58 protein-coding genes, 3 tRNA genes and 1 rRNA gene (1 of these 62 running past the window's edge) are annotated in these 57,671 nt (G+C 38.0%); 6 read left to right on the top strand and 56 right to left on the bottom strand.

Annotated features, from left to right (window positions below; translation table 11 throughout):
• From lysS to MWJ95_RS23475, 12 genes are all read right to left on the bottom strand, one after another.
• On the bottom strand, positions 1–1,133 hold the 5' portion of the coding sequence (gene lysS, locus MWJ95_RS23530; RefSeq protein ID WP_308221953.1) for a lysine--tRNA ligase. It extends 370 nt beyond the left edge of the window; 1,133 of the gene's 1,503 nt are visible here — the first part of the coding sequence; it begins with the start codon at positions 1,131–1,133; the stop codon falls past the left edge of the window.
• 230 nt (positions 1,134–1,363) lie between these two features.
• The gene (dusB, locus tag MWJ95_RS23525) at positions 1,364–2,404 is read right to left on the bottom strand and encodes a tRNA dihydrouridine synthase DusB (RefSeq protein WP_249076072.1); all 1,041 of its coding nucleotides are present in this window, start codon (positions 2,402–2,404) and stop codon (positions 1,364–1,366) included.
• A 107-nt stretch (positions 2,405–2,511) separates the two neighbouring features.
• Entirely contained in the window at positions 2,512–3,033 is a 522-nt protein-coding gene (gene folK, locus MWJ95_RS23520; protein ID WP_249076071.1) for a 2-amino-4-hydroxy-6-hydroxymethyldihydropteridine diphosphokinase, read from the bottom strand.
• Positions 3,033–3,398 carry a dihydroneopterin aldolase gene (gene folB / locus MWJ95_RS23515; protein ID WP_249076070.1) on the bottom strand — a complete coding sequence of 122 codons (366 nt, stop codon included), beginning with the start codon at positions 3,396–3,398 and terminating at the stop codon, positions 3,033–3,035. The genes folK and folB overlap by 1 nt, the downstream gene beginning before the upstream one ends.
• The gene (gene folP, locus MWJ95_RS23510; RefSeq protein ID WP_249076069.1) at positions 3,398–4,252 is read right to left on the bottom strand and encodes a dihydropteroate synthase; all 855 of its coding nucleotides are present in this window, start codon (positions 4,250–4,252) and stop codon (positions 3,398–3,400) included. The genes folB and folP overlap by 1 nt, the downstream gene beginning before the upstream one ends.
• Positions 4,253–4,265: 13 nt before the next feature.
• Positions 4,266–5,105, bottom strand: coding sequence for an aminodeoxychorismate lyase (pabC, locus tag MWJ95_RS23505; protein ID WP_249076068.1), 840 nt, complete (start codon positions 5,103–5,105; stop codon positions 4,266–4,268).
• A complete protein-coding gene (gene pabA, locus MWJ95_RS23500; RefSeq protein WP_249076067.1) occupies positions 5,106–5,687 on the bottom strand; it encodes an aminodeoxychorismate/anthranilate synthase component II in 582 nt (193 codons plus the stop codon).
• The gene (locus tag MWJ95_RS23495; protein WP_374110275.1) at positions 5,684–7,093 is read right to left on the bottom strand and encodes an anthranilate synthase component I family protein; all 1,410 of its coding nucleotides are present in this window, start codon (positions 7,091–7,093) and stop codon (positions 5,684–5,686) included. The genes pabA and MWJ95_RS23495 overlap by 4 nt, the downstream gene beginning before the upstream one ends.
• Before the next feature lie 163 nt (positions 7,094–7,256).
• Positions 7,257–8,186 (bottom strand): cysteine synthase A, encoded by a 930-nt coding sequence (gene cysK, locus MWJ95_RS23490; RefSeq protein ID WP_249107326.1) that lies wholly within the window; start codon positions 8,184–8,186, stop codon positions 7,257–7,259.
• A gap of 456 nt (positions 8,187–8,642) precedes the next feature.
• Positions 8,643–9,614, bottom strand: coding sequence for a peptidyl-prolyl cis-trans isomerase (locus MWJ95_RS23485; RefSeq protein ID WP_249076065.1), 972 nt, complete (start codon positions 9,612–9,614; stop codon positions 8,643–8,645).
• Positions 9,598–10,479, bottom strand: a complete 882-nt coding sequence (gene hslO, locus MWJ95_RS23480; RefSeq protein WP_249076064.1) for an Hsp33 family molecular chaperone HslO — start codon at positions 10,477–10,479, stop codon at positions 9,598–9,600. Before hslO ends, MWJ95_RS23485 begins: the two co-directional genes overlap by 17 nt.
• A 21-nt stretch (positions 10,480–10,500) precedes the next feature.
• Complete coding sequence (locus MWJ95_RS23475) at positions 10,501–11,268, bottom strand: type III pantothenate kinase (protein ID WP_249076063.1); 768 nt, start codon at positions 11,266–11,268, stop codon at positions 10,501–10,503.
• A gap of 445 nt (positions 11,269–11,713) precedes the next feature.
• On the opposite strand from MWJ95_RS23475, the gene MWJ95_RS23470 reads away from it, so the two are divergent.
• Positions 11,714–12,010, top strand: a complete 297-nt coding sequence (locus tag MWJ95_RS23470; RefSeq protein ID WP_249076062.1) for a hypothetical protein — start codon at positions 11,714–11,716, stop codon at positions 12,008–12,010.
• 186 nt (positions 12,011–12,196) lie between these two features.
• Here the strand turns inward: MWJ95_RS23470 and MWJ95_RS23465 are convergent, their stop codons facing one another.
• The 5 genes from MWJ95_RS23465 to MWJ95_RS23445 all read right to left on the bottom strand — a co-directional run bounded on the left by MWJ95_RS23465 (position 12,197) and on the right by MWJ95_RS23445 (position 19,878).
• Positions 12,197–13,030 (bottom strand): aldo/keto reductase, encoded by an 834-nt coding sequence (locus MWJ95_RS23465; protein WP_308221952.1) that lies wholly within the window; start codon positions 13,028–13,030, stop codon positions 12,197–12,199.
• Positions 13,031–13,174: 144 nt separating this feature from the next.
• Entirely contained in the window at positions 13,175–15,199 is a 2,025-nt protein-coding gene (gene ftsH, locus MWJ95_RS23460; RefSeq protein ID WP_249076061.1) for an ATP-dependent zinc metalloprotease FtsH, read from the bottom strand.
• A 243-nt stretch (positions 15,200–15,442) separates the two neighbouring features.
• Entirely contained in the window at positions 15,443–15,985 is a 543-nt protein-coding gene (gene hpt, locus MWJ95_RS23455) for a hypoxanthine phosphoribosyltransferase (protein WP_249076060.1), read from the bottom strand.
• A gap of 64 nt (positions 15,986–16,049) precedes the next feature.
• A complete protein-coding gene (gene tilS / locus MWJ95_RS23450) occupies positions 16,050–17,456 on the bottom strand; it encodes a tRNA lysidine(34) synthetase TilS (RefSeq protein WP_249076059.1) in 1,407 nt (468 codons plus the stop codon).
• A gap of 28 nt (positions 17,457–17,484) precedes the next feature.
• Positions 17,485–19,878, bottom strand: coding sequence for a SpoIIE family protein phosphatase (locus MWJ95_RS23445; protein ID WP_249076058.1), 2,394 nt, complete (start codon positions 19,876–19,878; stop codon positions 17,485–17,487).
• Positions 19,879–20,543: 665 nt separating this feature from the next.
• On the opposite strand from MWJ95_RS23445, the gene MWJ95_RS23440 reads away from it, so the two are divergent.
• The 4 genes from MWJ95_RS23440 (at position 20,544) to MWJ95_RS23425 (ending at position 21,271) form a co-directional block, all read left to right on the top strand.
• Positions 20,544–20,618 (top strand) — tRNA-Gly (locus MWJ95_RS23440).
• A gap of 10 nt (positions 20,619–20,628) precedes the next feature.
• A tRNA-Met gene (locus MWJ95_RS23435) sits at positions 20,629–20,705 on the top strand.
• 5 nt (positions 20,706–20,710) lie between these two features.
• Positions 20,711–20,782 (top strand) — tRNA-Glu (locus MWJ95_RS23430).
• A gap of 237 nt (positions 20,783–21,019) precedes the next feature.
• The gene (locus MWJ95_RS23425) at positions 21,020–21,271 is read left to right on the top strand and encodes a hypothetical protein (RefSeq protein WP_249107325.1); all 252 of its coding nucleotides are present in this window, start codon (positions 21,020–21,022) and stop codon (positions 21,269–21,271) included.
• 166 nt (positions 21,272–21,437) lie between these two features.
• Here the strand turns inward: MWJ95_RS23425 and MWJ95_RS23420 are convergent, their stop codons facing one another.
• From MWJ95_RS23420 to metG, 25 genes are all read right to left on the bottom strand, one after another.
• Positions 21,438–21,875: a S1 domain-containing RNA-binding protein gene (locus tag MWJ95_RS23420; RefSeq protein ID WP_008180281.1), complete on the bottom strand. Its 438-nt coding sequence runs from the start codon at positions 21,873–21,875 to the stop codon at positions 21,438–21,440.
• Between the two features lie 134 nt (positions 21,876–22,009).
• Positions 22,010–22,474: an FtsB family cell division protein gene (locus tag MWJ95_RS23415; protein WP_249076056.1), complete on the bottom strand. Its 465-nt coding sequence runs from the start codon at positions 22,472–22,474 to the stop codon at positions 22,010–22,012.
• 17 nt (positions 22,475–22,491) lie between these two features.
• Entirely contained in the window at positions 22,492–22,983 is a 492-nt protein-coding gene (gene yabQ / locus MWJ95_RS23410; RefSeq protein ID WP_349294169.1) for a spore cortex biosynthesis protein YabQ, read from the bottom strand.
• Complete coding sequence (gene yabP, locus MWJ95_RS23405; protein WP_004229167.1) at positions 22,980–23,279, bottom strand: sporulation protein YabP; 300 nt, start codon at positions 23,277–23,279, stop codon at positions 22,980–22,982. The genes yabQ and yabP overlap by 4 nt, the downstream gene beginning before the upstream one ends.
• A 161-nt stretch (positions 23,280–23,440) precedes the next feature.
• Positions 23,441–23,731, bottom strand: coding sequence for an RNA-binding S4 domain-containing protein (locus MWJ95_RS23400; RefSeq protein ID WP_049667371.1), 291 nt, complete (start codon positions 23,729–23,731; stop codon positions 23,441–23,443).
• A 4-nt stretch (positions 23,732–23,735) separates the two neighbouring features.
• The gene (yabN, locus tag MWJ95_RS23395) at positions 23,736–25,196 is read right to left on the bottom strand and encodes a bifunctional methyltransferase/pyrophosphohydrolase YabN (RefSeq protein ID WP_249076055.1); all 1,461 of its coding nucleotides are present in this window, start codon (positions 25,194–25,196) and stop codon (positions 23,736–23,738) included.
• 9 nt (positions 25,197–25,205) lie between these two features.
• A complete protein-coding gene (locus MWJ95_RS23390; protein ID WP_249107324.1) occupies positions 25,206–26,828 on the bottom strand; it encodes a putative polysaccharide biosynthesis protein in 1,623 nt (540 codons plus the stop codon).
• A gap of 146 nt (positions 26,829–26,974) precedes the next feature.
• The gene (gene spoVT, locus MWJ95_RS23385) at positions 26,975–27,511 is read right to left on the bottom strand and encodes a stage V sporulation protein T (protein ID WP_249076053.1); all 537 of its coding nucleotides are present in this window, start codon (positions 27,509–27,511) and stop codon (positions 26,975–26,977) included.
• A gap of 517 nt (positions 27,512–28,028) precedes the next feature.
• Positions 28,029–31,538, bottom strand: coding sequence for a transcription-repair coupling factor (gene mfd, locus MWJ95_RS23380; protein WP_249107323.1), 3,510 nt, complete (start codon positions 31,536–31,538; stop codon positions 28,029–28,031).
• Positions 31,539–31,859: 321 nt separating this feature from the next.
• The gene (locus MWJ95_RS23375) at positions 31,860–32,087 is read right to left on the bottom strand and encodes an anti-sigma-F factor Fin (protein WP_004229176.1); all 228 of its coding nucleotides are present in this window, start codon (positions 32,085–32,087) and stop codon (positions 31,860–31,862) included.
• Between the two features lie 315 nt (positions 32,088–32,402).
• Positions 32,403–32,963, bottom strand: coding sequence for an aminoacyl-tRNA hydrolase (gene pth, locus MWJ95_RS23370; protein ID WP_249076051.1), 561 nt, complete (start codon positions 32,961–32,963; stop codon positions 32,403–32,405).
• A gap of 257 nt (positions 32,964–33,220) precedes the next feature.
• Positions 33,221–33,811 (bottom strand): 50S ribosomal protein L25/general stress protein Ctc, encoded by a 591-nt coding sequence (locus MWJ95_RS23365; RefSeq protein ID WP_249076050.1) that lies wholly within the window; start codon positions 33,809–33,811, stop codon positions 33,221–33,223.
• Between the two features lie 325 nt (positions 33,812–34,136).
• Complete coding sequence (locus MWJ95_RS23360) at positions 34,137–35,096, bottom strand: ribose-phosphate diphosphokinase (RefSeq protein WP_079563685.1); 960 nt, start codon at positions 35,094–35,096, stop codon at positions 34,137–34,139.
• Positions 35,097–35,120: 24 nt separating this feature from the next.
• A complete protein-coding gene (glmU, locus tag MWJ95_RS23355) occupies positions 35,121–36,491 on the bottom strand; it encodes a bifunctional UDP-N-acetylglucosamine diphosphorylase/glucosamine-1-phosphate N-acetyltransferase GlmU (RefSeq protein WP_249076049.1) in 1,371 nt (456 codons plus the stop codon).
• 206 nt (positions 36,492–36,697) lie between these two features.
• Positions 36,698–37,000, bottom strand: coding sequence for a septation regulator SpoVG (gene spoVG, locus MWJ95_RS23350; protein WP_249076048.1), 303 nt, complete (start codon positions 36,998–37,000; stop codon positions 36,698–36,700).
• Positions 37,001–37,337: 337 nt separating this feature from the next.
• The gene (locus MWJ95_RS23345; RefSeq protein ID WP_249076047.1) at positions 37,338–37,712 is read right to left on the bottom strand and encodes a RidA family protein; all 375 of its coding nucleotides are present in this window, start codon (positions 37,710–37,712) and stop codon (positions 37,338–37,340) included.
• Positions 37,709–38,542: a pur operon repressor gene (gene purR, locus MWJ95_RS23340; protein WP_132364310.1), complete on the bottom strand. Its 834-nt coding sequence runs from the start codon at positions 38,540–38,542 to the stop codon at positions 37,709–37,711. Before purR ends, MWJ95_RS23345 begins: the two co-directional genes overlap by 4 nt.
• Positions 38,543–38,598: 56 nt before the next feature.
• Complete coding sequence (gene ispE, locus MWJ95_RS23335) at positions 38,599–39,465, bottom strand: 4-(cytidine 5'-diphospho)-2-C-methyl-D-erythritol kinase (protein WP_249076046.1); 867 nt, start codon at positions 39,463–39,465, stop codon at positions 38,599–38,601.
• 417 nt (positions 39,466–39,882) lie between these two features.
• Positions 39,883–40,065 (bottom strand): small, acid-soluble spore protein, alpha/beta type, encoded by a 183-nt coding sequence (locus MWJ95_RS23330; RefSeq protein WP_049667357.1) that lies wholly within the window; start codon positions 40,063–40,065, stop codon positions 39,883–39,885.
• Between the two features lie 113 nt (positions 40,066–40,178).
• On the bottom strand, positions 40,179–40,439 hold the full coding sequence (gene veg / locus MWJ95_RS23325) for a biofilm formation stimulator Veg (protein ID WP_049667356.1): 261 nt from the start codon (positions 40,437–40,439) through the stop codon (positions 40,179–40,181).
• Positions 40,440–40,596: 157 nt separating this feature from the next.
• Positions 40,597–41,478 carry a 16S rRNA (adenine(1518)-N(6)/adenine(1519)-N(6))-dimethyltransferase RsmA gene (rsmA, locus tag MWJ95_RS23320; protein WP_249076045.1) on the bottom strand — a complete coding sequence of 294 codons (882 nt, stop codon included), beginning with the start codon at positions 41,476–41,478 and terminating at the stop codon, positions 40,597–40,599.
• A complete protein-coding gene (rnmV, locus tag MWJ95_RS23315; protein ID WP_249107322.1) occupies positions 41,471–42,037 on the bottom strand; it encodes a ribonuclease M5 in 567 nt (188 codons plus the stop codon). The genes rsmA and rnmV overlap by 8 nt, the downstream gene beginning before the upstream one ends.
• Before the next feature lie 248 nt (positions 42,038–42,285).
• Positions 42,286–43,497, bottom strand: a complete 1,212-nt coding sequence (locus MWJ95_RS23310; RefSeq protein WP_249107321.1) for a G5 and 3D domain-containing protein — start codon at positions 43,495–43,497, stop codon at positions 42,286–42,288.
• A gap of 135 nt (positions 43,498–43,632) precedes the next feature.
• Positions 43,633–44,403 carry a TatD family hydrolase gene (locus MWJ95_RS23305; RefSeq protein WP_249076042.1) on the bottom strand — a complete coding sequence of 257 codons (771 nt, stop codon included), beginning with the start codon at positions 44,401–44,403 and terminating at the stop codon, positions 43,633–43,635.
• 252 nt (positions 44,404–44,655) lie between these two features.
• Positions 44,656–46,632 (bottom strand): methionine--tRNA ligase, encoded by a 1,977-nt coding sequence (gene metG / locus MWJ95_RS23300; RefSeq protein WP_249076041.1) that lies wholly within the window; start codon positions 46,630–46,632, stop codon positions 44,656–44,658.
• Positions 46,633–47,193: 561 nt separating this feature from the next.
• Between metG and MWJ95_RS23295 the strand changes: the two genes are divergently transcribed.
• Entirely contained in the window at positions 47,194–47,472 is a 279-nt protein-coding gene (locus MWJ95_RS23295; protein WP_004229214.1) for an AbrB/MazE/SpoVT family DNA-binding domain-containing protein, read from the top strand.
• A 279-nt stretch (positions 47,473–47,751) separates the two neighbouring features.
• Here the strand turns inward: MWJ95_RS23295 and rsmI are convergent, their stop codons facing one another.
• The 14 genes from rsmI to rrf form a co-directional block, all read right to left on the bottom strand.
• Positions 47,752–48,624 (bottom strand): 16S rRNA (cytidine(1402)-2'-O)-methyltransferase, encoded by an 873-nt coding sequence (rsmI, locus tag MWJ95_RS23290; protein WP_249107320.1) that lies wholly within the window; start codon positions 48,622–48,624, stop codon positions 47,752–47,754.
• On the bottom strand, positions 48,621–48,884 hold the full coding sequence (locus MWJ95_RS23285; RefSeq protein ID WP_249076039.1) for a GIY-YIG nuclease family protein: 264 nt from the start codon (positions 48,882–48,884) through the stop codon (positions 48,621–48,623). Before MWJ95_RS23285 ends, rsmI begins: the two co-directional genes overlap by 4 nt.
• Positions 48,868–49,617: a tRNA1(Val) (adenine(37)-N6)-methyltransferase gene (locus tag MWJ95_RS23280; RefSeq protein ID WP_249076038.1), complete on the bottom strand. Its 750-nt coding sequence runs from the start codon at positions 49,615–49,617 to the stop codon at positions 48,868–48,870. The genes MWJ95_RS23285 and MWJ95_RS23280 overlap by 17 nt, the downstream gene beginning before the upstream one ends.
• 63 nt (positions 49,618–49,680) lie before the next feature.
• Positions 49,681–50,037 carry a DNA replication initiation control protein YabA gene (yabA, locus tag MWJ95_RS23275; protein ID WP_308221951.1) on the bottom strand — a complete coding sequence of 119 codons (357 nt, stop codon included), beginning with the start codon at positions 50,035–50,037 and terminating at the stop codon, positions 49,681–49,683.
• Positions 50,038–50,064: 27 nt separating this feature from the next.
• A complete protein-coding gene (locus MWJ95_RS23270; protein ID WP_249076037.1) occupies positions 50,065–50,880 on the bottom strand; it encodes a PSP1 domain-containing protein in 816 nt (271 codons plus the stop codon).
• Positions 50,873–51,877 carry a DNA polymerase III subunit delta' gene (gene holB, locus MWJ95_RS23265; protein ID WP_249076036.1) on the bottom strand — a complete coding sequence of 335 codons (1,005 nt, stop codon included), beginning with the start codon at positions 51,875–51,877 and terminating at the stop codon, positions 50,873–50,875. The genes MWJ95_RS23270 and holB overlap by 8 nt, the downstream gene beginning before the upstream one ends.
• A gap of 185 nt (positions 51,878–52,062) precedes the next feature.
• Positions 52,063–52,503, bottom strand: a complete 441-nt coding sequence (locus MWJ95_RS23260) for a YaaR family protein (protein WP_249107319.1) — start codon at positions 52,501–52,503, stop codon at positions 52,063–52,065.
• 74 nt (positions 52,504–52,577) lie between these two features.
• On the bottom strand, positions 52,578–52,907 hold the full coding sequence (locus MWJ95_RS23255; protein ID WP_049667342.1) for a cyclic-di-AMP receptor: 330 nt from the start codon (positions 52,905–52,907) through the stop codon (positions 52,578–52,580).
• Positions 52,908–53,202: 295 nt separating this feature from the next.
• Positions 53,203–53,832: a dTMP kinase gene (gene tmk, locus MWJ95_RS23250; protein ID WP_249076034.1), complete on the bottom strand. Its 630-nt coding sequence runs from the start codon at positions 53,830–53,832 to the stop codon at positions 53,203–53,205.
• Between the two features lie 17 nt (positions 53,833–53,849).
• Positions 53,850–55,274, bottom strand: a complete 1,425-nt coding sequence (locus MWJ95_RS23245; protein ID WP_249107318.1) for an aminotransferase class I/II-fold pyridoxal phosphate-dependent enzyme — start codon at positions 55,272–55,274, stop codon at positions 53,850–53,852.
• A gap of 90 nt (positions 55,275–55,364) precedes the next feature.
• Positions 55,365–55,901, bottom strand: coding sequence for an HXXEE domain-containing protein (locus MWJ95_RS23240; protein WP_249076032.1), 537 nt, complete (start codon positions 55,899–55,901; stop codon positions 55,365–55,367).
• 139 nt (positions 55,902–56,040) lie between these two features.
• The gene (locus tag MWJ95_RS23235) at positions 56,041–56,616 is read right to left on the bottom strand and encodes a TetR/AcrR family transcriptional regulator (protein ID WP_249107317.1); all 576 of its coding nucleotides are present in this window, start codon (positions 56,614–56,616) and stop codon (positions 56,041–56,043) included.
• Positions 56,617–56,874: 258 nt separating this feature from the next.
• Positions 56,875–57,309 (bottom strand): SRPBCC family protein, encoded by a 435-nt coding sequence (locus MWJ95_RS23230; protein ID WP_249076030.1) that lies wholly within the window; start codon positions 57,307–57,309, stop codon positions 56,875–56,877.
• A 110-nt stretch (positions 57,310–57,419) separates the two neighbouring features.
• A 5S ribosomal RNA gene (rrf, locus tag MWJ95_RS23225) occupies positions 57,420–57,535 on the bottom strand.
• Positions 57,536–57,671: the final 136 nt, after the last annotated feature.

Below are 57,671 nucleotides of genomic sequence, written 5' to 3'. Positions count from 1 at the left end.
AGCGTCTCCTCAATCTTTTGCTCGAAGAACTCATTAATAATATGCCCTACCTCATGTGTTTCCTTAACTTCTACTCCATGCTCTTTAGCAAGCGCTTGTGCTTGTTCCTTCGTCATAGGTTGCCAGAAGTCTACACCAGTAGCTTCTTTTACTGCATCTACCATATGAACTCGTTTCCAGCCTACAGCAAGATTAATCTCATCTTCACCGTATTGAACTGTAGTAGTACCTAGAACCTCTTTAGCTACATGAGCAATAAGGTTTTCAGTTAGAGACATAATATCTTTGTAATCCGCATAAGCTTCATACAGCTCTATCATTGTGAATTCAGGATTGTGACGTGTTGAAATCCCTTCATTTCGGAAAACACGACCAATTTCGTACACTTTCTCTAGTCCACCAACAATAAGACGTTTCAAATGCAGTTCGATTGCAATACGCATATATAATTCCATATCAAGTGCATTATGGTGTGTAATAAACGGACGAGCCGCTGCACCACCAGCTATTGTATGAAGCATTGGTGTTTCAACTTCTAAATACCCTGCGTTATCTAAATAATTGCGAATAGCACGGATAATTTTAGAACGTGTAATGAATGTTGTTTTACTATCCTCATTCGTCATTAAATCTAAATAACGTTGACGGTAACGTTGCTCAACGTCTTGTAAGCCGTGGAATTTTTCTGGCATAGGACGTAAAGCTTTTGATAGGAATGTAAATTCTTCAGCTTTTACTGAAAGCTCCCCTACTTGTGTTCGGAATACATTACCACGAATCCCTACGATATCGCCTAGGTCAGCTTGTTTAAATAATTCATATGCTTCTTCGCCAACATGATCTTGACGAACGTAAATTTGAATTTGGCCACCTAAATCTTGAATATGTGCAAAGCCCGCTTTCCCTTTACCGCGTTTTGTCATAATACGACCCGCAATAATTACCTCTTGTAGGTTTTCTTCCAGCTGCTCTTTTGTTTGATCTGCAAATTGTTCACGCACTTCAGTTGATAAATGCGTACGTTCAAAACGACTACCAAATGGATCTTGACCATTATCTCGAATAGCCGTCATTTTTTGGCGTCTCACCAAAAGCTGATCATTTAATTCTTCTATGTTTGACACTTGTTTCACTCCTTATTAAATTGTCCGTGTTGCGTTTACGTCCATAATATTTCTATTGTACACAATTTTATTGTTGTAATCATCTGTTTCGGTTTAATTTCCATAACAGAAGAAATAATTAATAATTCTAAAAACTAATGTTGACAGAAAAATAGACGTCTCAAAACGAACAGTGAGACGCCTCTTTCATTTAATCTTTATACCTTGGCATAATTGCGTATGAAATCAGATGAAAGAAGTTATATAATTAATTCTTTCGTTCCTGGTACTATTAATTTAGATTCAAGCTCTTCATAGTCTTGTACAAGTCCATTTAATAATACACGAAGCTCTGCCGCAGTTTCTGTTTGGTTAATCTCTTTTCGCGCTTTACCGTTACCGCGAATACCTTTTAAATACCACGAAGCATGTTTACGCATTTCACGTACGGCCACAGATTCTCCCTTTAATTGCATAAGGCGTTCAAAGTGAAGCAAGCATACATCAATTTTTTCACGTACACTTGGCTCTTCCTTTAGCTCACCAGTTTCAAGGTATTGAACTGTACGATAAATCATCCACGGATTCCCTAAAGCAGCGCGTCCAATCATGACTGCATCTACCCCAGTAGTATCAAGCATACGTTTTGCATCTTGGGGCGTTTCTACATCACCATTACCGAGCACAGGAATCTTTACATTTTCCTTTACTTGACGAATGATATCCCAATTCGCTTTTCCTTCGTACATTTGCACACGAGTACGTCCATGAACAGCTATCGCTGAAGCACCAGCGCGTTCGGCAGCTTGTGCGTTCTCAACTGCAAAGATATGCTCGTCATCCCAACCAATACGCATTTTTACGCTGACAGGTTTTTTAACCGCATCGACAACAGCCGCTACCATTTCATATAATTTATCCGGGTCTAAAAGTAAACGAGCGCCCGCTTCACATTTAATAATTTTATTCACTGGACAGCCCATATTAATATCGATAATGTCAGCAGTTGTATTTTCATCTACATACTTAGCCGCTTCCACTAGCGTCGTCTTATCCCCACCAAAAATTTGCAACGAAAGTGGATTTTCACGCTCATCAATATATAGCATACCTAATGTTTTCTCGTTCTTTTGGACAATTCCTTTATCACTAATCATTTCTGCATATACTAGCCCTGCTCCGAACTCCTTAACAGTTAAACGGAAAGCAGAGTTACAAATCCCTGCCATTGGCGCTAATACGACACGGTTGTCCATGACTATATCGCCAATTTGAAACGGCTTCTCCGTTGTCTGACTCAATGTTGTCCTCCTTCTATAGGTTTTCACCTATTTCTATATATATCTATCGTTAATGCTATGCAATTATAGGTAATACACCAATAATCCTTGACCACTGGATTAGCAACTTAATGAACGGACTGCATCATTTTCAGCTCTGCTGTTGCTTGCCATAAAGTAACGCCTTCCTCTTCACAGTCCAACTGTTCCATTATATCATGTGCCCTTTGCAGTTGTTTTCCAACTGGTACAGGCGTAATTTCTATCAATGGTACTAACACGAAAGCTCGCTCATACATTCTTGGATGCGGAACAATTAAGCTTTCTGTTTCAATATTTTCGTGATTGAAGAGCAAAATGTCAAGGTCTATGATCCGAGGACCCCATCGAAATTCACGAACACGTCCTAGTTCACTTTCAACCCACTGGCAAGTTTTTAGCATTTCGGAAGATGAATAACTCGTTTTAATATGAACAGCAATATTTAAAAAGTCTGCTTGGTCGGTGTAGCCTACGGCAGCTGTTTCATAAACAGATGAAATGTGTACAACTTCAATTTCCTCTTTGCCTTTTAAAAGGCTAACAGCATGTTGTAAATTGTCCAATCGATCTCCCATATTTGTACCAATCGATAAATACACATCATTCATTAGTAATCACCTCTCGTTACCTCTACCGATACTTCTTTATAATAGCCATGGATTGGTGGGTCTGGTTTAATAAGCTCCACGCGAACACCCTTAACCTTTTCTGGGTACGTTTCTAAAATACAATTTGCTATTTTCGATACAAGTGCTTCAATAAGCTTGAATGGCTCGCCTTCTACGATATCACGGCATAATGCATAAACCTCTGCATAATTCACCGTGTAATCCAAGTCATCAGTCTCTCCAGCCTTTGTCATATCTACAGCAAGTGAAACATTAGCACGGAAGCGTTGACCGAGTGTTGTTTCTGCTGCCAAAACACCATGATACCCATAAAACTGCATATCTTTTAAATGAATATAGTCCATCACGCTTCCTCCTTGTAAATACGTTTACCAACTAAAATATCAGCCATATGTGTAGCTCGTGCCATTTCCTTTACATCATGCACACGAATCATATGACATCCTTTTTCAATACCGTAAACAACTGTTGCACCTGTACCTTCAATACGCTCCTCAACAGGCAGCTTTAAGACATTACCAATCATCGATTTGCGTGAAGTCGCTAGTAAAACAGGATAACCCATTGCTACTAAATCCTCTAAATGCTGCATCATTTTTATATTTTGAGCGGTAGTTTTCGCAAAGCCTATACCCGGATCTAAAATAATATGATTGTCTGGTATACCTGCATTTCGGGCAATAGCAATACTTTTCTCTAAGTCTGCCTTTGCAGTCATCCAGAAATCAGCACCATAATCAGTGTTATCTCGATTATGCATTAAAATAATAGGTACATTTAAATCTGCAGCAACCTGTGCAATATCAGGTTCAGCTTGCGCTCCCCAAATATCGTTAATAATATGCGCACCAGCTTTAATGGCTGCACGAGCTACGTTCGCTTTATACGTATCAACAGATATAATTGCTGGCACTTCGGCTACTAATGCTTGAATAACTGGTACAATTCGCGCAATTTCATCTTCATCGGAAATACGCTCATAACCTGGCCGTGTTGATTCCCCGCCAACATCAATAATTTTAGCACCCTCTGCTACCATTTTTTTCGCTTGTACAACTGCAGCTTCAACCTTATTGTACTTTCCTCCGTCTGAAAATGAATCCGGTGTGACATTTAAAATACCCATCACAAAAGTTTCTGCTGTATAGTCTAACGTGATACCGTTAATTGTTAATGGTGTTTTATATTTTTCTAGCATGTTAACTCTCCTTCTATTCTTGTCCCACTTCATTGACAAATGCTTCATGTAAACGCGAATAAACAGGTCCTTTATTGCCTAATAATTGCTGGCTCTCTAATGTAAGGATTGGAACAAGCTCTTGTATAGAGTTAGTAATAAAGCACTCTGAGCTTTGCTCTATATCCTCTCTAGTAAAGAAACCTTCTTTCACCTTAATCCCCAGAGATTGTGCTCGCTCAATTACCCACGCTCGGATAATTCCAGGTAAAATACCAGTCTCTAAAGAAGGCGTATATAGTATATCATCTTTCACCCAAAAGATATTTGATGTTATCCCTTCAGCAACAAAGCCCTCTTCCGTTAAAAAGAAGCCCTCTTGTTGCGCTAAAGATGGCATCTCAAAACGTCCAAGAACGTTATTGCCATAATGGTGCGACTTTACTCGGAGCCCTTTTTCAGGTGTGTTACGCGGTGTTACAAGCCATTGTGCGTTTTTTTCCATACCTCGAGGTGTATCATGTAATTCTTTGCGAAAAACAATAATATTCGGATTTCTATATTCAGTAGGTTGTAAACCTATACTATGCTCTCCAGCTGAGACATTTATACGGAAATACCCATCCTGTCCATTGGCCTGTTCATTTAATTGTTGAACAACCTTTAACAAATCCTCTTCAGCATACGGCATATGAATACGATATTGAGAAAGCGCGTTTTGCAACCTTTCCATATGCGCTTCCCAGCAAAACACCTTTCCCTTATACGTTCGAAACGTTTCAAAAAAGCCTAACCCGTATAAAAATCCATGATCAAATGGTGAAATGCGCAAATCCTGCGCCGCCATGTAGTCTCCATTCATCCAGCACAGCATCTACTTTGCTCCCCCAACATACAAATCTACAAATTGGCGTAGAAGTTTTTTACCTTGCTCCGTCATAATCGATTCAGGATGATATTGCACTCCCTCAATTGGATAGTCCTTATGACGTATACCCATAATTTCGCCTTCTTCTGTCCATGCCGTCACTTCAAAACACGCCGGTAATGTTTCTTTTTCTACTATTAACGAATGATAGCGTGTTGCGGCAAATGGATTTGGCATCCCTTTATGCAAACCTATTTCATCATGTAACACCGGTGATGTTTTACCATGCATCAAACGCTCAGCCCGTATAACATTCCCTCCGAATACTTGAGCAATAGCCTGATGGCCAAGACAAACGCCTAAAATCGGAATATTTCCCGCGAAATACTTAATAATGTTCAGACTTTCACCCGCTTCATTCGGGCTACATGGGCCTGGCGAAATAACAATCATATCTGGAGCAAGCCGCTCTATATCTTTCACTGTCAATACATCGTTTCTCTTGACCACTAATTCATGGCCAAACTCCCCGAAATATTGTGCAAGGTTATACGTAAAAGAATCGTAGTTATCAATCATTAAAATCATTTTGCTCGCTCCTCTGCCATTGCCTTTGCTTGCCACATTGCTTTCGCTTTATTCAAAGATTCTTGGTATTCTCTTTCCGGAACAGAATCAATAACAATCCCTGCTCCAGCCTGAATATGCGCTACTCCATCTTTAACAAATGCTGTACGAATAACGATATTAAATTCCATATCACCAGTAAAGCCTAGCCAGCCAATTGAACCCGTATATAATCCTCGTCTTACAGGTTCTAATTCTTCAATAATCTCCATCGTACGAATTTTCGGTGCACCCGTTATTGTCCCACCCGGGAACATAGCACGGATAACGTCTGCATTGGTTTTCCCTTCAGCTATTTCTCCTCGTACATTGGAGACAATGTGCATCACATGTGAGTAGCGTTCAATTACCATGAACTCATCTACTTCAACCGTCCCGTATGTAGATACTCTCCCTAAATCATTACGCTCTAAATCAACAAGCATTACATGTTCAGCACGTTCCTTATCGTTATCAATCAATTCCTGCGCTAATGCTAAATCCTCTTCCTCGGATCTTCCTCTAGGTCGTGTACCAGCGATTGGTCGAGTAGACAACTCATTACCGTGACGCTTCACCAAAAGCTCAGGAGAACCAGAAACAACAGCAAAATCCGGAGCTTCTATATAAGCCATGTACGGTGAAGGATTAAATGCACGTAATGCTTCATATACATCCATAGCAGTCGCCTTTAACTTTTTAGATTGACGTACTGACAAATTCACTTGAAATACATCACCTTGCGCTATGTATGTTTGGATTTTACTTACCGCTTCCTCAAAGGCAGTTCCAGCAAATGATACTAATAATTCACTTTCGTCATTTACTATTTCTACAGCGCTTGTTTTTTCAAATTTACGTCTAAGCAGTCCTTCTTGTGCGGCCACTTGCCACTCATTAGCCCATTCTTCCAAATTCACATTACAGTCTGTTAGCTTCATAAGCGTTACTTTATTTGTTTTCGCATCGTGTACTGCCCAGCAATCAAAAATATAAAAATAAATATCTGGTATATGTAGATCATCTACAGCATTATTAGGTAACATTTCAATTTTACGAGCATAATCGTATGCAACAAATCCGATAGCTCCACCTTGAAAAACAGGAAGCTCCGCATTATATAAAATGTGATAGTTCTCCACTAATTTCTCTAACAAAGCAAGAGGCTCACCGATTAAATTTTCCATCTCACCATTTCGCCAATTTACAAGCAAACCATTCTCGATCGATTGTGCTGTAGCTAGCGGATTCCAAGCAGCTATTGTAAAATTCCCTCCGCGTCCACTTTCTAAAAATACATGTGCTTGTTCTGCTTCTGTTTGCTTCTTATAACTATAAAAAAACGAGTCTGCATCCATCGATATTGTTTTCGTCAGTATTGTCTTCAAGTTGCTATTCCCCTTTAAGTCATATGATGTGATTCCATCTTAACGTGAATATTGCCTGGAAGCGAATATTTTTCAATTTAAGCACTGTATGTTTCTACATTCGGAAAGATATAAATAACAACAAAAAAAGACTCCTCTTAAAGGAGCCTTACGAACAAATAGATTAGTCTTCAAATTGATATAAAGGTGTAGATAAATAACGTTCTCCGTTAGAAGGTACGATTGCAAGAACATTCGAGCCCTTCCCTAAACGTTTTGCCGCTTCAATCGCAACATGAATAGCTGCACCTGATGAAATACCGCATAAAATGCCTTCTTCACGCGCTACTTTACGAGCTACCTCGAAAGCAATCTCATTTTCAACCGGGGCTACAGAAGAATAGACATCTGTATCTAACACTTCTGGTACGAAGCCAGCTCCAATACCTTGAATTTTATGAGGCCCTGGTTGCCCACCTGAAAGCACTGGTGAATCTTTTGGCTCAACCGCAATAATCTCAATATCCGGATATTTCTCTTTTAGCACTGCCCCCGCACCCGTAATTGTACCACCAGTACCGACACCAGCAACAAATGCATCTAATTTTAAACCATCAAATGCTTCTACAATTTCCGGACCAGTTGTTAAACGGTGAACAACAGCATTAGCTGGGTTCGTGAATTGCTGTGGTAAGAAGTAGCCTTGTTCAACAGATAATTCTTCTGCTTTTGCAATTGCCCCTTTCATACCTGCTGGCCCAGGTGTTAATACAAGCTCTGCACCATATGCACGTAATAAGTTACGACGCTCTAAGCTCATTGTTTCTGGCATTACTAAAATCGCTTTATAACCTTTAGCGGCAGCAATCATCGCAAGACCAATACCCGTGTTACCAGAAGTAGGTTCGATAATTGTACCACCTGGCTTTAATGTACCGTCTTTTTCAGCCGCTTCAATCATCGCTAAAGCTAAACGGTCTTTCACTGAGCTTCCCGGGTTAAAATATTCTAATTTTACATAAACAGTACCTTCGTTTTCACCTGTTGCATGATTTAACTTAACAATTGGTGTTTTACCAACTAATTCAGCTACTGAGTTTGCTAATCTACTCATATATCAATCCACTCCTAATCCCTACTATTTTTATAGGTTTTACTTAATTTTGATTTTATCAATTTTTCCATTCGATTGTCAATAAATATAACTTATATTTTCAGAATATTTATTGACATCGTTCCATAAACCTTTTCATCTTGTCGAAATTCTTCATAAGATTTTTAACCGACATATGCGAATGAAGGGAAATAAAAATCTGCTCAATATCCTAGGGGTGACGTTACTCCATTGACGCTAAACGTCTGCAGGGGTTCCCCTGACTCACTTTCCCCGCAGATATCTTGCAGATTCTTTAACTTCTTTCAGTAGATGTTTTTTTGTAACGAAAGAGCTTAGTGACAGATACAGAAGCCTCCCACCTCTAAAGATGGTGAACTGAAAGAAGTTAAAGCCTTCGATCTGCAGGCTACAATTATGTTATGCCATAATTGATACTCATTTCAGAGCAATCTGTTATTTACCTTTTTTCGATTCACCATAATACCAAGTTGCATTAAATTCAGACCAAAACGTTTCCGGTGTAACATGTTGTGGCAATTGCTCTAACGCGAGCTCACGTTCAATATGTTCTTTCACATCGTCATATGTAAAGGATTGTCCTTCTGTTATCTCTTGAACTTGTACAATTCCGTAATGACCATTAGCAAGCTTAAATGCTTTACTAACCTCATTTGCTTTTAAAGCCTTTACTGCTTTTAAAATGGCAGGATCGACATTTTCTTGATTTTCTGTAAGGAAACCAATATCTCCACCTAAGCTAGCTGACGCACTATCTACTGAAATTTCACGTGCTAGCACCGAAAAATCAGCGGGATCTTTTATTTCACTTAATGCTTCCTCAGCAGCTTTTTTTGAATTCACTTCTATAAGATTCGTACGATAGCTTGTCTTCGTATTGTACAGTGCCTGATTTTCCTCATAATATTTTTTAATACTACCTTTTTTTATAACCACATCTTTTGTCAGTACCTTATCCAAAATAAGCTGTGAGCGGATTTTTTGTCGCAGCTGCTCTGAAGAAAGGTTTTGCATCGCAGTATCAAATTTATCTTGAGCAGAACGCATTAAGGCTAATTCTAAATCAATCTCCTTATCCGTTACTTGTATTTTAAACTTTTTAGCTGCCTTCTCCATTACCGATTCATTCACTAAATTTTGTAACGTCTCTTTACCATAGCGTTCTTCCATGGCAACCATCCACTGTTGACGTGTAATACTATCCCCGTCAACGGTAGCGACTTGCTCGTCGCTACCTATTTCCTGGTCTTTATTAGGAATTAACCAAGTAATGAACCATAAAATGTTTCCTAATAATAAGATTGCAATAACTGTTAAAGCCGGTTTTGTCTTAAGACGGCGTTGCAATAAGGGCGTTTGGTTGGGTGTTGTAGTGGTTACAGGTCGTCGATTACGCGTTGAGCTCATCGATAAATCCTTCTAACTCTTCTTTTGAGAAGTAGTATTTTTCTAAACAGAAGTGACATTCTGCTTCTGCTTCACCATCTTCTTCAATCATTTCTCTAATTTCCTGTGTCCCTAACCCTAAAATCGCTGCACCAAATCGCTCTTTTGAACATTGACATTTAAATTCTACCGGCATGGAATCTAAAATTTGTAGATGACCTTTTCCTAATACAGCTTCTAAAATTTGTTCAGGTGTAAAACCTTTTTCAATCATTTTTGAAACAGGCTCTATTGTAGAAAGATGCTGCTCAATTTCATTGATTGTTTCTTCCTCACAACCTGGCATTAATTGAAGGATAAAGCCACCAGCTGCCAGAATTGTGTTATCAGGGTTTACTAAAACGCCTAATCCAACTGACGAAGGTACCTGCTCTGACGTAGCAAAATAGTAAGTAAAGTCCTCAGCAATTTCACCTGATACAATCGGTGTTTGTCCAGAGAACATATCTCTTAAGCCTAGATCTTTTACGATTGTTAATGCACCCTCAGTTCCAACACCTGCTCGAACATCAAGCTTGCCGTGCTCATTTAAATCGAAATGAACGTGAGGATTTGTTACAAAGCCACGAACTTCACCATGCGCGTTACTGTCAATTACCATTGGACCGATTGGACCGTTCCCCTCAATTTTAACGGTGATTTTTTCCTCACCCTTTAACATAGCGCCCATCATCACCGTAGCAGTCATAGAACGGCCTAGGGCAGCCGATACAACAGGCCATGTATTATGACGACGTTGCGCTTCTCCTACAGTTGCTGTTGTACAAGCTGCAAAAACGCGAACCTGTCCGTTAAACCCTAAACCTCGTACTAAATAGTCTTTCATAAATGAAAAGTCCCTCATTTCTTATTGATTACGTTTATATAGCTTATATAAGCCTTTTAATGTTAAAAACGGGTCGACTACATCAATAACTTGTGTCTCCCCAGCAATTAAATTCGCTAATCCTCCAGTAGCAATTACTAAAGGTTCTTCCTTACTTTGTGCTTTCATGCGATTAACAATTCCCTCAACTTGTCCAACAAAGCCATAAAAAATTCCGGCCTGCATAGCAGATACGGTTGTCTTTCCAACAATATGTGTAGAACGCAATATTTCAATACGCGGCAATCTAGCTGCCTGTGTATAGAGCGCCTCTGTTGAAATCGAAATACCCGGAGCGATAGCACCGCCCATATAATCGCCTTTTTCGTTTAAATAACAGTATGTTGTAGCAGTACCAAAATCAACGATAATCAGTGGTCCTTTATAAACATCAAGCGCTGCAATAGCGTTCACTATGCGGTCTGACCCAACTTCACGTGGGTTTTCATATTTAATATTTAATCCTGTTTTCACACCTGGTCCTACAACGAGTGGTTTTTTGCGAAAATACTTTTGACACATCGCTTCTAACGAAAACATTATCGGTGGTACAACAGAGGATATAATAATGCCTGTAATCTGTTCAAATGAAATGCCTGCATGATTAAAGAAAGATAATACTTGCATTGCGTATTCATCTTCTGTTTTATGAAGGTCTGTCACCATACGCCAATGGAAAGCCAATTGATCGTTGTCATCATAGACACCTAATACGATATTCGAATTTCCTGCATCTAAAACTAAAATCATGGTCGATGCCTCCTATTTATTGCCCCTCATCGTAATTGTACCTGTCACTATGCAATTGATACAACTAAAACAATGCATACTCATGCACAAAATGTAAAGTTAAAACACTTTAGAAAATGATACCACACTTTTATTCCTACGAAATAGCATTCATCTCACTACAAAATGGAGTCACCCTCATCATGGGTATCTCCTTTCAATAATTTATTTCCTATCACCAAAACGTGGGGTTGATTTCCGTTCCGGCTGGGTGCTTTGTTGCTGTCGCTTCGCTTTCGCACAGATAAAACATTGCCGCTGACGCTTCGCTTTCGCGCAGAGCAGAGCTTCCTGGGGGCGTCCGATGAGCCGCTTCACTCGCGTTGCTCGCTCCAGGGTCTCGGGCCAACAGATGTCTTTTGCGCGAAAGCGTAGTGCAACGTAGCGGCAGCAGAGGGTTTTGTTTGTGCGAAAGCGTAGCGACAGCAACAGCACCGATGTTGGTCACGAAGGCGTTATCACAGGATGTGATGATTTTAGCCTTCGTTCCTCTATTGCTGATCCCCAAGGAGTCACCCAGCCTCCACTTCAATCAACTTATCCGCATGACATACGTTTTAAACAAAATGACATCCAACTTTTTAGTTTGAGCGGAACCTTTTCAGGAGTTATTGACCAACTTTTAAATTTTATCGACCAACTTTTACGTTTTATCTACCAACTTCTGAATTTTATCGACCAACTTTCACGTTTTATCACCTAACTTCTAATTTTTATCGACATCCACCTTCCGAAGAGCAAAAAGGATTCACACACAAAACTGTGCGTGAATCCCTTTATTTATAGCGTTCATTCTTAAATTGCACAAATTGGAGTGGAAGGCTACTCGACTCCCGTGGGAAAGTGGGTAGCCTGGAACGGAAATCAAATTACTTTTTTAGTATGAAAATTATTTAAAATTAAATTTTTCTGGGTCTGGTCCGCAACGTAATCCATCGTTTAGTGCATCTAACTGAGCCATTTCATCCTCTGTTAATGCAAAGTCAAAGACCATTAGATTTTCAGTCATTCGTGCAGGAGTCATTGTTTTTGGAATAGTGACTACACCATGCTGTACATCATAGCGTAACACGATTTGTGCTGGTGTTTTGCCATATTTAGAAGCTAGCTGCTGAATCATTGATTCTTCTAACAAAGAACCATTCATAAGTGGTGACCATGCTTCTACCTGTATTCCTTTTTCCTTACAATAGGCACGTACTTCCTCTTGCGTTAAGTGCGGATGAAATTCAATTTGATTTATAACAGGAACAACCGACGTTTCCTTTAATAAATTTTCTAAATGGTGGACATGGAAATTACTCACACCGATTGAGCGTACACGTCCATCCTGATAGATCTTTTCAAGTGCTTTATAAACATCAACATAATTTGTATTTATACCTGGCCAGTGAACCAAATATAAATCTAAATAATTTAATCCTAATTTCTCCAAACTACGATCATAAGCTGCAAGTGTTTCTTCATAGGAGAGTCCATCATTCCAAACTTTTGATGTTACGAATAGTTCTTCACGTGTTACTAAGCCCTCGTCAATCGCTGCACGAATTCCCCGTCCAACACTTTCTTCATTACGATATACTTGAGCTGTATCAATGCTACGGTAACCTTTTGCAATAGCTGTTTTTACAGCCTCAGCCAAGTCATCACCTTCAGGTACTCGAAAAACACCATAGCCGATTAACGGCATTTCTAAACCATTATTCAATGTTACATTTCTCACGTTTCAACACTCCTATCTATTTTGGCCCCAAAACACTTAAGAACCTATATTACGCAGTTGCGCAATGTAGGTTCTATCGTAATACCTAATACCGAAAAAAGGCAAAGAAAAAGACTGCTTACATCGTAAACAGTCTTCTCTACATTAATCACGCTTTTCATCGATACCTTTTGATGTATCATTCAGCCCTCTGTCCTCTTTAGGTAAATCAGCTGTTGTAGGATTTGGTTCATTGTTAAGTAATTCTTTCTTAACAACTGGTTCACCAACAACATCTAATATTGGCTGAGTCTCAGCTTCAGGAGCTTTTTCTACAACCTTTTCTACCTCTGGTTCAGGTAAGACACCGTGATCGCGTAAATGCTCAATTTCTTGCGCATTCAATGTTTCTTTTTGCATTAATGTGTTAGCAATTAAATCAAGTAATGCACGTTTCTCAGTTAGGATTCGTTTAGTACGCTCATATTGTGAATCGATAATTTTTTGCATTTCCTTATCAATTTCATAAGCGATTGAATCAGAATAGTTTTGATCTGAATTAAAGTCACGACCAAGGAATACATTCCCACCCTGACTTGAACCAAACTGCATTGCACCAAGATTTTCACTCATACCATATTCAGTGACCATGGCACGTGCAATACTCGTTACCTTTTGGAAGTCATTATGTGCCCCAGTAGATACTTCACCAAGTACGATTTCCTCTGCCACACGACCACCAAGTAGTCCAGCAATACGGTCTAGTAGTTCTTGTTTTGTTGTGAAGAAACGTTCTTCCTTCGGTAACATAATTGCGTAACCTCCAGCTTGGCCACGAGGAACAATTGTTACTTTGTGTACTGTATCTGCTTCATCTAGCTCTAAACCAACAACTACGTGGCCGGCTTCATGGAACGATACAAGTTTCTTCTCTTTCGCTGAGTAAACGCGGCTAGCTTTTGCCGGACCTGCAATTACTCGGTCTGATGCCTCATCGATATCAGCCATATTGATTGTACGTTTGCTTTTACGAGCAGCTACAAGTGCAGCTTCATTTAACAAGTTCTCTAAGTCCGCACCCGAGAAACCTGGTGTACGTTGAGCAACAGCTGCTAAATCCACAGTATCTGATAAAGGCTTGTTGCGCGCATGTACTTTTAGAATTGCTTCACGACCTTTTACATCAGGATGTCCTACTGTAATTTGACGGTCAAATCGACCAGGACGTAATAACGCTTTATCTAAAATATCTGGGCGGTTTGTTGCAGCGATAATAATAATACCTTCGTTTGCCCCGAAACCATCCATTTCAACTAACAATTGGTTCAGTGTTTGTTCACGCTCGTCATGGCCACCACCAAGACCTGCGCCACGTTGACGACCTACCGCATCAATTTCATCGATAAAGATGATACATGGTGCGTTTTTCTTTGCATTTTCAAATAAGTCACGAACACGTGATGCACCGACACCGACAAACATTTCTACGAAGTCAGAACCTGAAATCGAGAAGAATGGTACGCCTGCTTCACCTGCTACTGCTCGTGCAAGTAATGTTTTACCTGTACCAGGAGGACCTACAAGTAAGATACCCTTTGGAATTCGAGCACCTATTTCAGTAAATTTACGGTGATCTTTTAAGAAATCAACAACCTCTACAAGCTCTGCTTTCTCTTCATCTGCACCCGCTACATCTGTAAAACGAACTTTTTTCTTCTGGTCGTCATAAAGCTTGGCTTTACTTTTACCAAAGCTCATTACTTTATTACCGCCACCTTGAGATTGACTCATTAGGAAGAAGAATAAGAAAATGATAATGATGAAAGGAATAATCCCTGTAAAGAACTGAATCCATCCACTTGTTTCTGGCGCTGTTAAAAATGTAATATTACTATTCTTATCCTTAGCAGCCTTATCGATACGGTCCATTAAAGATTGGTTTTCACGAGGGATGTTTGTAGTAAAGCTTTCCCCTTTTTCATACCCCTTCATTGAACCTTCAACGATGTATACTGATTTATCAGGTTGAATTGTAGCACTTGTTATTTCATTCTTATCTAGAGCTTCTTGAAACTCAGTATAAGATAACTCTTTCGTTGGTGATTTCCCACCATTGAAAGTACCAAAAATACCGATAATCACTAAGAAAATCAGTAAATAGAATATGGTATATCGAAATATTCGATTCATCTCCAGCCTCCTCATTACAACAGAAAAATTATAAGTAAAATCTTAACATATCCTGATTTCATCATACAACGAAAAGCCCTACATAAAAAAAGATTCGTACGATTTTTGTCGAAATCAAAAAATATTATTTATCAAGTATGCTCCAGCGTAGTTGATTTATGGTTAAAAAAACTAAAAATCTATAACCTTCGCTGGAGGCTCTTACTTTTCATAGCTGTTGTTCTTACGTTAACTTCTTACTCGTTAGAAAGAATAAACTGCTGGCTTTAAAATACCGATATACGGTAAATTACGGTATTTTTCAGCGTAGTCTAAACCATACCCTACAACAAAACCGTCTGGTACTTCAAAACCAACATAATCAGCAGCTAAGTTTACTTTACGACCTGATGGTTTGTCTAACAATGTAACAATTTTGATGGATTTTGCTTTGCGGTATTTAAATAAATCTACTAAATAGCTTAATGTTAAGCCGCTATCAATAATATCCTCAATGATTAATACGTCACGTCCCTCAACGCTTGTATTTAAATCCTTTAAAATTTTAACTTCCCCTGATGAAACTGTAGCATTGCCATAGCTAGAAACATCCATAAAATCAAGCTCAATGAAAGAATCGAAACGTTTCATCAAGTCTGTCATAAATGGCATTGCCCCTTTTAAAACACCAACTGCTAGCGGGAATGCATCTTTGTATTCCTCTGTCAATTGTGCTCCTAACTCAGCGATTCTTTCTTGCAATTGTTCTTCTGTAATCATAACTTTTTCGATGTCATTTTGTAACATATTGATTCCTCCTCGAGTGTTTAAAAAAATGTTCAACCATTTGCGGTGAGATCTTACAAAGACCTTAGTCTACGATGAGCACTGTATCATCGTTTGGTTGCGGAGAAGTTGAAAAAAACATTCCCATACGCACACCAATTACCGCTACGACCTCATCAGATTGAGAAATCAGTAACGGCCAGCTATTTCGCTCATTTAAAGGAATCTTTTCATCTATAAAAAGGCGAGATAAGCGTTTTGGCTGATCCATTCCTTTTAACAGCATTCTATCCCCTTCCTTACGTGTTCTAACATGAAGCGGAAGTTTAAGTTTGCTAGCGTTAAAATAAAAAAGTTGTGCAGTATCCGTCAGCATTTCAGACGATAAATCAGGCACCTCGACTACGCATAAACGTTCACCATTTGTCAGCGTCGTCCACCCACTAGCAGTCGAAATAATCTTTTTCTCAGGAGAAGCTTGACCTTCTAATGGCTCTTTCTTCTGAATCGTTAATTTTCCATAACGGCGAACTGCTATAAAATCTTCTGGTAAGTGAACTTCAGCATACCCTGCTGTTGTATCACAAAGCTTTGAAATTGAAGTCAATAAAGCATAACTTTGTATCGTATTTGAATCTTTGTAAAGATAGTTTAATAGTATTAAAATGAGCCTCCTTTGTAAAGCAAGTGGTACCAATTGAAGAGCCTTAATTTCCATGCTATATGTATTTCCGTCTATTCTTTTTACTGTTCTAGAAAATACATCTTCTGCTAACGTCATTAAATAGGCATCGTCTTCTTGCAATTGTTTTGTAAAATGGACTATCTGCTCTGTTACTCTAGGGTTTTCTGCCTCCAACAAAGGCACCACATGATGTCTAAAACGATTGCGTACATATGTGTCCTTAGCATTGCTAGCATCTTCCCGATAATCTAAACCTTGCTTAAGTAAATATTCCCTTATTTCTGATTTTGTAACCGTTAAAAACGGACGAATTAATGTTTTTCCTTCAAAAATACGTTGTGAACGTATACCTTGCATACTATTTATCGTTGCATTTTTTGTTAAGGCCATTAATACTGACTCCAGTTGGTCGTCCGCATGATGTGCAGTTACAAGCTTACTAGCATCGTTTTTTTTCATGACCTCTTTAAAATATTGATACCGCTCTCTACGACATATAAGCTGCGTATTTCCATTTTCTAAAGCCATAATTTCTGGTATCGGAATTGCCTTTGCATATAAGTTGACATCATACTCATCACAATATTTCTGGACAAAAGCTCTGTCCTCAGCAGATGCTTTACCTCTTAGCATATGATCAACATGTACAGCTTCCACTGTAATGCCCCATTGCTCTTTTGTTTTCACAAAATAATGGAGCAAAGCCATTGAATCCACTCCACCCGAAACGGCGATGAGAAGATGGTCGTCTTGCTGTAATAATTGCTCTTCTTCGATAAATTTTTTGACCTTTAATTCAAATGACAAACGCTTCTCCTCCCCTTTTCGTTCTCTTTTATGATGAATTGCTCATAGAGTGTTGAACTGGCCTAAACACAGCCCATGTAGGTACAACATGTGTAACCTCTAGCATCAATACCGTGCAATCGTCTTCAATGTCATAGTAAGATTGGAAGGATTGCATAATTGTTGTTAGTTTTTCCTGGATGGTTTTAGTAGTGCCTGCTACTTGCTGTGCATAAGCTAAAAATACCTCTTCTTGCTCGTCCCAATCATCAACACTTGAAAATAATCCATCAGAGTGCATCAAAATCACATCGCCGGCTTTAAGCTTTCTTTTTTCAGCCTCGACTGCTGAAATGGATAAAAAACCTACAGGCGCTGCATTGCTTTCAACCTTCAGCACCTCTTTCCCACGTAAAATGTACGTGGACATTCCTCCAGCTTTCCAAGACCACAAATCACCGTGTTGTAAATCGACAAGTGCAAAATCAAGCGTTGCATACATATCATCCTGCTGCTTTAAGGACATGACATAATGCAACGTATGCATCGCAGTCTCTGGGTTCATATTGTAATTTAAACATTCTCGCATTAAATGTATTAACTTTCTACTCTCATGTTGTGCTTCTTTACTCTGCCCCATACCATCTGATAATAGAATTGCAAATAACCCTGGATGTAATTGAAATAATGCATGGGAATCACCAGAATATAGTGTCGCATCTTTAGACATGCTATATATATCATACTCTACTTCAAAGCTAATAGCTGATCTAAAGCTTACTTGAATGTGACGAAATGGTATATCACTCGCTACTACTTTTTCAATTTCAAATGGTTCTTCAAAAATATCATATAAAATCGGCAATATCATCCGTTCAGCTACAGTTGTGTCTTCCTCCCAATTGACTCGTGCTGGTGCTAAGGCACAAACAATTTTTCGTGCTCCTGGCTTATTACTAAGCACATCAAGCTGAAAACATTCAATATGTGCTTCTTTTAATCGCTGTGTAATGTCCTTTTCTACACTAACGAATGAAATAGTCTCTTCTTTCATCTCCGCTATTAACTGATTTAGATGATTGCTCATATCACGTAGCTGAAGCGCAATCATTTTCTTACCATGAAAATACTGACCATTAATGCGCTCTCTGTACAGCTCTGTTTCCAACTCCTCGAAAATTTTCGTTGATTTCACACATTTATAGCGTATTTGTTCCTCGACACGATGAATACCAGAATCCTTTCCAAGGCCTTTCATATGAAACCAGTCTGTCATAAGTTTGTCCATTCCATTAGTTTGCGCACCCCAACAGCGATCATAGCGGAAACAACTTAAGCATGTATTCATCGGTGATACTTCCTTCGCTTCTTCTATCGGAGCCGTCATAAAACGTTCAAACACAAGCTCCTTCATAAACTGTACGAAATGCTGAAAATGCTCTAATTTAAATGTAACATGCTCTGTTAACCAATTTTGGCGGGCGAGTAAGACCTCCTCACGCTGAGGAAACAGCTTGTCCCGTACCTTTTCAGAATATTTATTTGGGATAGTTAGAAAAACGATACTCCCAGCAGCAATCGATGTAAAATAAACGCTATCTAACGGCAATGTTGCATCATAAAATAAAAAAAACACACTTGGCAAAATACTGCCAATTGCCACACCAAACCTTCCAACACGGGCCCCCATCCCGGCACACAATCCTGTTAAGGTGGCTACAGACAGCATCCCCGTAAATGAAAGTTTCGCAACACCGATAAGAGTGCCGAGTACGGCTCCGATAACCGTCGCTAATGGTACACTTCCAACCAACGCACCAAAACAAATGAATAATTGTAATAAAAAAATAGGGAGTGAAAAATAACTAATGACAACCGCTTGCATCCCTGTAAGCATAGCAGCAAATACAACTAATCCAGAGCCCAGCTTTTCATAAGTCCAGTGACTCGTAAACCATTCATGTGAATTGATAAACAACACTTGCATAAATAGCGTCATAATAAGCGCTAGCGCGGCTTCGCAGCCTACATAAAATTGCACAAGCACCGGAGGTAAACCTTGATACATAACTCCCTGCCACATTATCTGCACAAGGAGTACCGCTAACGATACTGCTATACTTTGCGGTAGCTGCCAATAACGGAAGCGCATTATACATTCATACATGACAATCTGTAATGCTAAAATGAATACTTGTCCAAGACCAAGGAAAAAACATCCTGTCAAACTACCAAGCAAAACATATTTGGCATACTCCCTATACTTCGTTCGAATAATTGCCCAAAAAGGAACCGAGAAAGGTACTGCCGCTTCAAATACAACAGACTGAGCTAAAAAGAAGGATGTTAAAAAAAATAAAGAGCCTATTATTATTTGCCTTTTTTTAATTCCTAACTTCTGTTCGTCTACATTTGCCGTGTTATACCATTCAATACTCGTCAATTTACTATCCCCTTTCCGCACTTTTGGAGCTATTATAAGAAATTATGAATGGAAAGATTGTCTGACGGTGACAGATAAAAATATAAACATTTCGACTAATACATATGCATAAATACGGGATATGGCAACAATTTCTACAAAAACGAGAAGCTAAAAAAATTAGAAACATCTTTCACCACGATATTTGTTTTAAAATTAAGAAAAATCACACAACTAAACGCCACTGTCGTTCATAAAATACGTTTCTACATTTATGTCAAGTGAAGGCTTTTACATGTTTATCCTCACTTTTTCATTGATTGGGGCTCCCTTTTTCGTCAAAAATGCGACAGTCAGCAATTACGCCAATAGTTTTCTACTTAAGAACAAAAAGTTTGATAAATTCCTCAAAAAGAGCTCATCACTAAAAGTTGCGGATGACATTTAGTAAACCCCACGCGAGGGTAATAGCATAAAGGACGTTAGCTAAACCTTCGCTTTCGCACAGAAAGCATTTGTTCCCCTCGTCCCTAGGAAAGCGCATATGAAACTACTTAAAGAAAATACTTTTAGTAGCAAATCTTTTAAAAAATAATAAAAGCATATTTTTATTAATTTTTTTATAAAAACTACTTGACGTTAGTAACAAAGGCATGTATTATTTATTTTGTTGCTTAAAACAAAACGCGGAAGTAGTTCAGTGGTAGAACACCACCTTGCCAAGGTGGGGGTCGCGAGTTCGAACCTCGTCTTCCGCTCCATAATCTTAATGGCGGCCTAGCTCAGCTGGCTAGAGCGTACGGTTCATACCCGTAAGGTCGGGGGTTCGATCCCCTCGGCCGCCACCATAGTAGGCCCCTTGGTCAAGTGGTTAAGACACCGCCCTTTCACGGCGGTAACACGGGTTCGAATCCCGTAGGGGTCATCTCAAATAGGCGTCTCAGAATAATTTCTGAGACGCCTATTTTTTTTGCAAACTGGTGGTTTCGTGAGCAATTCCCCATTTTTTGTTGTCGCTTTCGCACAAACAAAATACTGTTGTTTCCAGCAGGTCCTTGGAAAGCGCAAAGTATATAGGAATCCATCCAAGTTATGGTGATGAACTTAAAAATATGGCATACTAATAATGAAAAGAACGTGTTAACTAGGAGGTTTATTTCCTTTGGATCCATTAACTAAAGCCGCTTTAATTTGCGGAAGCGGCTCTATGATTATTCTCGTATCCATTCTTATTAATTTACCATTTGTTGTTCAAATAGTTTTACTCCTCACCGGATTAGTTGTTAGTGTTTACGGTGTATTCTTACTTGTCAAAATGGTTGTCCATCCTGCCGAAAAGTCTTCAGACAAACTTACGGAACAGGCACCCCCATCAGCTCCTAAAAAGAAAAAAAGACCGACATCCACGTTCTAGGCGTTTTAAAGCTTATTACTAGATAGATTTATGTAGTGTCTATTTTTCACGGAGTGTTTAATTATTGAAACCTTAAATTTAAGCATCGAAAAAGGGATTAGCTCTATAACAAGCTAATCCCTACTCTATTTAATACACTTTTTCTACGATTAAAACAGTCAGCAAACTACCCTCTTCTAGCTCCACGACCACCGCGTTTTGATTCTGTAGCACGTTTAAGCGTTGCTAGACGTTCGTCACTATCTTTTAAGAAACGTGCCATTTTTTGCTCAAAATTCTCTTTTGGCTGATGACGATCGTTGCGATCATTAGAACGATTATCGCGACGTGGACGTGCTGGACGCTCTGGACGCTCTGGTCTCTCTGCTTGAGGCTTTGCTTTACGGATTGAAAGACCGATCTTTCCGTCCGCTTCAACATTCATCACTTTTACTTCAACTTCATCTCCAACTTTTAGATGCTCATTGATATCTTTTACATAATTGTCAGCAACTTCACTGATGTGTACTAAGCCTGTTTTGCCGTCTGGCAGCTCAACGAATGCTCCAAAATTTGTGATTCCTGTTACTTTACCTTGTACCTTGCTGCCTACTTCAATTGACATAAAAAAAATGCTCCTCCTTAAAAATTAAGCGACTCATTTGAGTCATGTAATCAATTTAATCAAACTTTTTACTGCAATAAGCTTCTCTTTTCATTATATATAACAATAAAAGTGTGTCAACAATACATAGCTTTTCAGTCTTCTTTTTTACCTTTCTTTTCTGATACACTGTCCTTTTTATCTTTTTTCTCCGGTATATTGCCTTTTTTATCTTTTTCGTCCGGTATAATGAAAATTATTTCACCTTTTTCGGATAGAAAATAATCTTTGCGTAATAGCTTTGCAATATACTCATCACTCTCTAGCTGTTTAATTTTAAGATTTAGCGAATCTCGCTCATCTTTCAATTCAGAAAGATGTTCCTTCGCTTCAATCTTTTTCTGCTCTTTTGCAGCTAACGTTTCATTTTGATTGAAAAGTACATTTAAGAGAAAGGCAATAATAACGACTGGTACAATCGCAAAAAAAGCAATACGGCGCATTTTCCGTTTCCGCACTTGAATTTTACGATTTATAGCTTTATCCGTGTTACGGACATAGTCATTATCAAGTTTAGTATAGTTTTGTTGGCCATCTTTTGATGAACGACGGATAGTCATGCCCGCACCTCCGAAAATTATTGTTGTCTTTTATTATACTTGATAAATCGAATTTTTTTAAAAAAAGTGTTGGACAAATACGAATAAATTTTGACAAAAGGTCTTATAACAAATGCTACAATATTTATTAAGAAATTAAAAATTTGTCGAATGATAGTACTTATTAATCGTATGATGAACCATAGGGGTCTCCATGTTATATTCACTAAAATCCTTGCTACGAAACGTAAAAAAGTTTGAAAAAACGTTTGATACAAAAAAATTCCGGCTATTTGCGCTAGCGGGTCATAAGCCCGCCAAGCGCCATCTTTAAGCCAAAATAATAAATAGTATGTCAGACCTCCGAGCAGAATCCAGGTAAGTAATTCAAATACCATCATCCATCTTCGAAGGCTTGACCTTTTTGGAGTTGAAAAAACAATGAGCCTTACACTATCAATAATGAATCCGACTGCTATACCGCTCAAAACCATGACTAACAGCTGAACAAATTGTTCACTAACAATCATCCAAACAACTTATGAAGGAAACCTTTCGAGAAGCCACTTTCCTCTTCGTCGTACTGCAAGGTTTTTACAGTTCCTTCGAGTGTCAATAACCCTTTGTCAACATCTAGATGAACGATATGCAGTTCTTCTCCACGGATTAACAAATGCCCTTGGGACGTCTTAATAAAAAACTCTTCCTGATCAAAGCGTTCAATTGATTTTACAGAAGTCATGTCCATTCTTTTACGATTACGAATCGTTAAAATATGCTCTCCAGATGGAATTGTGTAACGGTTACTTTCTTGATGTAGCGTCATTTTCTTCCTCCTTTAGTCGTCCTAGCTTCTGTTCACTTTATGCGGACAACCTTCAAAGCATGACAACTTTATTTAAGTTGCTACACTTTTATCTATGGAAAAGCCAACGACAACTTCAGAAGACTCCAACACTATTGTTAACGAGATGCAGTTAAATTTAATTAATCCTCATCATCAATAAATTCAGGTTCAATTTTTTCAAGACGCTCTTCCTTCAAAATCGTAAACATTTTTGCGGCGTCTTCTTTTTTCACAGTATCACGCAATTCCTCTACACGTGCTGTCACAATCTTTTGTCCAAAACGAATAGCTAGCTCATCGCCAGCTTTAACAGCACTACTAGCTTTCGCGATCTTACCATTAATCGTAATACGGCCTTGATCTGCTACTTCCTTCGCTAATGTACGACGTTTAATTAAACGTGATACCTTTAGAAATTTATCCAATCGCATACTTTTACTCCTTTTCTAGCTGCTTTGCTTCATTCCAAAAAGCATCTAATTGTTCTAATGTATATTCAGAAAATGACTTTCCACTTTCCTTTACCTTTGCTTCCACGTAACCAAAGCGGCTCGCAAACTTCTCATTCGCATGTAACATAGCCTCTTCCGGAGATAACTTGTAAAAACGCGCTATATTCACAAGTGTGAACAAGACATCTCCAAATTCATCTAGACGTGACGCATTTGTACCTTTCGTCACCTCATGGCGAAATTCCTGCCACTCCTCTGCAAACTTGTCCCACGCGCCATCTACATCAGGCCAATCAAACCCTACTTTCGCAGCTCTTTTTTGATAATTATAGGCTGTTTGTAGGGCAGAGGACGCCCGGTACTCCTCTTTTAATAGCGGTTTTTCACTTATACCTTTTTCTTCTGCTTTTATAACTTCCCAATTTGCTACAACGGCCTCAGCATCTTCCACCGATACATCTCCAAATACATGTGGGTGTCGACGAATCATTTTTTCACTTATTGAAGCCAATACATCTTCCAATGTAAAGTAACCTTGATCTTCTCCGATTTGCGCATGAAGGAATACTTGTAATAGTACATCTCCAAGCTCCTCAATCATTGCAAAGTCATCCTCCGCATCTACTGCAGCTAAATATTCATGTGCTTCTTCTAGTAAATATTTTTTCAATGATTCATGTGTTTGCTTTTGATCCCACGGACAGCCATTCGGACCTCGTAAAACAGCAATAATTTGACGGAAGGTTGTCCAGTCTCGTAAAGCGTCCTCTTGTGATTTCACAGGTGGCACGTATACGGTTGTTAAATTATTCACCTCAACACTTTGGTCAAGCTCATAAAGTGGTACCGTCACTAATTTTTCCTGTGACGAGCCGGCTGCTGTAACGACTGTGACAGGGTATTCGTCATCGTATTTCTCCATTAACGTTAGCTTTACTTCCGATGCGCTGAATGTGTCATATACTTGAGCTATTAAAATATGTTGACGCATGTTAATGTCGTGCATAGAAAAGCTAGTGCCATCCAGCAGTTGAAAGCCCTCAATCGGGTCGATTTTTAACGCGCCGAATATTGGATCTAAGAAGCTTTGTCCACCTTCTATAACTAGCTTTACTTTCCCCTCATCTGCAGCATCAATAAGCAATTGTACAGTCTGCTCAGCAACCAGTGGATGTCCTGGGACAGCATACATGACATCTTCGATTGCTGCAGCAGCTACAAGTTTTTCTGCAATTTCTTCATATACCGGCTGGAATGAATTATGTTTTTCATAGACTGCGTCAAAACTTTCAAATTGTAAGCCCTCAGCCGATAATTCCTCTAATACAGGATGATCTACTGTGCGAACATATAATTTTTTAGCCGCTTTTAATTTTTTATAGACACCCATTTGCAGCTGATTAAAATCACCCGCACCTAGACCAATAACTGTTAAAGTATTCAATTAATCCACCTACTTCTTCTGATTTAACCATAATTGATAAACTGCCATTTTCCGCCCAAACGGTAGTAAGTACCACTCTTTTTCGGCAAGCACTCGTAACTTAGCAATTATTGTGACCATTACAAATGCACCTAAACATACTGCTGTAAAACCTGCTACCACCGCGACAGATCGAGGCGATAAAAATTGGTTTAGCAACGATGGTATAAACTGCAGCCAAATTAGCACTACAGCTGCCATACTAAGTGATGCGATCCCCACTTTTTTATAAAAGTTGACTGGCGCTAATTGAATGGCAGTAATTTTTTTTAAATAGAAAATAAGCATGAGGGCAGTAAACAAAAGACCCACATTATTAGCAATAGCCGCACCTACTACACCAAATAAACTAATTGTCAGCACATTCAATATTATTTTTAGTATAAAACCAACAACCAAAAATAAGGCCGGCTTTTTTAATTTCCCATAGCCTTGCAAAATAGCTGTAAATGTCAAAATAATCGACAAAGGCACAACTTGTAATACATATACCATAAGGACTCCTGACAGTGAATCTGTTTTAAAGAGCATGGCATTAATGTAAGGCATAACAAGTACTAAACCTAAAGAGGCTGCCCACCCAAATAACACTGACGCTTTATACGTTAATTGTATAAACGGAATGGAATTACGGCCTTCCTGTTTTTTTGACATATGCGCGACAAGTGGCACAATAGCGAGTGAAAGTGAAGAAGCAATAACAACTCCGAGCTGTACCAACGGCTGCCCACGATCATAAACGCCTTTTGTTGCCTTTGCTACCGTCTGATCCATTCCACCTTCGATTAATAGTGAATAAATTGTAAAGGAATCAACTAACTGATAGCCAAGCAACAACAAGCCACTCATACTTACACTTAAACTTAGCAATGTAACTTCTTTAATAATTGGAAAACTCTCAATACGTGGCTGTTGTTTCTTATTTTTAACTAGACCAAAACGTTTTTTAAAGATCCACGCCAGTAATAAAAAGCCTACAATTTCACCAATAACTGTACCTATTATGGCCATTTGTCCAGCACTATATAGTGATTCTGTCGTCTTCATAATGATATATGTTCCTGCTAAAATGACAGATACTCTCACAGCCTGTTCTAGGACTTGCGCATAAGCAATTGGCTCCATAATGCCTCTCGATTGGAAGCCGCCTTTTAAAATAGCATGAGCCGGCATGACAAGCACTATAAATGAACCCGTCCGTATTAAAGGTGCAAGCTGAGTATCGCCCATAAGCTGCGCAATTATTTCAGCACCACTAAATAAAACAACAAAAAACAATAACGAGAGTACTGTTAAAAAGCGAAAAACAATACGCATTATACCGTTTCGTTTTTGATTTCGCTCTAGTGGATCTAAAATACAATCATTATCTGCAAGCATTTTAGATATCGCTACTGCAAAGCCACTAGATGTCCATACAACAAAAATAGATATAACTGGATACACCTGCTGATAAATATAAAATCCTTCATCCCCAACAAGATTTTGAAAAGGCACACGATAAATTGCGCTAAAAACCTTCACAATAAGAGCAGCAATTGTAAGTAAAGCCGCGCCTTTCATGTAGCTTTTCATGCCAAAACGTTCCGACATAAATTGCCCTCTTTCCTTCTTTAACAATGCCAATAGTATAGCATATCTCCAAAGTTTGACGCGCTTGATAGGACTACCATAAAACTATGTACAAAAAAAAGTTATTGTTCAGCCTAAAAGGTCAGCGCAATAACTTTCAATTCTGATTAACTATTCATTTGTTTAGCTAAGAAGTTAGCAGCTGTTTCTACAACTTTCACTTCAACTTCACCAACAAAATGTACCTTAGACAACACGATAATACAGCCGATTGGATCGCCGTTTACCATAATAGGTGTTGCGCAATAAGACTTTACTTGTTCATATTGCCCAGGAACAATCTCGATAGTTGTTTCCATTTTTTCTATTTTTGTTGAACGCTCGTCCATAAAACTTTCCGCAAAAGATGTAATGCGACGATTAATATACTCTTTCTTGCCGATTCCTGAGACAGCAATTACTTCATCTCGGTCGGTTACAAATGCTGGAGTACCTAACGTTTCATATAATGTTTCTACATATTCTCTTGCAAATTCTCCCAAATCATTAATTGGAGAATATTTCTTTAAAATGACTTCGCCTTCACGGTCTGTATAAATTTCTAGCGGGTCACCCTCACGAATACGTAGCGTCCTACGAATTTCTTTTGGAATAACCACACGCCCTAAATCATCAATACGACGAACAATTCCTGTTGCCTTCATTCTTAATCCTCGCTTTCGCTACAATGAAATTTTTTTCAATTTTAGTATGGTTTTTTATGAAGCAATCTATGCAAAAACTGAAGAAAAAGGATTTCACATCCAACAATATTTTCAAAAAGTCCTTAAAAACCTAAGCAAATACTTTAACATGTAGAATTTTTTCAATCAACTTACCTTAGATTAGCCACAAAAACAAATTTTTATAAATAAAATTATAATAAAAAAAAATTACCAGGAAATAATATTAATTCAATCTTTACCATATCGTCAATATGCCAAAAGAATGTTTATTACAAATGAAATTTCATACAAAGTGATACTTTTACCCTTATTTTCCCTGCTATCTAGCTCTTGAGTCTCAATTCGCAATGTTACCCTCTAAAGTGTCACAAAGTCTATAGTTCAAAACGATCAATGAAGATAAAGCTACATAACATTCTCAAAGATTTCCTTGGCATTTTGTTGACAATAAAAGCTGATCATTATCCATATTGAGATAAGATCAGCTTTTCTTCAATTATTGTTTTTTTGCGTTTGCGATAATATGCATCATTTCTTCTAAAATATCAAAGGGTTGATATTTCCCACACTTTCGTTCATCAATCGTTAATTTCAATTGCATACCATCCATACCAAAACCGACAGCACGTTCAAATTTCATGGATTCTTCCACAATTTTACCGCCATCAACTTGTCCTGTACCTTCTTCAGACAACAATATTGTGATGATTTTTTGTTTTTCTTTTACAGATAATACACCTGTATTTAAGCCCCATACCTTCATACGTGCAATTCGCAGTAAACGCTCTGTTTCAATTGGAAGATCACCGAAACGATCCTGTAATTCCTCCATGATTTCACTATACTCATCCACTTGATCCATCGCTTTAATACGTTTATACATTTGAATTTTTTGATAGCCATCAGGAATGTATACATCCGGGATATACGCATCAACACTCAATAAAATTTCGATATCAGGCTTCTCTTCTTTCTTCACACCTGTTTGACGCTCAGCAATCGCCTCTTCCAGCATTTGTGAATACAAGTCAAAACCGACGGAGTCAATAAAGCCATGTTGCTGCGCTCCAAGTAAGTTTCCAGCCCCACGAATAGATAAGTCACGCATAGCAATTTTAAATCCGGAACCTAACTCTGTGAATTCTTTAATCGCTTGTAATCTTTGTTCAGCTACATCTGTTAGAACTTTATCACGCTGATACATAAAGTAAGCATACGCCACCCTATTAGAACGTCCAACACGCCCACGCAATTGATAAAGCTGCGCTAAGCCCATTCGATCAGCATCATGAACAATCAATGTGTTAACGTTTGGTATATCTACACCCGTCTCAATAATAGTTGTCGTTACGAGCACATCGTAGTCACCTTCTAAAAAGGCTAATATGACAGATTCTAATTCTGATTCCGTCATTTTGCCATGTGCATGCCCAATACGCGCCTCTGGGACAAGCATTTGAATTTCATCAACCTTACGTGCCATATCTTCTACGCGATTGTATAGGTAGAATACTTGCCCACCACGCGCCATTTCTCTCTCAATTGCTTCCCGTACTAATGCACCACTATGCTCCATTACATAGGTTTGCACAGGGAAACGGTTTGCTGGTGGCGTTTCAATTACCGATAAATCACGAACACCTACCATCGACATATGAAGTGTTCTTGGGATAGGCGTTGCCGTTAGCGTTAATACATCGACATTCGTCTTTAGTTGTTTAATTTTTTCTTTATGCGTAACACCAAAACGTTGCTCCTCATCAACAATCAACAGTCCAAGGTCTTGAAACGATAAATCTTTAGATAAAATTCGATGCGTTCCCACGACAATATCAACTTGACCTTCTTTTAAACCCTTTAACGTCGCCGTTTGCTCTTTTTTTGAGCGGAAACGAGACAAGAGACCGACATTGATAGCAAAGTCTTGGAATCTCTCACGAATCGTTTCATAATGTTGCTGCGCTAAAATCGTTGTCGGCACAAGAAAAGCTACCTGCTTGCCGTCTTGGATTGCTTTAAATGCCGCACGAATCGCTACCTCTGTTTTACCATACCCTACGTCTCCGCAAACAAGACGATCCATCGGACGCTCACGCTCCATATCGCGTTTCACTTCGATAATTGAACGTAACTGATCCTCGGTTTCATCATAGGGGAATGAAGCCTCAAAACTGCGCTGATCGTCGTTGTCAATCGCGAATGCATGACCTTTCTCTGCTTCACGTTTCGCATACAGCTTAATTAAATCATCCGCAATATCTTGTACAGCAGAGGATACTTTCGCTTTTGCTTTTTTCCACTCTGCTCCACCTAATTTATGTAGCTTCGGTTCTCGGTCTTCAGATGCTACATATTTTTGAATTAAATCGATTTGCTCTACTGGAACATATAACTTATCGTCTGCACGGTATCGAATGTGTAAATAATCCTTATGTGTACCATTTACCTCTAATGTTTCTAAACCTATATATTTCCCAATACCGTGATGTACATGAACGACATAGTCACCCGGTTTAATTTCTGTATAGCTTTTAATACGTTCTGCGTTTGTCATTTTTTGAGGACGTGCTTTTTTCTTTGCCTGTTGTTTAAATAGCTCATCCTCTGTGACAATTACCAAGCGTTGTAGCGGTAATTCAAAGCCGCTAGATAATGAGCCATCCACAATATAAATACCCGCTTCTGTCGGGTTACCAATTGTCGCATGAATATCATATTCCTCTAGCATTTGCTGTACACGCTTAACACGATCTTTATCTCTCGCAACAATCAGTACTGTAAACTTTCCAAGTAGCCAGCGTTCAACCTCACTTTGTAATAATGACATTTGTCCATGGAATTGCTGCATTGGCTTGCAAGAAAAGTTCGTCGTCTTAGTAAAAGATACACCCGCAAATGTTCGTGAAAATAATGAGAAATATAGTTTCTGCTGAGACAGCATTGCTAGAATTTCTTTCAAAGAGAATGCTGGCTTTACATCATGCACCATTTTCCCTTCTTCGATTAATGATAAAAACCATTCATCTTCTTCACGTTCCCAGGCATCCATAACCTCCTGAATACGCCCAAGTTCATCAAACAGCACAATGCCATCATGTACAAAATAATCTCCTAAACAGGCTGTTTTCTCATACAATAACGAACCATATTTATTGACGTAGTCTGGTAAATTACCTTGTTGTAACAATTCAATATCGTATTGAATATGCTGATACAGTAACTCCTTAGTCTCCTGCTTTTTAACTTTCTTTAAGCTTGTTGCTAATGCCGCTTCTAAACGACCTGCCAAAGCCATTCTTTCTTCCTTTGTCAAAATAACTTCTGACGCAGGCAGGATACGAACCTCCGGTAATTTATCAATGGAACGTTGATCATCCGCAGAAAATGTTCGAATCGAGTCCACTTCCGTATCAAATAATTCTATGCGAATTGGCGACTCTAAATATGGTGGATAAATATCTAATATGCCTCCACGCAATGCAAACTCTCCAGGTGTTGTCACCATCGAATTGCGTACGTACCCCATCTCTACTAATGTTTGCAACCATTCATCTATCTGAATATCTTCACCTACTGCTGTTTGCAAAAAATACTGTAGCCAATGTTCTTTAGGCTGCATCATTTTGCGTAAGCCCGCAACCGGTATCACATAAACAGCTTTTTCACCTCTAGCCAGGCAATCAAGTGTTGCGATTCGCTCAGCACGTAACTCTGGAGAGGCAACTGACAAATCTGCAGCAATAAACTCATCGGCAGGATAATAATGAACATGCTCCTCACCTAAAAGTCCCGCCAGCTCGTCAACCATTTTTTGTGCTTGCAATAGATTAGGAGATACAATATAAATCGGTTTTTTTACATATTCGAATAACGCATCGACCATTACAGGGCGCGCGCTTCCAGTTAATCCTGTAATAAGCTGTGTTGCAGAATGGCCACTCTGAATCTCCTGTAAAAATGATGTGATATGTTTGTCCTGCCCCACAAGCTGTCGTAAAACTTCCACTGTCAAAAGCTCCTTTCAGCGCATAATTCTATTCGCCATTACTAGTAATCTAGTACTATACATACGCATCTTTATTAGTATTTTAAAATTGCGTCCGGAATCGGCTTTATGCATAGACCTGCGTGAGGGCCGACATGATGTCGGCCATTTCGGTAATGCCACAGGATGTGGCGTTTTTACCGATGCAGTCAGTTAGCCATTATCGCATGGATGCGATGGTTTTAGGTTAACCTCCTATATAAGAGCTCCTTCCCGATTCCGTGACAAGTCAAATGGAAAAAGCTTTGAACGCACGTGATGTGCGCCAAAGCATCCCTCCAATTATTGAATCCATTTATTGAGTGCGTGATAATCTGGATATTGTTTCAGCGAATCCTCACATTGCTCACAAATGCAGTGAACTGTCGTTTGTCCATGTTGATCTTTCTCAACATAATCATCCGCTTCACCCAATTCGAAAATATGAAGTTTTCGAATTGTATCATCTGCATCAAATGGTAGTGTTCCTATTTCTACTTCACAATGCCGACATCGATAGCGTACTGACATCTCCAAATCATCCTCCTTTAAGCAACTTACTACTTAAAGTATAGACATTTCTAAAACAGATTATGCACTTCCAAGTTTGCCTTGGCGTCCTTAAATATAGAGAATAATTTTCGCATTGTGTTTAAGACTATACTGTATATTTAATTAGCTATAGCTGACGCTTTGCTTTCGCTACTAAAACATCTATAGCTGGCGCTTTGCTTTCGCTACCAAAACATCTGCAGCTGGCGCTTCGCTTTCGCTACCAAAAACATTTGCTGAAAGAAGTTCGTCTTAGACAACTTTAATATCCACATTACACTTTAACTTAAATTGTTATCCGTTAAAGTGATTCATCACATCAAGAAATGGCTTTGAAAGAGATCCTTCTACAGCATTCACACACTTTTCAATAGCTTCGCCAACGATAGCTTGATCTTCTTTTGAAAATTTCGATAACACGTAATCTGCTACCTTCATGCCAGCTGGTGGGCGATTAACCCCAACACGTATGCGATTAAATTCTTGTGTGCCCAGATGCTGAATTAATGATTTAATACCATTGTGTCCTCCTGCACTACCTTTTTGACGCAGGCGTAATTTCCCTGTTTCTAAATCTAAATCGTCATAAATAACAATTAAATCTTCCACATCAATATCAAAATAGTTCATAAGGGGCCCAACACATTCCCCCGATAAATTCATATATGTTAAAGGTTTAACAAGTAGAACCTTTCCTTCAGGACGATGTACAGTTGCATACATACCATTAAACTTTGAATTAGTTAAAGGTGTACCCCATTTTTCAGCTAATGCATCAATAACATCGAAGCCAATATTATGTCTGGTATGCTCATAAGGCTTACCTGGATTTCCTAAACCAACGATAATTTTCATAAGTACCCCTCTTCTTTCAAATCTAATAGTCATTATTTTACCATATCATACACGAAGAAAGCAGTTTGTATAGTTTTTGAAAGTAAAAGTTCCATAACGGCTCGATCTTAATATCGGTGAAATAACACGTGTCATTAATTAAAGAAGCTAAAGCACGAGGACGTTTAATTAAATGTCCTCCATTGTTGAATTTTATAAATACAAAAGGCTACTAAAGAAGTTTGCCTCCTTAGTAGCCTTTCCTTCACATATATTTTTTACGCTTGTTCCTGCGTACTATCTGCCGTATCTTCAACGACTGCAGTTGGAGCCATAATGGTTACCAATGTATGATCACTTTCACTGATAATATCAAAATTAATCATATCTCGAATATCTGCTACCGTAATGGATTCACCAATTTGAAGCTTAGTAATGTCAATTTCAATAGCTTCCGGTATGTCTGCTGGCTTTACTTTAATTTTTATATCAAGATTAGGTTGCATTAATATGCCGCCTTTACCGATACCAACCGACTCCCCAACAAGTTTAATAGGCACTTCCGCTTCTATCGCTTCGGACATATTAATTGCTAAAAAGTCGATATGATTTACTGCATCTTTCATAGAGCATTGTTGAATCTCTGAGACAACAACATTCACTTTTCTCCCATCTAACTCCATTGAAAACACACCATTTTGTCCATTCTTTTGAATAGATTTTCTGAATTCCTTCTCTGAAATAGAAATTGGGGTCGATTCTAAATTATAGCCGTAAATAACTGCAGGAATGGCTCCCCCTTTTCTAAGTTGGGTTAATGTCGAACGATGCCCAGTTTTACGCTTATTAACACTTAATACTGTACTCATATCTATATTCCCCTTCCAAGAAAAATTATTTACGCCTTATTAAATGTCACTGCTTTCAATGACATTTGTTAAGGCTATAATAATATTTACCTACATTTTAGCTTATCACCCAAACGTGGGGGTGATTTACGTTTTAACAAAATATATCCCAACCTTAGGTGTTAAACTATTTTTCATAAAATAGTATAAATATTATTAAGTCACAATTACCATATAACCTTTTAAAAGAAAATTCAAACAAAAGGACCCAGAAAAAGGACAAATCTACTTACAAACGTAGATTTGTCCTTAATAAGTCACATATTGAAATTTCTTTATTTATATATTAATCAAATAGAGTACTTACAGATTTGTTTTCATATACACGAGAGATTGCATCTGCCATCAATTTAGCTACTGAAAGCTCTGTGATTTTTGGAGATTTTTTCTCTTCAGGAAGCTGGATTGTATTTGTTACAACTAACTCTTTAATTGAAGAGTTTTCGATACGCTCGATCGCTGGACCTGATAATACAGGGTGAGAACAGCAAGCATAAACTTCTTTCGCGCCAGCTGCACGTAATGCATCCGCGCCAATTGTAATCGTACCTGCAGTATCAATAATATCATCAATCAAGATGGCCACTTTACCGTCAACATTACCAACAATGTTCATTACTTCTGCAACGTTTGGTTTTGGACGGCGCTTGTCAATAATTGCAATAGGTGCTTTTAAACGTTCTGCCATTTTACGAGCACGTGTTACACCACCATGGTCTGGAGAAACAACAACGATTTCATCTTCTGGGATACCTTTTGATTTGAAGTGATCAGATAATAAAGGCACTGCCATCAAGTGGTCGATTAAAATATCGAAGAAACCTTGAATTTGAGGTGCATGTAAATCTAAAACGATTACACGTGTTGCACCAGCTGTTTCAAGTAAGTTTGCTACTAATTTAGCTGTAATTGGCTCACGCGCTTTTGCTTTGCGGTCTTGACGAGCATAGCCATAATAAGGCATTACAACGTTTACTGTACGAGCAGATGCACGTTTTACAGCATCTACCATGATTAAAAGCTCCATTAAATGTTCGTTTACAGGTGCAGAAGTAGATTGCACGATAAACACATCACAACCACGAATACTTTCTTCAATGCTAATTTGAACCTCTCCATCGCTGAAGTGCTTAACAGAAGATTTACCTAATTCAACACCCATTTCTTGCGCAATTTCTTGAGCAAGAGGATTGTTAGAGTTAAGCGAAAATATTTTTAATTGTGAGTTTGCATAATGATACGGCATGATGGCCTCCTGTTTAGTTGATAATTATTTTGAATTTAATTTGCTTACATAATTCGGCTTGTTTTCTTGTCTTGCACGAGCAATTGCAAGTGCATCTTCAGGAACTTCTTTTGTAATTGTAGATCCTGCTGCAATAAATGAACCTTTTCCAACCTTCACTGGCGCTACTAAGTTAGTATTACATCCTACAAATACATCATCTTCAATAATTGTTTGGAACTTGTTTTTCCCATCATAGTTTACTGTAATGGAACCACAGCCAATATTGACATTACTTCCGATCTCAGCATCACCAATATAGCTTAAGTGCGATACTTTCGTGCCATTATCTAGCTTACTTTTCTTCACTTCTACAAAGTTACCAATCTTCACATGGCTACCAATATCAGAAAGTGGTCGAATATTTGCAAAAGGTCCAATTGCTGTTTCTTCTGCTATAACGCTTTCACGGACAACAGAAGAATGCACAGTAGTTCGATCACCGATACGGCTATCTATGATTTGTGTGTTAGGCCCAACTATACATTCTTCACCAATAACAGTTGCACCTTCAATCATAGAACCTGGCTGGATGACAGTATCAGGACCAATTATTGCATCTGCGCTGATATAAGTTGCTTCTGGGTTAATAATTGTGACACCGTTACGCATATGCTTTTCATTAATTCTTGTACGCATTAGCGCCTCTGCTTGTGACAGAGCGACACGATCATTAACACCTAATGTTTCTTCAAAATCTTCCGTTACATATGCTTCAACGACATCGCCTTGTTTTTGTAAAATTTCAATGACATCAGGTAAATAATACTCACCCTGTGCATTGTCATTTTTCACAAGTTTTAATGTCTCAAATAACGCTTTATTATCGAAGCAGTATGTGCCAGTATTAATCTCTTTCACTAGTTGCTGCTCTGCTGAAGCATCCTTTTGCTCAACAATTTGCTCCACTTGTCCATTGTCGCCACGTAAAATACGACCATAGCCTGTTGGATTTTCAGCAATAGCTGTTAAAATAGTTGCCTTAGCTTTCTTTGCTTGATGATGTTCGAACAAAGCTTGCATCGTTTCAGGGCGGATAAGTGGTGTATCACCACAGACAACTAATGTTGTCCCTTCTTCGCTACCTAAAATTGCTTCAGCCTGTTGTACAGCATGAGCTGTCCCTAACTGTTCAGCCTGTAAAACATACTCGCTTTTATTGCCAAGCTGTTGTTTCACCTTTTCAGCACCATGTCCTACAATCGTTACGATGCGATTCACATCTAACGTTTGAATATGATCCACCACATGTTGTACCATTGGCTTCCCACATACTGGATGGAGCACTTTATATAATTTGGACTTCATACGTGTACCTTGACCTGCAGCCAAAATGACAGCAAAAATGTTGCTCATCTGTAAGTCCTCCAATACGCTCATTTTCTCTTATGACTATATAGCAAAATCCATCGATTTTCAAGGCATGTCGACTTGACAAAAAGATGAATTTCCAAATCAAATGCACCTTATGCTCGAATGTTAATATGTATGTCCTAAAACTGCTCATTTTCTCTTATTCTCAAAATAAAAAGAACTCTTCAATTAAGAAGAGCTCTTAATAACTATACGCCAATTCCTTCTAATTCTTCTGCCTTTTCCGTTACTTCCGCTTCGCTTGAATTATGATACTCGTTTAAAATAATCTCCTGAATTTTATTACGAGTAGTAGAATTAATAGGATGCGCAATATCTCTAAATTCACCGTCTGGAGTTCGTTTACTTGGCATAGCAACAAACAAACCTGTATTGCCATCGATCACGCGAATATCGTGAACTACGAATTCATTGTCGAGTGTAATGGAAGCAATCGCACGCATGCGACCATCAGTCTGTACACGACGTAACCTTACATCAGTGACTTCCATTTTCTCACCACCTCTCTTCTTAGATGCCTTAATGAAAAATAATATTCTAATTACCGAATATTTTCCTTTTTATAGTCTATCAAATTTTCTAAAAAATTTGAATACTCATCAGTATAATATTTCCTTTAATTTACGTAAATTTTGACAATTGTTTGTCTGTTGCCCTTACAATGTTACCCTTTCAGATGGTATGACAACATATTTAGACAGTTTTGTTGCCTTGATCTGAAAACCTTTTTTGCTGCCGCTTCGCTTTTTGCACAAAAAAGAATTTCTTAAATAAAGATAAAAAAACCCACTAAAAGAGCTAACCTTCTCTTCTAGTGAGCTTAAAAAATTATTTAACGATGGCAATAACTTCAATTTCTACTTTTACATCTTTTGGGAGACGCGCAACCTCTACTGCTGAACGAGCTGGTTTATGATCGCCAAAGTGGCTAGCATATACTTCATTCATTGCAACAAAGTCGTTCATATCCTTCATAAAAACAGTTGTTTTAATAACATTGTCCAAAGAAGAGCCCGCAGCTGCTAAAACTGCTTTTAAATTAGCAAACACTTGATTTGTTTGAACAGTGATATCACCTTCCACTAATTCGCCTGTTGCTGTTAATGGAATCTGACCTGAGCTATAAAACATGCCATTTACAATAATTCCTTGTGAATACGGTCCAATTGCTGCTGGTGCATTTGTTGTTGCTACTACTTTCATTTGTCATTTCCCCTTTTAGAAAAATAGTTACCTTCACTTAATGCAATTGTACGGTCCTTTTCATTGACCTCATGAAGCTTCACTAATGAGTAATAATCATCTACTAAAGTTTCATCTGCATGTTCAGCCTCTACAAGTACTGCAATCCCAGCAAGCTGACAGTCAAATTCCTCTAATAGATTTTTCATGCCATTCATTGTACCACCGACCTTCATAAAGTCGTCGGTAATAAGCACGCGTTGTCCACTCTTCATGCTTCTTTTTGATAATACCATTGTCTGAATTCTTCTGGAAGAGCCAGATACATAGTTGATGCTGACTGTAGAGCCTTCAGTTACCTTACTATCTCTTCGGACAACAACAACTGGTACATTTAAATGTCTTGCTATGGCGTGGGCAATAGAAATCCCTTTTGTTGCGACAGTCATTATGACGTCAATTTGTTGATCGGCAAATGCGGATGCAAATACCTTTCCAACTCGATTAATTAAATCTGGATTGCCGAGTAAGTCCGTCATAAATAAATAACCGCCTGGTAACAAACGATCTGAATGCTCAAGCTCCGCCTTTAAATCATCAATAACTAAACGGACCTCAGCCTCGGACATTTTAGGAATATACTTAACTCCCCCTGCAGCGCCCGGTACTGTCATCAATAACCCGATTCCTTTTTCTTCGAAAGTTTCTTTTACAATCGTCAAATCTTCACTTATGGAAGACTTTGCAGATTGATATAGTTCAGAAAAATAAGTTAGCGGGATCAGCTGATGTGGATGTTCTAGTAAATAGTACGTCATATCAACTAGTCGTTCACTACGCTTCCATTTCATGCGACCCTCTCCTAAACACGAATATTTATAGGTAAAATTAACATAAATTTGCGGTTTTAAGCAAGCGTATTTCGCTCACCTAAAATCCGAACAGCATATACTTCTTCACAAAAACCACGTAAACCGTTATATATGCGACTTACTCGAGCTTCACTATCCACCAAACCAAACACGGTCGGACCGCTTCCACTCATTAATGTTGCATCTGCTCCAAAGCGCTTCATCTGTTCTTTTAACATTACTACTTCTGGATGTAGCTTAAATGTTACAGTTTCTAAAACATTTCCTAATGATGCACACAGTAGTTCATAATTTTCCTTTTCAATAGCATGAATCATTTGCTTCGTATTTGGATGCTCTAACCCGTCAACCTTTAATCCTCCATATACTTCAGCAGTAGATACACCTATTTTAGGCTTAGCTAATACTACCCAACAGTTTGGAGGTGCAGGCAATTCCTGAATTTTTTCTCCACGTCCAGTTGCTAATGCTGTGCCACCATAGACACAAAATGAAACATCTGAGCCAATTTTCGCACCTAATTCAGCTAACTCATCTATAGATAACCCTAAATTCCACAGCTCGTTTAAACCCTTCAGTGTAGCAGCCGCATCGCTACTACCACCCGCTAATCCTGCTGCGATTGGTATTTCCTTTTCTATAGTAATGGATACACCTTGTCCAATGCCGTATGTATCTTTAACTAGACGCGCTGCCTGATAAGCAAAATTTCGGTGATCATTTGGTACGAAATTATCAGTCGAAATTATTTCAATTACGCCATCTTCTCTAGATTCTAAACAAATACGATCAGCTAAATCCACTGTTGTCATGACCATCTCTACTTCATGATAATTATCTGGTCTTTTATAAAGTACATCTAATGTTAAATTTATTTTTGCAGGCGCCTTTACATAAAGCATCTTTCTTCCTCCTTATAGCTACACTTATCCATTACGCATTCACGCAATTGGCTGATGCTTCGCCTTCGCACAGATATACAATGCTCCCATTTCAATTTAGGTTTGCATGTTGGCTGACACTTTAATCACTGAATCTCTAATGTAAGAGTCTTCTGTAACTGTTACAAAACATCAGTAGCTGGCGTTCACTTCGCTATATAAAACATTTTCTGAATGAAGATAAACCTGTCGTTTATCTTTCACAAGATTATTCATTTTATTTTACCATAATGGGAAAGCGAAAATGGAAAAAAAGAACCGTATACCCCATTTGGTGTAACGGTTCTCTCTCGTCAGTTGCCTTGTTGTGTTTACAGGAAGTTTTCATCCCTGCAGATAAAGATTCAAAATAATAAGTGGTCTTTTTTCACAAAGAGGCTACTTATTATGCTCTTGCTCACTATTTGCTCTTTCAGCCATTTCAATGGCACGTTTGACCATATTACCAGCGTCTCGAGCTTTAATGCCGCCCCAGCCTTCTCGTTGCACAACATCATAAAATCCAAGCTCTTTAGCGATCTCTTCTTTTAAACGAGGTGACATGATACCTTTTCTAGGCATATAAACTCCTCCTTTAACAACTGACGATTTTAGTATGTCCCAGAAAACGCAAAACACTCATGTAGTTTTTAACATACATGAGTGTTTCGAAATATAGAAATAAGTACTAGAAACTATTTTGCGATAGCAGCTTTTGCTTCGTCTAAAAATGTAATCTCTACTGCTTCAGTTAAAATATCTGTGTAACTATACGATACGCGCTTGCACGTATTGTCTTCTTGATCAAGTTCAACTACAAAGATAGCGCGATATGTCTCACGCAATACCCCTGCACACTCGACCGTTTTCTTGCGACCTCCGTTTGCTCTTAACTGCAAACGTTTACCCAAATGACAATCCAACGACTTTTTAATGTCCGCTAAAGTTTTTGGCATTTTCGCTTACACCTCACTAATAAACAGTATAAGCGATTCGCCCAAAAATGTCAACAAAATATAATATTTTATCAGCCTCTAATAAATATTGTCAACTTATTTTTCATAAAAAAAACATGTTTTTTTACGTATACTCAAAAAAGTTAACAAAAATTTTTTACTTTACAAATGTAGGGTATAGTGCATCGGCTAATTTTCCAAACTCTTGAATCGTAAGGGTCTCTCCTCGACGTGTTGGTTCAATATTTACTGCTTTCAAAGCATCCATAATTTTTTCTTTGTGAACCTTACCATTTGGTAAACCTGATTGTAAATTATTGAAGATTGTTTTTCGTCGTTGTACAAACGACGCACGAGTCACGACAAATAAAAAGTCCTCATCAATGACTTTTACAGGGGGTTCATCATGTTTAATAAGACGGAGCACTGCAGAATCTACATTTGGCTGCGGCATAAATACAGTTTTCGGAACCGTCATGGCAATATCAGCCTTAACATAATATTGAATCGCAATTGATAAAGAACCGTACTCCTTCGTACCAGGTTTAGCCGAAATACGATCTGCAACCTCCTTTTGCATCATGACTACAAAACCGCGAATTGGCAAACGATCATTGAGTAATTTCATTAAAATCGGCGTCGTCACATAATAAGGTAAATTCGCTACAACCATGATATCGTCAATACCTGGCATCTCTTCCTGAATTACCTTAGCGACATCTGCCTTTAAAATATCTGAATGTACAATAGATACATTATTATATGGGCTAAGTGTGTCTTCTAATACCGGTAATAACCGCTGATCAATTTCAAAAGATACCACTTTTTTTGCACTTCTTGCTAGATGCTCTGTTAATGCTCCAATGCCAGGACCAACCTCAATTGCACCACTATTTTCAGTTAAATTTGCATGACTAACAATATTTCGTAAAATGTTCGGATCTATTAAGAAATTTTGACCTAAGCTCTTTTTGAATGAAAATCCATATTTCTTTAAAATTTCCTGTGTTCTAATTGGTGTTGCAATATCCTTATGCATCGTTTTCCTCCTGATCTAACTGTGCGATTGCCGCACCAAATTGCTTTTCTGTGATTTGAAACATTTTTAATCTTTTATGAAGTTGTTTACCGTTTGTCGCACCGATATTCAAAATCTCCCCAAGACGATCACGGCGAATTTTTGCCTGTGGATGGCCAATTAAATGTGCCGTCATTAAATCTTCGAGAGTAATATCATCTGTAGTTGGCTCAAACTCTATAGGAGTATAGACATGTTGCAACGCCTCACGTATATCTTCATCTGCTGCATGCTCAATGCCTAATCCTTTACCGTTTTTCGCAATTGTTTTAGCCTTCGGTAAAAAAGCGTGTTTTACACCTTTTACACGTTCCTCGATAATGGCACGAATCCGACGTCCTGGATAATCTGGATCAGTGAAAACAATAACGCCCCTTTTATCCTGTGCATGTTGAATTCGCTTCAGTGTTTCCTCTGAAATAGCCGATCCATTTGTTTCTATAGTATCTGCTTGTACAGCTCGCTTAATAGCTGTTGTATCATCTTTTCCTTCTACAACAATGATTTCTTTTATTTGCAAAAAGGCTCCTCTTTTCTACCTTATCTTCAGACCATTTTACAACTGCACTGTATGATTTGTACAGAAATACACGGCTATTCGCCTTCTAGCAGACTGTATAGTGACCGTTACAGCCTACTTTATGTAGATATTACTATGCTTTATCCTTTAGAACTATTTATTAAAAAAAGATAAAAAAGCTTTCCCGCCAGTCAAAACAGGAAAGCTACTAATAGTGAAAAACATTTTGTTTTAATTTTACAATTTTTTTAATTTAATACTTTAATACGCACTTTCCTTACTCCCCAATTACTAGCCTGGGATTCAGATTGTACAAGTATGTCGATCCGATTACCCTTAATTGCACCGCCAGTATCCCCTGCAATAGCTGTTCCATAACCTTCAACCCAAACTTTTGAGCCAAGCTTAATAACAGAAGGGTCTACAGCAATTACTTTCAAACCAGAGCCTGATTTCAAATTAATGCCAGTCGCAGATATCCCCGAGCAGCCATTACAATTAGGTGTATAAGCCGTTGCCGTTACATAAAATTCTTTACCACTAGCTGGCTCTGATGAACCACGTGATACAGTCGCTGCACTCGCTACTACAGTTTTAGTACCTACTGCAACCACTTGCGTTTGCGGTTCTTTTACAACTTTTTTAGATTGTTGATTTTTAGCTACAACTTGACCATTCTCTTTAACAACTTCATAAGTTTTAGTCATTAATCCTTTTTGGCCTGCTGCTACAACTTTTTGTTTTCCCTTTTCCAAAGAAGCATCCTGCTTCTTTTCAATTGCGAAATCTAAAGATTCTTCCACTACATCGATAACCTTTTCTACGCGAACTACTGTGATTTTACTCTGCGGAGATATTACGTCCTTCAGGTTATTCTCGACACGATCGAATTCATTTAGTTGAATTCCTTGTTGTTTTAAAAAGTTAGCGACCGTAGTCGAAGTGGACCATACTTGTCTCTCGTTTACGCCATCGACAAGCGATACTTGAAACGCTTTTTGAATATCGATCTTGTTGTCTGCTCCTATTTCTGTATCTAGACCTTGAGCTAATGAGTCATGCTCTGATACGTCAATATTCGCTTCTTTCAAAATGTCTTTCACTTGTGTTTCAGTTGTCCAAACTTTTGACTGATTTCCATCAACTGAAATTGTTACTTCTTTTGCCTGTTCCCATGAAATTGCTAACCCATTAGCAATTTTGGTGTTCAGAGAGGGTGATATTTTGTCATGCTCTGCTACGTCTATATTTTGATCTTGTAATAATTGTTCTACGGTTTTGGCATGTGTTGTTACTTCGACTGTTTCTCCGTTCGCCTCAAGCGTTACGGTTTTTTTAGTACCTTGATAAAGTACAAATGAAATTACAGATACAAACAGGACAAGTGAAATAATGCTTATCACTGTTTGCTTACTCCTCAATGATCCTAAGAACAAGTTTTTCATGGAATTATTTGACATGAAAAAACGCCTCCTTAATACAAAGTTGGATTATACGTACTAGATTTGGCACTGTCAACCCGAATGTACTTCAAAGAAAATTGACAATATCTTTTTAGCCAACTACAAACTCAGTATTGGAGGCATCTCAGCTAATTAATTGTCAATCCTAAAAAATTTTTTCGCATTGGCTGTCGTTGCCTGTGCAATTTCCTCAATCGTTAATCCTTTTAAACGAGCAATTTCTTCTGCAACTAAAGGCACTAAAGCTGGCTCATTACGTTTTCCTCGATATGGATGAGGCGCTAAATACGGAGCATCTGTTTCGATCATCAAATGCTCTAAAGCTATTTCTGTCGCCACTTCCTTCGGCATTCGTGCATTTTTAAATGTCACCGGTCCACCAAGACTAATCATAAAATTCATAGCAATACATTCATGCGCGGTTTCCACACTGCCACTATAACAATGCATGACACCTCCCACGGAAGCAGCGTTTTCTTCACGTAAAATTTGGACAACATCTCCAGTAGCATCCCTGTTATGAATAATGATTGGTAAATTTAGCTTTTGCGCTAAATGAATTTGCTTGCGGAAAAGTGCTTGTTGAACATCTTTCGGGGATTTATCCCAATAGTAGTCCAATCCAGTTTCACCAATACCCACTACTTTCGGATGTGCTGCTAATCCCTCAATCCAATTTAAATCTTCTTGTGTGCAATCAATAGCATCAACTGGGTGCCAACCAATGACGCCGTAAACAAAATCATATTGTTCAATCAGTTGCATTGTTTTTTCAATGGTTTTGCGATCAAAACCAACAACAACCATCGTTTCTACTTTAGCTTCGAGAGCTCGATCTATAACCTCTTGTAAGTCTTCTTCATACTGATCAGCATTTAAGTGTACATGTGTATCAATAAACATCGTCATTCTCCTAACATAGATTTTATTAAAAATTATTATTTCATATTTTTCGTCAGTGTTACAAATTTGTTACAAACGATTTAGTATTATAACATTTCGCATTCCACAGACATCACGCTTATTACTATATACCTAAAAAACCCGAATGAATAATGTGTATAAATTATTTTAAGATAACAAACTACTTATTTTCAAAGCGGATTTTAAAAGCCTGCTGAACTTTTTCCATTCAGCAGGCCTTCCAAAAATTTTTTACTTTACTTTTGCACCGTTTTCTAGTTTTTGATCAACCGATGCTAATTTTAAAATTCCATCTTTCTCACCGGCTAAAATCATTCCTTGAGATAATTCACCGCGTAATTTAACTGGCTTTAGGTTAGTGACCACAATCACTTTTTGACCAATCAATTCATCTGGCGAATAAAACTTTGCAATACCTGAAACCACTTGGCGTTGCTCATATCCAAGATCCACTTGAAGCTTTAATAATTTGTCTGCTTTCGGAATAGTTTCACATGCTATTACTGTAGCTACGCGTAAATCAACTTTCATAAAATCATCAATAGTAATTTCAGGAATTTCTGGAATATCCGCAGGTTTTTGCTCAACTTTTGATTCTTCCACTTGCGGCGTTTTCACTGAACCACGCATTTCTTCACGGATATACTCAATTTCAACTTCACTCTCTAAACGAGGGAAAATTGGAATACCTTTTTCTACCACTTTAATGTTTGCCGGAATAGTATTGCCGAATGTTTCAATTGTTTCCCATGCTAAGAATTTGTCATCCAAGCCTAATTGTTCGATGATTCGTTTGGGAGTAGATGTCATAAATGGTTGTAACATGACAGCAATTTGGTGTAAGCTCTCTGCCAAATTTCGCATTACGGCGCCTAATTTTGGCTTGTCTGATTCTTCTTTTGCTAGCACCCACGGTTGCGTTTCATCTATATATTTATTCGTTCTCGAAACAAGCGTCCATACGTCTGCTAAAACGACACTAAACTGCATTTTTTCCATACTTTCTTCATATTTAATACGTACCGATTCAGCCTGGTCTTGTAAAGCCGCATCAAATTCTGTCGATTGAAGATTTTCAGTTGGAATAATGCCGTCGAAATATTTATTAATCATTGAAATAGTACGATTCAATAAATTACCTAAATCGTTTGCTAAGTCGAAGTTTGTCCGTTCAACAAAAGATTCTGGTGAAAATACACCATCAGACCCGAATGGTAACTCACGCAATAGGAAATATCGTGTCGCATCTAAGCCATAACGTTCTATTAACATTTCCGGATAAATAACATTGCCCTTTGATTTAGACATCTTACCGTCTTTCATCATGATAAAACCATGAGCAAATATTTTCTTCGGAAGTGGTAAATCTAGTGCCATTAAGAAAATTGGCCAATAAATAGTATGGAATCGAACGATATCTTTACCAACTACATGTACATCTGCCGGCCAATATTTATTGAATAATGTTTCATCCTCAGACAGATAACCTAGTGATGTAATATAGTTAGTTAAGGCATCTACCCATACATAAATAACATGTTTAGGGTCTCCCGGAACTTTAATGCCCCAATCAAATGATGTTCTTGAAACAGATAAATCTTCTAACCCTGGTTTAATGAAGTTATTAATCATTTCATTTTTTCGAGATTCAGGCTCAATGAATCCAAGGTTTTCTTCATAATAAGCTAAAAGACGATCTGCGTATTTCTTCATATTAAAGAAGTAAGATTCCTCTTTCACTTTGTGTACTGGACGACCACAGTCTGGACAATTACCATCTACTAATTGTGTCTCCGTAAAAAATGATTCACATGGTGTACAGTACCAACCTTCATACTCACCTTTATAAATATCACCATTATCTAAAAACTTTTGGAAAATCTTTTCGACAGTTTTCGTATGACGCTCTTGCGTTGTTTGAATAAAGTCATCGTATGAAATGTCCATTAATGCCCAAAGTTTTTTTGCAGCATCTGCAATTTCATTCACGTATTCTTGAGGATGTTTGCCCGCTTCTGCAGCTTTTTCTTGAATTTTTTGTCCATGCTCATCCATTCCAGTTAAAAAACGTACATCATAACCACGTAAACGTTTATAACGTGCCATTGTATCTGATGCTACAGTTGTATACGCTGTACCAATATGGAATTTCCCACTTGGGTAATAAATAGGGGTTGTTATATAGAATGTTTTGTTTTGTTCGCTCACAAGAACTGCCTCCATTGTTTCACAGTATACTATCTATTCTAACTAAGTACGAAATTCGTTTCAACTTCTTTCAGCGGTGTCATGGAATCGGAAAAGGAACTCTTATATAGGAAGTTAGCCAAATCATCGCATCCATGCGATGATTTGGCTAACTAACCTGCATCGGTAAAAACGCTACGTCCTGTGACATTACCGAAATGACCGACATCATGTCGACCCTCACGCAGGCTAAGTATAAAGCCGTTTTTGGACGCCATGATGCCTCGGCATAGTTGATTGATAATATATCCCGCGCGAAAAATGTCGAATGATATAATCAATCCATTTAATGTATTAAACAAGAATCTTTTTTACTATAAATCAAAATATATAATAAAAACCTTTTAAAAAAACCAAAATATCTGTTTTCTCCTCAAAAAATTTTTTTGAAACAATAATATTAGTGTATTAATTAATTGACGTTTATGGCATTACTTGGTATGATAACTATCAGACAAAGAATTTATGTCGAAATTTGACGAAATACCGATATAACTTTTAACATTAGGAGGAAAAATAATTATGAAATCAACAGGAATCGTTCGTAAAGTCGATGAATTAGGACGTGTAGTAATTCCAATCGAACTTCGCCGTACATTAGGTATTGCAGAAAAAGATGCTTTAGAAATCTATGTGGATGATGACAAAATCATCTTAAAAAAATATATGCCTAACATGACATGTGCTGTAACTGGTGAAGTATCTGATGATAACTTCCGTTTAGTTGGAGGCAAATTAATTTTAAGCCCAGAAGGCGCAGAAATGTTAGTGAAAGAAATTCAATCTAACTTAAAAAAATAATTTGATCTACACACCTAAATCAAACACAGTGATTTGGGTGTTTTGTTTTTATCAATCAAAGATAAATATAATATAACCAATTCTTAAGTGCCTTATAATGTCCATGTCAGACCTTTTAAGATTAAGGTTGTATTTTTTATCATATTAAATAGTTTATGCTCCTTACCATAACGTGGGGTTGATTTCCGTTCCGACAGGGTGCTTTCCTTGGGATCAACAACCTAATTGATTAGCTATACAAAAAAGAGGTGCCCTATTAAGGCTACCTCTTTCTTTACATTAACTATGGTATTCATTATAGATTTCTCGCTTCGCTACTTGACGTAGTTTTGCAACTTCCTTTATAGCTTCCTTTGATGTTACACCTGTATGATTAATAATATAATCGACATGTTCAATGATAGACATTGTAACCCAATAGGCTTCTTCATTACTTTCTTCCTCGGCATTGTCGTTTCCTTCAAGGACAATACAAAATTCTCCTCGAATTTCCTCTGTTTGTGACCATTCCACTGCTTCAACCAACGTACCACGTAAAAACTCTTCGAATTTTTTAGTCAACTCGCGAGCTAACACAATCCGTCGATTACCGAGAATAGTTTCCATATCTTTCAAAGTGTCCTTGATACGATGAGGTGCCTCATAAAACAGGATAGTTTCCTGACGTTTTTTTAGTTGCTCTAATTGCTGTCGTCGCTCCTTTTTCCCTCGATTTAAAAATCCATAAAAGAAAAATGGCTGTGGCGTTAGTCCAGAAGCAATTAATGCTGATATTGCAGCATTAGGGCCTGGCACCGGTACAACGGGAAAGTCTTGTTCGATTGCTTTTTCGACTATATCTGCACCAGGGTCGGAAATACAAGGCAGACCTGCATCACTAACTAATGCAACTGTTTTTCCCTCACGTAAGAAGGCTAATAGCTTCTCCCCACCCACCTCTAAATTATGTTCATGATAGCTTATCAGTGGTGTTTCTATATCAAAGTAATTGCATAGTTTCTTTGTATTACGTGTATCCTCTGCTGCAATAATATCTGCTTCCTTTAAAATACGTAGCGCACGTACACTCATATCCTCTAGGTTACCAATAGGCGTTGCCACTAAATATAAACAACCTGTATGACCGTGCATTGTACTTTTCTGAGATTTCATGCGTCATCCCTCCCTATATATTTCATCTTTTGCTTTCGTGTTAACTGTTTAAAAGCATATTCTGCTCGCATCGCTTCTTGTTTCGTATCGAACTCCTCTACATAAATACATTCTACTGGTCCTCGCGCTCTCGTATATTTTGCACCTTTACCAGCATTATGTACACCGACACGCTTGTCTACATTATTCGTGTAGCCTGCGTAAAAGGATTGATCGGCACATTCTAATACATAAAAATAATGGCTATTGTTCTTTTCCATAAAGGATTTCTCTCACTTCTGCTGTATATTCATTATTCGCGTTATAAACATACAGGGGCGGTAATATTTTTAGATCAGGCTTACCATCTTTAATTCCTTCTATTAATAATGTATTGGCCTCCTTACCTTCTTTCGGGTAAATAAGTTGCATACGTTTAGGCTCTAAACGATTTGCACGCATTGCCGTAACAATATCTAATAACCGACCAGGACGATGAACAAAAGCAGCCTTTCCGCCTTGTTTTAACAATTTACTTGCTGATTGTATGGATTCCTCTAATGTTAAATATAGTTCATGACGCGCTATAGCGTAATGCTCACTTAAGTTTTTATCACTTGCTTCATGTGCTAAAAAATATGGCGGATTACACGTTACAACATCATATTTTTCAATACCAAGCTCCTTAGGAATTTCCTTCACATCACCGAGGACCATATGAATTTGATCTTCTAACTTATTGTAACGGATACTTCGCTCAGCCATATCAAATAAACGTGGTTGAATTTCTACTCCTGTTATATGCCCTTTTGTTCTGGCGCTTAAAAAAAGTGGAATTACACCATTTCCTGAGCACAAATCAACAATTTTCCCTTTATGATGTGGGACATTGACAAATTTTGAAAGTAGTACTGCATCCAATGAAAACGAAAAGACAGAAGGGCTTTGAATAATACGTAAATTCTCAGCCAATAAATAGTCTAACCGTTCGTCACCCTTCAACCAATTTTCCATGTTTCTTCCTCCTACTATACAAAACAAAAGACTGACACCACCATAGTGGGAATCAGCCTTCTATTACACATTTTGTTTATTTAAAAATGATAGACAAAACAGACAGTCTTCACCTTTACGTGAACCTCCGAAATGAACATGACAAACATGGAAGCCTTCTTGGTATAAACGTGCTAGGTTATCATAACCTTCGCCAATATCTAACGAATTCTCTTTCTTCTCATCAGTAGCCTGTACGGAGTTTTCATTCGAAAGTAGTTCTTCCAGCCGTGTACGAAGGTGATGATTTTCTGTTTCGAGTGCCTTATGCTCCTCCATCATTAACGCTACAAATTGTTTCAATGCACCAAATTGCTCCTGCATTGCTTCGAGCTGTTGTTCGAACTCCATAACGGTATCTAAGAAATTACGGTCCTTCACCCAAGCCACCTCGTCCAATTCTCTATCTTAAATAAGATTTTTTTCGCATGCTAGCAGTTCTTCTAGTGTATACTCGACTGTGCGCTCCTGCTCTTGTAAATATACTTGAATAAGTCTTTCCAGTACATTTAAACCTACAACTTTACCACGGCCATCTGGTGTCATCGCCATTTCACCAATGTCTGGCATGCCCTCTTTTGCTTCCTCATATTCATCATTTTCATACTTTAAGCAGCACATTAAACGACCGCAAAGACCTGAAATTTTGGATGGATTTAAAGATAAGTTTTGATCTTTAGCCATTTTAATAGAAACCGGCTCAAAATCTCCTAAAAAAGTTGAGCAGCAAAGCATCCGGCCACATGGACCAATGCCGCCTAACAACTTCGCCTCATCACGTACACCAATTTGGCGAAGCTCAATACGTGTTCTAAAAACCGAAGCTAAATCTTTTACAAGATCTCTAAAATCAACTCGCCCTTCAGCCGTAAAATAAAAGATGATTTTATTACGATCAAATGTATATTCAACATCAACGAGCTTCATTTCTAAATTATGCTCAATGATTTTTGTACTTGCTAGTTCAAATGCTCGCTTTGATTCAGCTGCATTTTCCTCTACTTGGATACGATCACGCTCATCCGCTGGTCGTAGAACCTGTTTAAGTGGTAATACAACATCATTATCCCCTACAACCTTTTGAGGGACAACTACTTTACCATATTCCACTCCGCGAGCTGTCTCTACAATGACATACTGACTGTCCTCTAGTAGATATGATGCTGGATCAAAATAATATATTTTACCCGCTTTTTTAAAACGGACTCCCACTACATTATACAAATGTATATCCCTCCTGCAGATTTAGCATTAACTGCTCCATCATTAACGTCCTATTCATGTTACGCTGTAAAGATGAACGTGCCTGTAAAATAGACTCCATTTGACTAGATAGACGTTCATAAGTCGAATGTAACGCAGCTTCTTTAAATGTTTGTAACATGTCTGGGTAAGTACAAGCTGCTTCGGGATTAGCTTTTATTGACACTATATCACGGTAAGCAAATAGTAGTAAATCTAATGCCTGCTCCATCTCGCCTTTTTCTTTAAACAGTGGCAACCATTCTTCATGTACAACAAGCATTGCTTCATGTACATTCTGACGAATTGCCTCTACTAATTTTAACACTGTTTTTCGAGCATGTGCAAACTGCTCATCATTTGCTAAAATCATAGCTGTTTCGAGCTCGTTCGTCATCATGCTCACTGTAGAAGCCATCGAGTAAGAAATGTTGTGATCTTGCAAATGCTTCAACAATAAGTGTCGAGGCATTTTTTGAAATTTAATATGCTGGCAGCGAGAACGAATCGTTGGTAAAATTGACTGCATTTGCTCTGTTAACAAAATCGCAGTTACCTCACCATCAGGTTCCTCTAAAAATTTAAGAATCATGTTTGCAGAGGCAATATTGAGACGGTCTGCATGGTGAAGCACATAAATCTTACGTCCTTCTTCAACCCCCATCATCTTCATCTCTGCAATTAATTCACGTATTTGATCAATTTTTATAAATTGGCCTTCTGGATAAATTTGATGAATATTTGGATGATTACCCGAATCAACACGTCTGCAATTTCGACATGTTTCACATGGAACATTTTGATTTGGTTGCTCGCATAGCATTAATTTAACAAAAAACTGCATAATATCAACTTTGCCTGTCCCTTTTTCGCCATCAAAAATGTATGCATGCGCTAATCTATTTTTGTCAAAAATCGTTTGAAGCTGCTTCATTACGACTGGTTGTAGTGTGAATAGCTCTTCAACATTCTTGGCCATATATATAAATTCCTTCCTATTTTCAATTACACTCATAGCATAATTGTTTTCCATTGCTCAATTTTAGTACAGAAACATCTGCGTTTTTAGAGCAGATAGATTAGTTTCGTGTCATTCAGCAAATAAATTAGCTGCTGAATTGATTTGAAAAAAGCCCGCGCCTACAAGAGAACGAGACACGGGTTTTACATATACAAATTAATTAATAAGCCTTTAATCTCACCGATTTTATCAAGTAGGTCAATTGCTTCCTTTTCTTCATCTAAAATATCTTGCGCAAGCTCTACAAGACGCGTATCAATAGTTTCGATAATTTTTAAGCGTCTTCCTTCACCAAAACGATTCCATGTATGCGATTGCTTTAAATCCATACCATGCTCTACAGTTTCTTGTAGGAATCGTTTAACAAGCATTTTAAAACGAGCAAGTTCTCGTAAATTACGTGATCTTGCAACACGGTCACCTGCTGTAGAAATATCTCCTAGCAGTCGTGTAAGCTGTTCAGTTTGCAATTTGCTTCCTTGCTTGACGACCATATCTCCAAATCGGTTATTTTGATTATTGTTATGCAGTGGCTCTTTACGATTAGTATTTAACCCGACACGTATATCTTGATTGATCTTCAAGCTGTTTCGCCCCCACTTGCCTTCTATATCAAATACATATATTGTGTTTTACTTCTATTTAATGTGGCAATGATCTAAAAATGATGAAACTGTTCGATTGGTAATACAAAAACTGTCGCTCCTCCTACCTCTACCTCCACTGGATAAGGTATATAGGAATCTGTATTCCCTCCTAAAGGCGAAACAGGTGCAACCATTTGTTCACGTGCTCGACAATTATCACGAATAATATCTAAAACTTTGGGTATAAGAGAGTCTTCCGTCCCAATAAGAAACGTCGTATTTCCAGAGCGTAAAAATCCTCCTGTGCTCGCTAATTTAGTTGCGCGAAACTGGTTTTTCGTTAAAGCATTCGATAAACGGCTGCTATCTTGATCTTGCACTACAGCTACGACTAACTTCATTCGCACTCACCCCTTTGATAAAATTCATCTAAATAAATTTTAGTTACCATTATCAATTATGCCTCAGCATAATGGTGTCCGGATCAGGCTTTATGCTTGCACAAAGAACACCTTTCCGGTTCCGTGACATCCACCAAAGTTCCTTTATTTCAGTAGGTTTTTAGGTATCTACTGAAAATGAACAATATCCATACCCATCAAATCTTTTCGCTTGCGCACAGAAAACATTCGTTGAATGAAGATAAAATTATAGATGTTACCATTATATCACATTGTGTTAGACAACTTCATGCATTTACTGTATTGCTTCATATATTAATGACCATACATCTTCAACAACACGCTCAATATTTTGGTCCGCATTGATGACATGTATACGATCAGCGTAACGCTCTACTAGCTGTAAATATCCTTCCCGAACCTTTTTATGAAAAGCTAAACTTTCAACATCTAAGCGATTTACTTCTCGCTCTCCATGAGCATGAATTCGTGCCAAGCCAACCTCTGGAGCAAGGTCAAATAATATGGTCATATCGGGTAACTTCTTACCGATTGCAAACTCATTAATGGATAATACTTCATCTACGCCGATACCGCGTGCATATCCTTGGTATGCTAATGAAGAATCGATAAATCGATCGCAAATAACCATTTTACCAGCATCCAATGCAGGTCGTACTTTTTCAAAATAATGCTGACTTCTCGCCGCTGCGTATAATAACGCTTCTGTACGTTCATCCATGGCTGTATGTTCAGGGTTCAAAATAATACTCCTAATTTTCTCAGCAATCTCAATACCACCAGGCTCTCTCGTTGCTAAAACATCAATATTTTCTTCTGCAAGTCGCTCAGCTATTTTTTGAATAACTGTTGTTTTTCCAGCACCCTCAGGACCTTCAAATGTAATAAATAAATTGCAATTCATGCTGTTATTGCCTCCAACTATTTAATGATCTCAATCATCTTTTCTTCTAAACGGTGATTTCCTTGGAACGTTGCACCAGTAGCCAGTAACTCTTCTAGCCGACTCAGCTTTGCTACTGTTATTTTTTCGCCCGGAACAAGCAATGGAATGCCTGGTGGATAAGGAATAATCATACTAGCAGAGATACGGCCCATTGTTCGCATATATGGTAACCATTCTTTCTCCGCCTTTTCAATGTCATCAAATGTATAGGCTGGTTCCGTAATAGCTACAAAATTATAGGCTGCTTGCGAAGCAGTTACTATTTCGGACCTTGGTGTACTTAATAACAATGTTACAGCATCCTTAATTCGGACACGTATTTCTGCAAATGGATAGGTATGCCCCTGTTTCAACAAAGGTAGCACAAGCAATACTTGATTCGCATCTGCTAGTTCTGCATATACGTGCTTTGCTTCTAATGCTTCTTGTAATTGAAAACCGCTATAGCCATCAACACGTAATAATAATTTTATAGGGTCGTCTACCTCAATCACTTCCAAAGAGCCAATAGCTCGTAATGCCTCTACCCATTGATTCCTTTTCTCTATTATATATGCACCATCACTCTCCATATATGTCTGTATATAATGGCGTGCATCATCTAAAGAAGCCAATAAAAGATAGGATGGGCTGCTAGATTGCAGCATACGTAAATAGTGATTTATTTTGTCGACATCGATGAAGTTAGAATTAACATGCATAAAGGATGCCATTGTCATAGCAGGCAAAGTTTTATGTGCAGACTGTACTACTATATCTGCCCCAAATGACAATGCTGATGGTTGAAATAAAGTACAGGCACTAAAATGCGCTCCATGTGCTTCATCCACTAAGACAGGAATACCTTTCTCATGACAATAGGCAATCTGCTGCTGTATTTCTTTAGATGTCATACCATAGTAAGTAGGATACGTTAAAACTACTGCCCGAGCCTCTGGATGAAAATCAACTGCTTCTTTTAAATCTTTATAAGAAACATGTGTGGCAGTTAATGTACGTTCATCCCATAGTGGGGAAACAAATACAGGCTTTGCGCCAACAAGCTCAATTGCGTGAAATATTGACTTGTGTGCATTACGTTGGACAATAATCGTATCACCCTTTTTACATGTGGCATAAATCATCGCTAGATTTCCAACTGTAGATCCACCTACTAAAAAAAAGCTTTTCATCGCCCCATATGTATCTGCCAATAAGTTTTCTGCCTCTAATATTATTTCCTCTGGGTGATGTAAGTCATCAAGACCTGATAATTCAGTCACATCATATCGCATGACATCTTTAAAGGGCTGAGGAAGATGGGACAGTTCGCCATGCTTATGTCCTGGGACATGAAAGGAAATATTTTGTTGTTGTCGAAAGCGCTCTAAGCCTTCTACAATCGGCTTTTTCTTTTGCAAAACAAAACACCCATTTCCGTTATATTCTTATTTAATTATAACACTTACATTACAAAAACATTTGCTGAATCGCTATAAATAAAGTGAAATTCAGATAACCTTTTTACCGATCCAATGTGCTAGTAATGCAACAGGGATCAATAAAAGACAAAATGGCAAGCTAACGAAAATAATGTCCCATGTTATGACTTTATTGATTAATAACGAACGATACAAAATTAAACTGTATGGAATGACAATTATCAAAGATGTAAGTGCACCTGGTGTAATGGCACGAAGAAAAACAGATTGTGCAAGGTGAGTGAATGCATGTAAAAAGTAGGTTAGCGTAACAATAGTGAAAAAATAGATATCTCCAAATGGCCCTTGATGTACATATTGATTTGCTAAAAAAGTGGAACTACTTACAAACATGAATATAACGATTACTGCTACGGCAAACTGTGCTGTCGACATCGAGAACTGTTTCATAACTCGATCAGCAATTTTCTTCGGCAGTCTTTCATACAAAATCGTAGAATTCTTATTTAACCACTTTTCAACCATAATGATTTCTTCAAAATCATGCAAAATGAACATAATAGGGAATAGCCAAATAAGTGTTTGAATATTTATCCATTGCTCCATAATGATACCTCCTTTTTAAATTCTATTGAGTAATCACTCAAATGTTTTTCAAAAAAATAGTTCCTCGCAAATAACGTGTGTTAACTTTCGTTTCGATTGGGCACTTTCTTGGTGACGTTCGATCTCCACTACAATCTACTTATACAATTTGCATTCCTTTTAAAAGAAACATCGCTACCTCTTCAATATAATCATTATTTCCAATTGGCATTTTTTCTGCTTTTCTTTCTTCAACTAAAACATGCGTTAATATTGTTGAAAGAAACATCGAAGCTGCCGTTTCTACTGTCTTTTTTTCTACACTACATAAAGAAGCTCTTATCAAAAATGAACTGACTTGTTCATTCATTGTATTTATAAAATCTACAATATCCTTACTAACATCCGTGTTCCGTACTATTTCCGGGGACCAAATAAAAGTTAAAAAGCTTTTATTATGTGATAAAAAATTGGCATATAATTGGCCAAATTTAATTAAAGCTGGATATGGCTCCATCATAGAAAGAGCTTTTATCTCATTTTGTAGCGAGCCAATAAATGAAAATTCACGAATAAGATAATTAAGAAGCCCATTTTTATCTTTAAAATAATAAAATATAAGCCCCTCTGCTACTCCGCTTTTTAATGCTATTTCTTTAGTAGTCGTCGCGGTAAAGCCCCTTTTAGTAAAAAGCTCTAATGATGCCTCCAAGATTTTATCCTTCTTTGACGCCAAACCTTTCCACCACCTTTTTTAATGTTTGAGTATATACTCAAATATAAGACTCATAAAAAGAACTGTCAAGTTATACCAAAAATCACAAGATAATGTGGGTTGGTCTCAGTTCCGACGTTAACATTTTAGTAAATTGTCATATCGAACTTTTGGTGATGAAACATAAAAAGACCATTGCACCTAATAGCAATGATCCTTTTACTTTCCTTAGTAGATACTATTTTAAAGCGTACTTAACTGCAATTTTCTCTACACATACTAAATACTAGCCTTTACCGCCATCCTTTGTACTAGCTGTTCTACTAATTGCGGTACAAATTTTTCTAATATTGGATTCATCATTCCTGCTAAGAAGCCACTTGCCTTCATCGTTAAATTGCCTACTAACTGACATGTACCATCCTGATTTTGTGTAATTTCAAAATAACCATCACCATTTATCGGATCGGATAAACCTACCAAATCAAACATAACCTGATGAGGACTGGACTCCTTGCATTTAAGCTCAACCTTTACGGCTTTTTGAATAATTCCGAAATCGCCTTGAAATACCCAAATCATATTTTGTTCATTTGGAAATTCATGATGTAAATAACCCGGTATTAGTACAGCCCATTCCCCTTTATCTTGAATAAATTCCTGTAGCTTTGCTTTTTCAATTTGAATATTTTCTCTATATAACCCTGTTGCCATTTCAATTCACCCCTATATTGTTAATTTGAATCAATTTACATTCTAACATTTTTTAGGGTATAGATTGCAAAACAACAAAAAAACCACTGATTTCTCAGTGGCCGCTTTGTGCCTAGCGACGTCCTACTCTCACAGGGGGAAGCCCCCAACTACCATCGGCGCTAAAGAGCTTAACTTCCGTGTTCGGTATGGGAACGGGTGTGACCTCTTTGCCATCATCACTAGACATATGAAAGAATTTATTCTTTCAAAACTGGATAAACGGTGCATTGAATGTTTCAAACGTTTTGGTTAAGTCCTCGATCGATTAGTATTCGTCAGCTCCATGTGTCACCACACTTCCACCTCGAACCTATCTACCT

Origin of the sequence: Lysinibacillus sp. Bpr_S20, from assembly GCF_023337835.1 — a bacterium.
In the GTDB taxonomy this organism is placed as follows: Bacteria; Bacillota; Bacilli; order Bacillales_A; family Planococcaceae; genus Lysinibacillus.
The sequence above is the reverse complement of the archived record's forward strand: the minus strand, read 5'-3'. Positions and strand labels throughout refer to the sequence as shown.

Bases quoted from the DNA above. Each gene is read 5' to 3' on its own strand.
- MWJ95_RS23365 (WP_249076050.1), bottom strand. From the start codon at position 33,811: ATGAGTACAGTATTAAGTGTTAATAAGCGTAAAACTGGGCATCGTTCG.
- hpt (WP_249076060.1), bottom strand. From the start codon at position 15,985: ATGTTACAAAATGACATCGAAAAAGTTATGATTACAGAAGAACAATTG.
- pabA (WP_249076067.1), bottom strand. From the start codon at position 5,687: ATGATTTTAATGATTGATAACTACGATTCTTTTACGTATAACCTTGCA.
- holB (WP_249076036.1), bottom strand. From the start codon at position 51,877: ATGGCCAAGAATGTTGAAGAGCTATTCACACTACAACCAGTCGTAATG.
- MWJ95_RS23330 (WP_049667357.1), bottom strand. From the start codon at position 40,065: ATGCCTAGAAAAGGTATCATGTCACCTCGTTTAAAAGAAGAGATCGCT.
- tmk (WP_249076034.1), bottom strand. From the start codon at position 53,832: ATGAATTGCAATTTATTTATTACATTTGAAGGTCCTGAGGGTGCTGGA.
- cysK (WP_249107326.1), bottom strand. From the start codon at position 8,186: ATGAGTAGATTAGCAAACTCAGTAGCTGAATTAGTTGGTAAAACACCA.
- MWJ95_RS23310 (WP_249107321.1), bottom strand. From the start codon at position 43,497: ATGTCAAATAATTCCATGAAAAACTTGTTCTTAGGATCATTGAGGAGT.
- MWJ95_RS23400 (WP_049667371.1), bottom strand. From the start codon at position 23,731: ATGCGATTGGATAAATTTCTAAAGGTATCACGTTTAATTAAACGTCGT.
- ftsH (WP_249076061.1), bottom strand. From the start codon at position 15,199: ATGAATCGAATATTTCGATATACCATATTCTATTTACTGATTTTCTTA.
- MWJ95_RS23375 (WP_004229176.1), bottom strand. From the start codon at position 32,087: ATGTCAGTACGCTATCGATGTCGGCATTGTGAAGTAGAAATAGGAACA.
- hslO (WP_249076064.1), bottom strand. From the start codon at position 10,479: ATGAAAGACTATTTAGTACGAGGTTTAGGGTTTAACGGACAGGTTCGC.
- MWJ95_RS23285 (WP_249076039.1), bottom strand. From the start codon at position 48,884: ATGGAAAAGAACAATAGCCATTATTTTTATGTATTAGAATGTGCCGAT.
- MWJ95_RS23485 (WP_249076065.1), bottom strand. From the start codon at position 9,614: ATGAGCTCAACGCGTAATCGACGACCTGTAACCACTACAACACCCAAC.
- MWJ95_RS23240 (WP_249076032.1), bottom strand. From the start codon at position 55,901: ATGGAGCAATGGATAAATATTCAAACACTTATTTGGCTATTCCCTATT.
- MWJ95_RS23305 (WP_249076042.1), bottom strand. From the start codon at position 44,403: ATGTTTATTGATACACATGTACACTTAAATGCTGATCAGTATGAAGAA.
- MWJ95_RS23475 (WP_249076063.1), bottom strand. From the start codon at position 11,268: ATGATTTTAGTTTTAGATGCAGGAAATTCGAATATCGTATTAGGTGTC.
- folK (WP_249076071.1), bottom strand. From the start codon at position 3,033: ATGAATGATGTGTATTTATCGATTGGTACAAATATGGGAGATCGATTG.
- MWJ95_RS23230 (WP_249076030.1), bottom strand. From the start codon at position 57,309: ATGGCAACAGGGTTATATAGAGAAAATATTCAAATTGAAAAAGCAAAG.
- pabC (WP_249076068.1), bottom strand. From the start codon at position 5,105: ATGCTGTGCTGGATGAATGGAGACTACATGGCGGCGCAGGATTTGCGC.
- rsmI (WP_249107320.1), bottom strand. From the start codon at position 48,624: ATGAAATCTCAGAAAAGTACAATGCACGGTCATACAGGTTGTTTATAT.
- MWJ95_RS23420 (WP_008180281.1), bottom strand. From the start codon at position 21,875: ATGTCAATTGAAGTAGGCAGCAAGGTACAAGGTAAAGTAACAGGAATC.
- MWJ95_RS23255 (WP_049667342.1), bottom strand. From the start codon at position 52,907: ATGAAGTTAGTCGTAGCTGTAGTGCAAGATCAAGATAGCAGCCGTTTA.
- ispE (WP_249076046.1), bottom strand. From the start codon at position 39,465: ATGCTTTATGTAAAGGCGCCTGCAAAAATAAATTTAACATTAGATGTA.
- MWJ95_RS23360 (WP_079563685.1), bottom strand. From the start codon at position 35,096: ATGCCGTATCATTATGCAAACTCACAATTAAAAATATTTTCGCTTAAC.
- MWJ95_RS23295 (WP_004229214.1), top strand. From the start codon at position 47,194: ATGAAATCAACAGGAATCGTTCGTAAAGTCGATGAATTAGGACGTGTA.
- yabQ (WP_349294169.1), bottom strand. From the start codon at position 22,983: ATGATTGTTAGTGAACAATTTGTTCAGCTGTTAGTCATGGTTTTGAGC.
- veg (WP_049667356.1), bottom strand. From the start codon at position 40,439: ATGCCAAAAACTTTAGCGGACATTAAAAAGTCGTTGGATTGTCATTTG.
- MWJ95_RS23390 (WP_249107324.1), bottom strand. From the start codon at position 26,828: ATGTCGGAACGTTTTGGCATGAAAAGCTACATGAAAGGCGCGGCTTTA.
- folB (WP_249076070.1), bottom strand. From the start codon at position 3,398: ATGGACTATATTCATTTAAAAGATATGCAGTTTTATGGGTATCATGGT.
- yabP (WP_004229167.1), bottom strand. From the start codon at position 23,279: ATGACGCTACATCAAGAAAGTAACCGTTACACAATTCCATCTGGAGAG.
- folP (WP_249076069.1), bottom strand. From the start codon at position 4,252: ATGCTAGAAAAATATAAAACACCATTAACAATTAACGGTATCACGTTA.
- spoVG (WP_249076048.1), bottom strand. From the start codon at position 37,000: ATGGAAGTCACTGATGTAAGGTTACGTCGTGTACAGACTGATGGTCGC.
- pth (WP_249076051.1), bottom strand. From the start codon at position 32,963: ATGAAAATTATCGTTGGTTTAGGAAATCCAGGTAAGCCTTATGAGCAT.
- spoVT (WP_249076053.1), bottom strand. From the start codon at position 27,511: ATGAAGGCAACAGGAATTGTTCGTCGTATTGATGATTTAGGGCGTGTG.
- glmU (WP_249076049.1), bottom strand. From the start codon at position 36,491: ATGAGCAACATTTTTGCTGTCATTTTGGCTGCAGGTCAAGGTACACGT.
- MWJ95_RS23415 (WP_249076056.1), bottom strand. From the start codon at position 22,474: ATGACTATCCGTCGTTCATCAAAAGATGGCCAACAAAACTATACTAAA.
- MWJ95_RS23280 (WP_249076038.1), bottom strand. From the start codon at position 49,617: ATGGAAAATTGGTTGAAGGGTGACGAACGGTTAGACTATTTATTGGCT.
- MWJ95_RS23345 (WP_249076047.1), bottom strand. From the start codon at position 37,712: ATGAAAGTAGTAGCAACAACAAATGCACCAGCAGCAATTGGACCGTAT.
- rsmA (WP_249076045.1), bottom strand. From the start codon at position 41,478: ATGCATAAGGATATTGCAACACCAATTAGAACACAGGAAATTTTAAAG.
- purR (WP_132364310.1), bottom strand. From the start codon at position 38,542: ATGAAATGGAAGCGTAGTGAACGACTAGTTGATATGACGTACTATTTA.